Source organism: Actinoplanes sp. NPDC049668 (assembly GCF_044465445.1).
Classification (GTDB): domain Bacteria; phylum Actinomycetota; class Actinomycetes; order Mycobacteriales; family Micromonosporaceae; genus Actinoplanes.
Genome location: NZ_JBITLR010000012.1, coordinates 112,664 through 169,472 on the forward strand (window position 1 = coordinate 112,664; position 56,809 = coordinate 169,472).

The 56,809-nt window shown below is 72.5% G+C and carries 51 protein-coding genes and 1 pseudogene (1 of these 52 only partly in view); 14 read left to right on the forward strand and 38 right to left on the reverse strand.

What is annotated here, in order from left to right; genetic code table 11:
* From ACIBSW_RS39275 to ACIBSW_RS39325, 11 genes are all read right to left on the reverse strand, one after another.
* A protein-coding gene (locus ACIBSW_RS39275; RefSeq protein ID WP_354721889.1) for a hypothetical protein crosses the window boundary here: on the reverse strand, positions 1–38 show its 5' end (the start). It extends 640 nt beyond the left edge of the window; 38 of the gene's 678 nt are visible here — the first part of the coding sequence; it begins with the start codon at positions 36–38; its stop codon lies beyond the left edge, outside the window.
* 14 nt (positions 39–52) lie between these two features.
* The gene (gene aspS, locus ACIBSW_RS39280) at positions 53–1,855 is read right to left on the reverse strand and encodes an aspartate--tRNA ligase (protein WP_354721890.1); all 1,803 of its coding nucleotides are present in this window, start codon (positions 1,853–1,855) and stop codon (positions 53–55) included.
* A 63-nt stretch (positions 1,856–1,918) separates the two neighbouring features.
* Positions 1,919–2,590, reverse strand: coding sequence for a hypothetical protein (locus ACIBSW_RS39285; protein WP_354721891.1), 672 nt, complete (start codon positions 2,588–2,590; stop codon positions 1,919–1,921).
* 125 nt (positions 2,591–2,715) lie between these two features.
* Positions 2,716–3,285, reverse strand: coding sequence for a PadR family transcriptional regulator (locus ACIBSW_RS39290; protein WP_354721892.1), 570 nt, complete (start codon positions 3,283–3,285; stop codon positions 2,716–2,718).
* 22 nt (positions 3,286–3,307) lie between these two features.
* Positions 3,308–4,117 carry a crotonase/enoyl-CoA hydratase family protein gene (locus ACIBSW_RS39295; protein WP_354721893.1) on the reverse strand — a complete coding sequence of 270 codons (810 nt, stop codon included), beginning with the start codon at positions 4,115–4,117 and terminating at the stop codon, positions 3,308–3,310.
* Between the two features lie 16 nt (positions 4,118–4,133).
* Positions 4,134–6,173 (reverse strand): NADPH-dependent 2,4-dienoyl-CoA reductase, encoded by a 2,040-nt coding sequence (locus tag ACIBSW_RS39300; protein ID WP_354721894.1) that lies wholly within the window; start codon positions 6,171–6,173, stop codon positions 4,134–4,136.
* A gap of 96 nt (positions 6,174–6,269) precedes the next feature.
* On the reverse strand, positions 6,270–7,205 hold the full coding sequence (locus ACIBSW_RS39305) for a hypothetical protein (RefSeq protein ID WP_354721895.1): 936 nt from the start codon (positions 7,203–7,205) through the stop codon (positions 6,270–6,272).
* Positions 7,192–7,566: a hypothetical protein gene (locus ACIBSW_RS39310; protein ID WP_354721896.1), complete on the reverse strand. Its 375-nt coding sequence runs from the start codon at positions 7,564–7,566 to the stop codon at positions 7,192–7,194. Before ACIBSW_RS39310 ends, ACIBSW_RS39305 begins: the two co-directional genes overlap by 14 nt.
* Before the next feature lie 65 nt (positions 7,567–7,631).
* Positions 7,632–8,099, reverse strand: a complete 468-nt coding sequence (locus ACIBSW_RS39315) for a hemerythrin domain-containing protein (protein ID WP_354721897.1) — start codon at positions 8,097–8,099, stop codon at positions 7,632–7,634.
* A gap of 94 nt (positions 8,100–8,193) precedes the next feature.
* A complete protein-coding gene (locus ACIBSW_RS39320; protein ID WP_354721898.1) occupies positions 8,194–9,735 on the reverse strand; it encodes a beta-N-acetylhexosaminidase in 1,542 nt (513 codons plus the stop codon).
* Between the two features lie 20 nt (positions 9,736–9,755).
* Positions 9,756–10,922 carry an alanine racemase gene (locus ACIBSW_RS39325; protein WP_354721899.1) on the reverse strand — a complete coding sequence of 389 codons (1,167 nt, stop codon included), beginning with the start codon at positions 10,920–10,922 and terminating at the stop codon, positions 9,756–9,758.
* Between the two features lie 86 nt (positions 10,923–11,008).
* Between ACIBSW_RS39325 and ACIBSW_RS39330 the strand changes: the two genes are divergently transcribed.
* From ACIBSW_RS39330 to ACIBSW_RS39365, 8 genes are all read left to right on the forward strand, one after another.
* Entirely contained in the window at positions 11,009–12,235 is a 1,227-nt protein-coding gene (locus ACIBSW_RS39330; RefSeq protein WP_354721900.1) for an amidohydrolase/deacetylase family metallohydrolase, read from the forward strand.
* Complete coding sequence (locus ACIBSW_RS39335; protein WP_354721901.1) at positions 12,235–12,612, forward strand: Rid family hydrolase; 378 nt, start codon at positions 12,235–12,237, stop codon at positions 12,610–12,612. The genes ACIBSW_RS39330 and ACIBSW_RS39335 overlap by 1 nt, the downstream gene beginning before the upstream one ends.
* Before the next feature lie 62 nt (positions 12,613–12,674).
* Positions 12,675–12,977, forward strand: coding sequence for an urease subunit gamma (locus tag ACIBSW_RS39340; protein ID WP_354721902.1), 303 nt, complete (start codon positions 12,675–12,677; stop codon positions 12,975–12,977).
* Complete coding sequence (locus tag ACIBSW_RS39345) at positions 12,974–13,363, forward strand: urease subunit beta (RefSeq protein ID WP_354721903.1); 390 nt, start codon at positions 12,974–12,976, stop codon at positions 13,361–13,363. Before ACIBSW_RS39340 ends, ACIBSW_RS39345 begins: the two co-directional genes overlap by 4 nt.
* Complete coding sequence (locus ACIBSW_RS39350) at positions 13,360–15,078, forward strand: urease subunit alpha (protein WP_354721904.1); 1,719 nt, start codon at positions 13,360–13,362, stop codon at positions 15,076–15,078. The genes ACIBSW_RS39345 and ACIBSW_RS39350 overlap by 4 nt, the downstream gene beginning before the upstream one ends.
* 46 nt (positions 15,079–15,124) lie before the next feature.
* Positions 15,125–15,769: an urease accessory UreF family protein gene (locus ACIBSW_RS39355; protein ID WP_354721905.1), complete on the forward strand. Its 645-nt coding sequence runs from the start codon at positions 15,125–15,127 to the stop codon at positions 15,767–15,769.
* Positions 15,759–16,466 carry an urease accessory protein UreG gene (gene ureG / locus ACIBSW_RS39360; protein WP_354721906.1) on the forward strand — a complete coding sequence of 236 codons (708 nt, stop codon included), beginning with the start codon at positions 15,759–15,761 and terminating at the stop codon, positions 16,464–16,466. Before ACIBSW_RS39355 ends, ureG begins: the two co-directional genes overlap by 11 nt.
* Positions 16,467–16,512: 46 nt before the next feature.
* Positions 16,513–17,304, forward strand: coding sequence for an urease accessory protein UreD (locus tag ACIBSW_RS39365; RefSeq protein WP_354721907.1), 792 nt, complete (start codon positions 16,513–16,515; stop codon positions 17,302–17,304).
* Here the strand turns inward: ACIBSW_RS39365 and ACIBSW_RS39370 are convergent.
* From ACIBSW_RS39370 to ACIBSW_RS39395, 6 genes are all read right to left on the reverse strand, one after another.
* On the reverse strand, positions 17,274–18,176 hold the full coding sequence (locus ACIBSW_RS39370; RefSeq protein WP_354721908.1) for a sigma-70 family RNA polymerase sigma factor: 903 nt from the start codon (positions 18,174–18,176) through the stop codon (positions 17,274–17,276). The two genes, ACIBSW_RS39365 and ACIBSW_RS39370, sit on opposite strands and share 31 nt — an antisense overlap.
* A gap of 167 nt (positions 18,177–18,343) precedes the next feature.
* Positions 18,344–18,601, reverse strand: a complete 258-nt coding sequence (locus ACIBSW_RS39375) for a hypothetical protein (protein ID WP_354721909.1) — start codon at positions 18,599–18,601, stop codon at positions 18,344–18,346.
* Between the two features lie 331 nt (positions 18,602–18,932).
* On the reverse strand, positions 18,933–21,155 hold the full coding sequence (locus ACIBSW_RS39380; RefSeq protein ID WP_354721910.1) for a serine/threonine-protein kinase: 2,223 nt from the start codon (positions 21,153–21,155) through the stop codon (positions 18,933–18,935).
* Positions 21,156–21,676: 521 nt separating this feature from the next.
* Entirely contained in the window at positions 21,677–24,415 is a 2,739-nt protein-coding gene (gene cphA / locus ACIBSW_RS39385; RefSeq protein ID WP_354721911.1) for a cyanophycin synthetase, read from the reverse strand.
* Complete coding sequence (locus tag ACIBSW_RS39390; protein ID WP_354721912.1) at positions 24,412–25,251, reverse strand: cyanophycinase; 840 nt, start codon at positions 25,249–25,251, stop codon at positions 24,412–24,414. Before ACIBSW_RS39390 ends, cphA begins: the two co-directional genes overlap by 4 nt.
* A gap of 96 nt (positions 25,252–25,347) precedes the next feature.
* Complete coding sequence (locus ACIBSW_RS39395) at positions 25,348–25,833, reverse strand: helix-turn-helix domain-containing protein (RefSeq protein ID WP_354721913.1); 486 nt, start codon at positions 25,831–25,833, stop codon at positions 25,348–25,350.
* A gap of 56 nt (positions 25,834–25,889) precedes the next feature.
* Between ACIBSW_RS39395 and ACIBSW_RS39400 the strand changes: the two genes are divergently transcribed.
* Entirely contained in the window at positions 25,890–26,402 is a 513-nt protein-coding gene (locus ACIBSW_RS39400) for a PaaI family thioesterase (protein WP_354721914.1), read from the forward strand.
* A gap of 20 nt (positions 26,403–26,422) precedes the next feature.
* Here ACIBSW_RS39400 and urtE read toward each other — a convergent pair whose 3' ends face one another.
* From urtE to ACIBSW_RS39465, 13 genes and pseudogenes are all read right to left on the reverse strand, one after another.
* On the reverse strand, positions 26,423–27,115 hold the full coding sequence (gene urtE, locus ACIBSW_RS39405; RefSeq protein ID WP_354721915.1) for an urea ABC transporter ATP-binding subunit UrtE: 693 nt from the start codon (positions 27,113–27,115) through the stop codon (positions 26,423–26,425).
* A gap of 1 nt (position 27,116) precedes the next feature.
* On the reverse strand, positions 27,117–27,875 hold the full coding sequence (gene urtD / locus ACIBSW_RS39410; protein WP_354721916.1) for an urea ABC transporter ATP-binding protein UrtD: 759 nt from the start codon (positions 27,873–27,875) through the stop codon (positions 27,117–27,119).
* Positions 27,872–28,969 carry an urea ABC transporter permease subunit UrtC gene (gene urtC / locus ACIBSW_RS39415; protein ID WP_354721917.1) on the reverse strand — a complete coding sequence of 366 codons (1,098 nt, stop codon included), beginning with the start codon at positions 28,967–28,969 and terminating at the stop codon, positions 27,872–27,874. Before urtC ends, urtD begins: the two co-directional genes overlap by 4 nt.
* Positions 28,966–29,847: an urea ABC transporter permease subunit UrtB gene (gene urtB, locus ACIBSW_RS39420; protein ID WP_354721918.1), complete on the reverse strand. Its 882-nt coding sequence runs from the start codon at positions 29,845–29,847 to the stop codon at positions 28,966–28,968. The genes urtC and urtB overlap by 4 nt, the downstream gene beginning before the upstream one ends.
* 7 nt (positions 29,848–29,854) lie before the next feature.
* Positions 29,855–31,075, reverse strand: a complete 1,221-nt coding sequence (gene urtA / locus ACIBSW_RS39425; protein WP_354721919.1) for an urea ABC transporter substrate-binding protein — start codon at positions 31,073–31,075, stop codon at positions 29,855–29,857.
* Positions 31,076–31,184: 109 nt separating this feature from the next.
* Positions 31,185–32,462, reverse strand: a complete 1,278-nt coding sequence (locus ACIBSW_RS39430; RefSeq protein ID WP_354721920.1) for a DUF1501 domain-containing protein — start codon at positions 32,460–32,462, stop codon at positions 31,185–31,187.
* Between the two features lie 5 nt (positions 32,463–32,467).
* Entirely contained in the window at positions 32,468–34,018 is a 1,551-nt protein-coding gene (locus tag ACIBSW_RS39435) for a DUF1800 domain-containing protein (RefSeq protein WP_354721921.1), read from the reverse strand.
* A 138-nt stretch (positions 34,019–34,156) separates the two neighbouring features.
* A pseudogene (locus tag ACIBSW_RS39440) lies at positions 34,157–35,575 on the reverse strand (UDP-glucose dehydrogenase family protein); the annotation flags it as partial.
* Between the two features lies 1 nt (position 35,576).
* Complete coding sequence (locus ACIBSW_RS39445) at positions 35,577–37,109, reverse strand: glycosyltransferase family 39 protein (protein ID WP_354721922.1); 1,533 nt, start codon at positions 37,107–37,109, stop codon at positions 35,577–35,579.
* A 13-nt stretch (positions 37,110–37,122) separates the two neighbouring features.
* Positions 37,123–39,240 (reverse strand): acyltransferase family protein, encoded by a 2,118-nt coding sequence (locus ACIBSW_RS39450; protein WP_354721923.1) that lies wholly within the window; start codon positions 39,238–39,240, stop codon positions 37,123–37,125.
* Positions 39,237–40,811 carry a cellulose synthase catalytic subunit gene (locus ACIBSW_RS39455; RefSeq protein WP_354721924.1) on the reverse strand — a complete coding sequence of 525 codons (1,575 nt, stop codon included), beginning with the start codon at positions 40,809–40,811 and terminating at the stop codon, positions 39,237–39,239. Before ACIBSW_RS39455 ends, ACIBSW_RS39450 begins: the two co-directional genes overlap by 4 nt.
* A gap of 380 nt (positions 40,812–41,191) precedes the next feature.
* Positions 41,192–42,523, reverse strand: a complete 1,332-nt coding sequence (gene hisS / locus ACIBSW_RS39460; RefSeq protein WP_354730551.1) for a histidine--tRNA ligase — start codon at positions 42,521–42,523, stop codon at positions 41,192–41,194.
* Between the two features lie 27 nt (positions 42,524–42,550).
* A complete protein-coding gene (locus tag ACIBSW_RS39465) occupies positions 42,551–43,249 on the reverse strand; it encodes an MBL fold metallo-hydrolase (protein WP_354730549.1) in 699 nt (232 codons plus the stop codon).
* A gap of 165 nt (positions 43,250–43,414) precedes the next feature.
* On the opposite strand from ACIBSW_RS39465, the gene ACIBSW_RS39470 reads away from it, so the two are divergent.
* Complete coding sequence (locus tag ACIBSW_RS39470) at positions 43,415–44,302, forward strand: peptidylprolyl isomerase (RefSeq protein WP_354730547.1); 888 nt, start codon at positions 43,415–43,417, stop codon at positions 44,300–44,302.
* A gap of 65 nt (positions 44,303–44,367) precedes the next feature.
* Complete coding sequence (locus ACIBSW_RS39475) at positions 44,368–45,198, forward strand: peptidylprolyl isomerase (protein WP_354730545.1); 831 nt, start codon at positions 44,368–44,370, stop codon at positions 45,196–45,198.
* 68 nt (positions 45,199–45,266) lie between these two features.
* Here ACIBSW_RS39475 and ACIBSW_RS39480 read toward each other — a convergent pair whose 3' ends face one another.
* The 6 genes from ACIBSW_RS39480 to ruvB form a co-directional block, all read right to left on the reverse strand.
* Positions 45,267–47,702, reverse strand: coding sequence for a bifunctional (p)ppGpp synthetase/guanosine-3',5'-bis(diphosphate) 3'-pyrophosphohydrolase (locus ACIBSW_RS39480; protein ID WP_354730543.1), 2,436 nt, complete (start codon positions 47,700–47,702; stop codon positions 45,267–45,269).
* A gap of 133 nt (positions 47,703–47,835) precedes the next feature.
* Complete coding sequence (locus ACIBSW_RS39485; protein ID WP_354730541.1) at positions 47,836–48,396, reverse strand: adenine phosphoribosyltransferase; 561 nt, start codon at positions 48,394–48,396, stop codon at positions 47,836–47,838.
* A gap of 71 nt (positions 48,397–48,467) precedes the next feature.
* A complete protein-coding gene (gene secF / locus ACIBSW_RS39490; RefSeq protein WP_354730154.1) occupies positions 48,468–49,640 on the reverse strand; it encodes a protein translocase subunit SecF in 1,173 nt (390 codons plus the stop codon).
* 1 nt (position 49,641) lies between these two features.
* A complete protein-coding gene (gene secD / locus ACIBSW_RS39495; RefSeq protein WP_354730172.1) occupies positions 49,642–51,534 on the reverse strand; it encodes a protein translocase subunit SecD in 1,893 nt (630 codons plus the stop codon).
* A 240-nt stretch (positions 51,535–51,774) separates the two neighbouring features.
* Positions 51,775–52,164 carry a preprotein translocase subunit YajC gene (gene yajC / locus ACIBSW_RS39500; RefSeq protein ID WP_354730156.1) on the reverse strand — a complete coding sequence of 130 codons (390 nt, stop codon included), beginning with the start codon at positions 52,162–52,164 and terminating at the stop codon, positions 51,775–51,777.
* Positions 52,165–52,298: 134 nt separating this feature from the next.
* Positions 52,299–53,357: a Holliday junction branch migration DNA helicase RuvB gene (gene ruvB / locus ACIBSW_RS39505; protein ID WP_354730158.1), complete on the reverse strand. Its 1,059-nt coding sequence runs from the start codon at positions 53,355–53,357 to the stop codon at positions 52,299–52,301.
* A gap of 620 nt (positions 53,358–53,977) precedes the next feature.
* On the opposite strand from ruvB, the gene ACIBSW_RS39510 reads away from it, so the two are divergent.
* Positions 53,978–54,334 carry a hypothetical protein gene (locus ACIBSW_RS39510; protein WP_354730160.1) on the forward strand — a complete coding sequence of 119 codons (357 nt, stop codon included), beginning with the start codon at positions 53,978–53,980 and terminating at the stop codon, positions 54,332–54,334.
* Between the two features lie 194 nt (positions 54,335–54,528).
* Here the strand turns inward: ACIBSW_RS39510 and ruvA are convergent, their stop codons facing one another.
* Together ruvA and ruvC are read right to left on the reverse strand one after the other, a co-directional pair.
* Positions 54,529–55,131 (reverse strand): Holliday junction branch migration protein RuvA, encoded by a 603-nt coding sequence (gene ruvA / locus ACIBSW_RS39515; RefSeq protein ID WP_354730162.1) that lies wholly within the window; start codon positions 55,129–55,131, stop codon positions 54,529–54,531.
* Positions 55,128–55,661: a crossover junction endodeoxyribonuclease RuvC gene (ruvC, locus tag ACIBSW_RS39520; protein ID WP_354730164.1), complete on the reverse strand. Its 534-nt coding sequence runs from the start codon at positions 55,659–55,661 to the stop codon at positions 55,128–55,130. Before ruvC ends, ruvA begins: the two co-directional genes overlap by 4 nt.
* A 127-nt stretch (positions 55,662–55,788) precedes the next feature.
* Here ruvC and ACIBSW_RS39525 point away from each other — a divergent pair, with 127 nt between their 5' ends.
* Both ACIBSW_RS39525 and ACIBSW_RS39530 read left to right on the forward strand, forming a co-directional pair.
* Positions 55,789–56,352 (forward strand): hypothetical protein, encoded by a 564-nt coding sequence (locus ACIBSW_RS39525; protein ID WP_354730166.1) that lies wholly within the window; start codon positions 55,789–55,791, stop codon positions 56,350–56,352.
* A gap of 90 nt (positions 56,353–56,442) precedes the next feature.
* Positions 56,443–56,799 (forward strand): VOC family protein, encoded by a 357-nt coding sequence (locus tag ACIBSW_RS39530; protein WP_354730168.1) that lies wholly within the window; start codon positions 56,443–56,445, stop codon positions 56,797–56,799.
* Positions 56,800–56,809: the final 10 nt, after the last annotated feature.

The window sequence follows — 56,809 nt, forward strand, 5'->3', positions numbered from 1 at the left end:
TTCCGCCAGGACGGCAGCCGCTCCAGGTCCTCCTCCATGCCGGCGGCGCGGCTCAGTTCGTGTGCTTCACCGGCACGGCGACGCCGTCGGTACCCGGGATCGCGGCGCCGGGCTTCGGCTTGGCGTCGATGCCGGCCTCCAGCCGCTGCTGCGCGGTGACCGGGGTCGGCGCGCCGGTCAGCGGGTCGAAGCCGCCGCGGGTCTTCGGGAACGCGATGACCTCGCGGATCGACTCGTTGCCCGAGAGCAGCATGCAGGTGCGGTCCCAGCCGAGCGCGATGCCGGCGTGCGGCGGCGGGCCGTACTTGAACGCCTCGAGCAGGAAGCCGAACTTGTCCTGCGCCTCCTCCGCGGAGATGCCGAGCAGGTCGAAGACCCGGCTCTGCACGTCGCCGCGGTGGATACGGACGCTGCCGCCGCCGATCTCGTTGCCGTTGACCACGATGTCGTACGCGTAGGCCAGCGCCCGGTCCGGCGCCTCCTCGAAGTTGTCCATCCAGTCCGCGTTCGGCGAGGTGAAGGGGTGGTGCACGGCCGTCCAGCCGCCCTCGTCGGTCTTCTCGAACATGGGCGCGTCGACGACCCAGCAGAACGCCCACGCCGAGTCGTCGATCAGGCCGGAGCGCTTGGCGATCTCGATGCGGGCCGCGCCGAGCAGCTCCTGCGCCTCGCGCCGCTCGCCGGCCGCCGCGAAGAAGACGGCGTCGCCGGGCTTGGCGCCGACCGCGTCGCCGAGCCCGGCCAGGTGCTCGGCGGACAGGTTCTTGGCCACCGGGCCGCGGGCCTCGCCGGTCTCGGCGTCGAGCACCACGTAGGCCAGGCCGCGCGCGCCGCGGGCCTTGGCCCAGTCCTGCCAGCCGTCGAGCTCCTTGCGGGTCTGCGCGGCGCCGCCGGGCATGACCACCGCGCCGACGTAGCCGCCGGCGTCGATCGCGCCGGCGAAGACCCGGAACGACGTGCCGCGCAGGTACTCGGTCAGCTCGGTCAGCTCGACGCCGTACCGCAGGTCGGGCTTGTCGGAGCCGTAGCGGTTCATCGCGTCGGTCCAGGTGATCCGCGGGATCGGCGTCTGCACCTGGTAGCCGGCGAGCTCGCTCCACAGCTTGACGACGAGCTCCTCGCCGAGCTCGATGACGTCGTCCTGGGTGACGAAGGACATCTCGATGTCGAGCTGGGTGAACTCCGGCTGCCGGTCGGCGCGGAAGTCCTCGTCGCGGTAGCAGCGGGCGATCTGGTAGTAGCGCTCCATGCCGGCGACCATGAGCAGCTGCTTGAACAGCTGCGGCGACTGCGGCAGGGCGTACCAGGAGCCGGGCTGCAGGCGGACCGGCACCAGGAAGTCGCGGGCACCCTCGGGCGTCGACCGGGTCAGGGTCGGCGTCTCGATCTCGTTGAAGTCGCGGGCGTGCAGCACCTCGCGGGCGATCTGGTTGGCCCGGCTGCGCAGCTTCAGCGCGCCGGCCGGGCCGCTGCGGCGCAGGTCCAGGTAGCGGTACTTGAGCCGCAGGTCGTCGGAGGCGGTGACCGCGTCGTCGACGGGCAGCGGAAGCGGCGCGGCCTCGGAGAGCACCTCCAGCTCGACGGCGGTGACCTCGACGGCGCCGGTCGGCAGCTCGGGGTTCTCGTTGCCGTCCGGGCGCTGGGTGACCTCGCCGGTGACCCGCACGCAGAACTCGTTGCGCAGCGCGTGCGCGTCCTCCTCGCGGAAGACCACCTGCACGACGCCGGAGCCGTCGCGCAGGTCGACGAAGATGACGCCTCCGTGGTCGCGCCGGCGGGCGACCCACCCGGCGAGCGTCACCGTCTGACCGGCGTGGCTCGCGCGCAGGTTACCGGCGTCATGGGTACGGATCACGGAAACGTCTCCTCACAGAATTTCACAGGGCGCACCCGACATTGTGTCAGCTACGCCCCGCGCTCACCGCACGGCCCACGAGGTTGCCCGCAGGTTCGCCGTGCCGTCGGCGGTCACGTCGATGACCTCGACCCGGACCACCAGCGCGCCCGCCCGGTCCGCACCGGCGTCGATGCCGGGAGCGGCGCTGGGGCCGGGCGAGGCGGCGGGCGGACCGGTCAGGACGCACAGCACCAGGCCCTTCTGCGCGGGGACGGCCGTGGCACCCAGCGCGCTCACGCCGGCGCAGCCGTCCTTCGGCGGGCCGCCGGTCGCCGCGCCCGGCCCCAGCGCCAGCCGCGGCGCCGCGCCCTTCTCGCAGAAGCTCTGATAGCGCAGGTCGCCGGCCGCCGCGGGCACGCCGACCCGCGGCTCGTCCAGGTCGACGAAGGTGGTCGTGCCGCACCCGGCCTGGATGAGCAGCCGCTCGCCGGAGTACCCGGCGACCGGTGCCGGCGCGCGGCGGAAGGCCTCCTCGGCCCGGCCCAGCGCCCGCCAGGCGATCAGCACCGCCCCGGCGGAGACGAGCAGCGCGAGCATCGCCAGCAGCACGGCGAAGACGACGCCGCGGCGCGGCGGCGGCTCGGCCGGGCCGTCCCAGTCGGCCGAGGCGAGGCGTTCGGTCGGGCCGTCCTCGTACGGGTCGGCCGAGGCCGGCCAGGAGGTGGTGGAGTTGGCGGCACGGAATACGGACATGGCACGGCTCCGCTCACATGGCGACGAGGGGTGCGCTCACACCATCGGGCGCAGAACACCGCAGACCGGCATGGAAGCACTCTAAGATCGCGAACCGGCCGCGGCCCATCCCCCGAATCGGGAGGTCACCCGGGCGTGGGATCGGGGTAGCGCCGCGCGAGGATGTCCAGCGCGCGGCGCCCCCAGGCGATGTTCTCCCGCTCGAAGCTGATGCCGCGGTGCAGCGTCAGGTAGGGGCCGATCCGGCTGCCGGTGGCGAGGAACTCGTCCTCGGTGCGGCTGCCCAGGATCTCGGCGAGGCTGTGTTCGTAGGCGGCCAGCCGCCGGCCGCTGGACTCGACGTGTGACCGGATCGAGGTCCGGACGCAGGCGACGTCGGCGTGCGCCAGCGCCTCCACCTGTACGAGGAGCTCGTCCCGGACGGTGGTCGGCTTCGGTTTCCGCCGGGTGAACTCGCGGAGGGCGGCCCGCCCCGCCTCGGTGACCGAGAAGAGCCGCTTGTCGGGGCGCTTGTCCTGTTTGACCACGCGCGCCGACAGCAGGCCCGCCGCCTCCATCTTCTCGAGCTCGCGGTAGAGCTGCTGCGGCGTCGCGGTCCAGAAGTTGGCGACCGAGACACTGAACTTCTTCGCGAGGTCGTACCCCGACGATTCGCGGTCGATCAGGGCAACCAGCAACGCGTTTCTCAGTGCCACGGTCGCATCCTACGGACCTCGCTCACCGGGCCCGGGGCTTGAACTCGGGCGTGGTCTTGGTCTGCGCGGCACGCCGCAGCACGCCGGTGTTCTCCAGGCGCAGCAGCCGCAGCTGCGCCCACCGCTCCCGGGCGAAGGTGCGGCGGGCGCTGCTGGTCAGCGCGCCGTCGATCAGGCGCTTGGCCGCGGCGATCGCGTCCGGCGACCTGGTGAGCAGCGACTCGGCGAAGTCGGTCGCCGCCCGTACCGGATCGTCGTGCACCTCGGTGACCAGGCCGATGCGCTGCGCCTCGGCGCCGGAGATCTGCTCGGCGGTCATGGTGAGCCGCTTCGCGACGTCGAGGCCGACCACCTCGGTGAGGCTGCGGATGCCGGTCATGTCGGGGATGATGCCCCACTTGCCCTCCAGCACCGACCACTTCGAGTCGGGCGTCGCGAACCGCAGGTCCGCGGCGAGGGCGATCTGGACGCCGCCGCCGTAGCAGTGGCCGTGCACGGCCGCGATGACCGGCACGGGGATGCGCCGCCAGGCCCAGCAGGCCTCCTGGAAGCGGTTGGTGCCGCGCCACGGCGCCGGCACGAACGCCCGCGCGACGCGGCCGGGGGTGCGCAGCGCGCCGGCGATGTCCAGGCCGGAGGTGAACGACGCGCCCTCGCCGGCGATCACGACGGCGCGCAGCGTGCGGTCGCGGCGCAGCCAGCGCGCGGTACTGATCAGATCGTCCAGGGTGTCCAGGGTCAGCGCGTTGAGCTTGTCCGGGCGGTCGAGGCGCACGTGCGCTATGCCGTTCTCGACCCGGGTGCTCACGTACTTGGTCACGGGCTTCGTCATGGTTCGGTTCCCTAGGTCAGAGGCGGGCGGCGAGCTCGGTCGCCTGTTTGATCGCGCGCTTGGCGTCGAGCTCGGCGGCGACGTCGGCGCCGCCGATGACGTGCACCCGCACGCCGCGCTCCTCGAGCGGGGCGACGAGGTCGCGCACGGAGGTCTGCCCGGCGCAGAGCACCACCGTGTCCACGTCGAGCACCCGGCGCTCGCGGGGTGACTTGGGGTCGCGCGGGTCGGCGGGCACGGAGATGTGCAGCCCGTCGTCGTCGATGCCCAGGTACTCCACCGCCCGCAGCATGGTGACGCCGGCGTCCTGCAGCGTGGCACGGTGCACCCACCCGGTGGTCTTGCCGAGGCCCTTGCCGAGCGCGCTCTCCTTACGCTGGAGCAGGTGCACCTCCCGGCGGGGCGGCGCCTTCACCTTGGTGGTCAGGCCGCCGGGCGCGGTCTGCGGGTCGGTGACGCCCCAGCGGCGCATCCAGTCCTCGAGCGGCTCGTTCGGCTCGTGGATCAGGAACTCGGCGGCGTCGAAGCCGATGCCGCCGGCCCCGATGATCGCGACCCGGTCCCCCGCGGTCGCGTCGCCGCCGATCAGCTGCTGGTAGGTGAGCACCTTCGGGTGGTCGGCGCCGGGGATGTCCGGCACGTGCGGGCGTACGCCGGTGGCGACGACGACCTCGTCGAAGCCGGCCAGCTCGGCCACCGTCGCCCGGGTGGAGAGGTGCAGCGTCACGCCGCGGACGTCGATCATGTGGCGGTAGTAGTCGAGGGTGCGGGCGAACTCCTCCTTGCCGGGTATCCGGGCGGCGAGCCGGAACTGGCCGCCGATGGTGTCCTCGGCCTCGAAGAGCTCGACCCGGTGTCCGCGGCCCGCCAGCTCGATCGCGGCGGCGAGCCCGGCCGGGCCCGCGCCGACGACGGCGACCCGCTTGACCGTACGGGTGGGCAGCAGGTTCAGCTCGGTCTCGTAACCGGAGCGCGGGTTCAGCAGGCAGGTGGCCCGCTGGTTGCGGAAGGTGTGGTCCAGGCAGGCCTGGTTGCAGGCGATGCAGGTGATGATCTCGCGCTCGCGGCTCTGCGCGGTCTTGGCGACCCACTCCGGGTCGGCCAGCAGCGGGCGGGCCATCGAGACCAGGTCGGCGTCGCCGGCGGCGAGCACCTGCTCGGCGGCCTCCGGGCGGTTGATCCGGTTGGACGCGACGACCGGTATCGACACCTCCTTGCGCAGCTTCCCGGTGACCCAGGAGAACGCCGCGGCGGGCACCGAGGTGACGATCGTCGGCACTCGGGCCTCGTGCCAGCCGATACCGGTGTTCAGGATCGACACGCCGGCGTCCTGCAGCCCCCGCGCGAGCTCGACGGTCTCCTCCCAGGACTGGGCGTTGTCGACCAGGTCGAGCAGGCTGATCCGGTACTGGACGATGAAGTCGTCGCCGACCAGCTCCCGGGTGCGCCGGACGATCTCGAGGGGGAACCGCATCCGCTTGGCCGCCGTGCCGCCCCAGGCGTCGGTCCGGTCGTTGGTGCGGGCGGCGAGGAACTGATTGATCAGGTACCCCTCCGAGCCCATGATCTCCACGCCGTCGTAGCCGCCGCGGCGCGCCAGGGCCGCGGCGCGGGCGAACGCGGTGGCGGTCCGGTCGACCTGCCGGGTCGTCATCGCCCGCGGCCGGAACGGCGTGATCGGCGACTTGCGGCCCGACGCGCCCAGGCTGAACGGGTGGTACGAGTAGCGGCCGGCGTGCAGCAGCTGCAGGAGGATCTTGCCGTCGTGCTCGTGGACGGCGTCGGTCACGACGCGGTGCGCGGCGGCGTGGCGTTCCCGGGTCATCCGGCTGCCGAACGGCGCGAGCCAACCGCGCCAGGTCGGCGCGTAGCCGCCGGTCACCATCAGGGCGACGCCGCCGCGGGCCCGCTCGGCGAAGAAGGCCGCCAGCTTGGGCAGGTCCCGCTCCCGGTCCTCGAGCTTGGTGTGCATGGAGCCCATCACCACCCGGTTGCGCAGCACCGTGTGGCCCAGGTCCAGCGGGCTGAGCAGCGTGGGGTACCTGTCGCTCGTCATCGGGCTCCTCCGTCCTGCTTCCCGGCGGCCGTCCCCGGGAACACAGCGGAGCCAATATACAAAGAAATGCATAGTAAAAAAAGTGACTAGGGTGGCTCACTCCCGGAGCAGGGCCAGCGCCGCGAGGATGGCGGCGTGGCGTTCGGCGTGGCGGCCGTCCTCCGGCGGCGGGCCGAGCGCCAGCACCGGGTGCGTGACCCGGTAGGTCATCCGGTAGAGCACGACCTGGGTCGCCACCATCCGCCACTGCAGGGTCCGGGCGGCCGGCGGCCGATGGCCGAGCTCGGTGATCGTGAACCAGGCCGGGAACAGCGCGTGCGTCTGCACCGCGGCGTCGATGCGGTCCTGGACGTGCACCGCGAGCTCCTCGGCCACCGCCGTGCCGCGGTGCGCCCGGTAGGTCTGCTCCCGCCGGGCGTCCTCGGCCAGCGCGACCCGGGCGGCCTCGACGCCCTCCAGGGTGGCGCGCAGCTCCTCGGCCTGCGCGCGCATCAGCTCACGCTCGCGCCGGTACGCGGCCGCGGCCCGGCGGAAGGCGCGGCCGCGGGCCCGCCCGCCGGCCAGCGCCCGGCTGGCGTCCAGCGCCCGCTCCCGGGTCTCCTCCGCGCCGCGTTCCAGCTCCTCGTACGCGGTGACCCGCGCACCGTGCGCCGCGCGGATCTCGTCGTCCAGGATGGTGCATCGGATGTCCTCGGCCTCGCGCACCACGTCGACCAGCGGCTCGAGGACGGGCGAGATCTCGTCCAGCTCGACCGGCAGGACGCCGTGCTCGAGGCGCAGCCGCCCCTCGATCAGATGGATCTCGCCGCTGAGCCGGGCGATCGCCTGGCGGGCGCCGCGCAGCTCGCCCAGCCGCACGTCGCTGGCGTCGATGCGGGCGTCCAGCTCCCGGGCCCGCTGCTCGGCGGCCTTGCCGACCTGGTCGATCTGCTCGATCAGCTGGCCGCGCAGCACGCCGATCCGGCGACGGAACTCGTTGCGCAGCCCGTCCGCGACCCGGGCCAGATCGGTCTGCTCGTCAAGATTGCTCACGCGGCGCCTCCCCCGGGTCACCGGGCGCGCGGCCGCGGGCGCCGATCCAGACGACGACCGCCGCGACGAGCAGCGCCAGCGCGCCGATCAGCGCGTACTCGGGCAGGTAGCCGGCCGCGACCGCGGCGGCGGCCAGGACGACCAGGACGAGCAGCGCGACGGCCGCCAGCATCCGGCGCCGGGCCACCCGGGCGTCGACCCGGTCGAGCACCGCGATGAGGTCGTTCGTCGCGTCGAAGACCCGGACGAGCTGGTCGGCGTGGCGCTCCTGCTCCGGCGTGAGGCGGCTCAGCACCGCGTGCCGGGCGGCCAGCTCCCGCTGGCGCTTGAGCGTCTGGTCGCGTAGTTGCGAAGCACGCACACGGACCCCCACCTGGTCACGGAGAACTATCCCAAAAGCACTGAGTGCTGTCGAAACTGTACGTTCTACCCGGTGAGACCGGTCAATCCCACGGACGGGTCGATGGCGTTCAGGACGGCGACGAGCCGCTTCTCCTCGCCGATGAAGTGGGTCTCCAGGATCGCCGCTAGCCCGTCCAGCTCGCGCCGGATCCAGGTCACCCGTTCGCGGTCGTCCTCGCCGCGCAGCCGGGCCGCCGCCGCGCTCACGCCGGCGAGCAGGCCGGAGATCACCTGATGGTCCCGGACCAGCCCGGCCAGGAACTCCCGCAGCTCGGGATGGCGCCGCTCGAGCTCGGGGAACACCGTGGTGTCCTCGCCGGTGTGGTGGCGGGTCACCGCGGCGCAGAAGGCCAGGCAGTGCACGCCGAGGTCGCGCTCCGCGACGACACCCTCGCGCAGGTCGGCCAGCCGGTCGCGCAGATCTACGTGAATCTCGATCAGTTGATTTCCGTACGCCAGGAGGCGGGCGTACTCGCCGGAGGTCTCGGGCACATCGGTCCAACGGTCCGGCGCCTCCATGCCCGCGGCGGGTCGCCGGGCGCACTGCGACGCTGCCGATCATCCGATCAGGCGCCCGCTCCCGGCGTCAAGGGCGGCGCAGGTCAGCCGTCATCGCGCGCACCTCGGCGAGCCGGTCGGCCAGGTCCCGGGGGTGGCCCGGCGCGCCCGGGCGGGCGTCGCCGGGACGCGGCCCCGAGGGCGGCCGGTAGTTGACGCCGAGCGCGTCGAGGCGCCTCAGATGCGAGCCCAGCCGGGCGTGGAAGTCCGCGAGATCGCGCCCGGCCGGGCACCAGGTCGCCTCGGCGAACGCGCACAGCCGTGGGTAGGTCTGGTAGTCGACGCGGCGCGGCGACTCCATGTGCTCGGTCCAGACGTTCGCCTGCGCGCCGATGATCCGGCGCTGCTCCGCCGCCGTCAGGCCGGCCGGTACCGGCTCGAACGCGTACACGTCGGCGACGGTCAGCAGGGTGCCGACCGGTGTCGGCTCGCCCGAGTCGTCGGACTGGCGGTAGTCGAGGTAGACCGAGGTGTCCGGGCAGGACACCACGTCGTGGCCGGACCGGGCGGCGAGCACGGCCGGCTCGGCGCCGCGCCAGGCGGCGATGGTGGCGCCGGCGGGCGCGCCGCCCGCGAGGATCTCGTCCCAGCCGAACACCCGGCGGCCGCGCAGCGCCAGGTGCTCGGCCATCCGGGCGGTGAACCAGGCCTGCAGGCTCTCCGGCCCGGACAGACCCGCCGCGGCGATCCGCTCGCGGGCGTCCGGGGTGTCCCACTCGACGGTCGGGCACTCGTCGCCGCCGATGCCGATCAGCTCGCTGTCGAAGATCGTGCAGACGTGGTCGAGGACCTCGCGGCAGAAGTCGAGCGTCTCGTCGCGCAGGTTCAGCACGTGCGGCGAGACACCCCAGGACGTGCGGACCTCGCGGGCCGGGCCGCTGCCCAGCTCCGGGTACGCGGCGATGGCGGCCTGCATGTGCCCGGGCATGTCGATCTCGGGCACCACGGTGACGTGCCGCTCGGCCGCGTACGCGACGATCCGGCGCAGGTCGTCGGTGGTGTAGAAACCGCCGTGCGGGCTCGGGTCGTACCGGCCGTGCTGCCGCGAGCCCAGCATCGTCGCCGCGCGCCAGGCGCCGACCTCGGTGAGCCGCGGCCGGCCGGGCACCTCGACCCGCCAGCCCTGGTCGTCGGTCAGGTGCAGGTGCAGCACGTTCAGCTTGTGGAACGCGGCCAGGTCGATGAAGCGCAGCACCCCGGCGACCGGCATGAAGTGCCGGGCCACGTCGAGCAGCACCCCGCGCCAGGCGAACCGCGGCGCGTCCTCGATCCGGACCGCCGGCACCACCAGCGGGCCGTCGCCGGTCCGGGCGCCCAGCGCGGCCGCGGGCAGCAGCTGCCGCAGCGTCTGCGCGCCGTAGAACACCCCGGCCGGCGAGCCGCCCCGGATGTCGACGCCCCGCCGGCCGACGTCCAGGACGTAGCCCTCCGGCGGCAGGTCGGCGGCGAGCCGCAGACCGATGCCGCCGGCCGGGATCTGGCCGCGCAGCCAGGCCGCGACGCCCTCCAGCCCCGGCTCGGCGAACAGCGGCGCCGCGCCGGGCAGCGCGAACCCGCCATCCCGGCGCACGACCGACGCTGGACGTGGGATCACAGGTAGGTGTGCAGCACGTCGACGACCACGTCCGCGTCGTCCACGACCGGGATGAAACGCCACTTGTCGAACGCGGTGCAGGGGTGCGACAGCCCGAACCGGATGAGGTCGCCGACGGCCGGCGCGCCGCCGGTCACGTACGCGTGGTGGTCGTTGAGCCGGGTCACGGTGTACCCGTCGGCCGTCGGCAGGCCCTCGTCGAACGGCACGTCCCGCTTGCCCATCCCGACGATCGCCAGCCCGGGCTCCGGCGTGGACAGCACCTGCGCCCACAGCTCCAGCGCCGCGGCGAGCGCGCCCTCCCCCGGCTCCCGGTTGAACGGGGTCCGCTCGGAGTAGAAGCCGTCGTCGTGGGTGACCGAGGCGCCGCTGCGCAGCACCGCCCGGACCCGGTGCCCGTCGAGCCACTGGCCCTCCAGGGCCTTGATCACGCGGTCGAACCAGGCGCTGCCGCCGGCCGAGACGATCGCCTCGGCGGGCAGCAGGCCGGCCATCGCCCGCGCCGCCGCGACCAGCGTGGCCAGGAAGTCGTCGACCGCGGCGGCGTCCGGCAGCGCGCCCTCGTAGGCGGTGACCCCGGCCGGCACGACCCCGGGCGCCGCGGCGGCCGCGCGGGCCACGGTCAGCGCCTCCTCGACCGTACGGCAGCCGGTGCGCCCGCCCGGGTGTCCCAGCTCGACCAGCACCGGCAGCCCACCCGCGGCCGCGACGGCCTCGACCGCCGCCACCGAGTCGACCTGCACGAACACCTCCCAGCCCCGGGCCGACTCGGCCGCCAGCCAGCGCAGCGCGGTGGCGTCGAGCACCTCGTTGGCGATCAGCACCCGCGGTACGCCGAGCCGGCGCAGCACCAGGGCCTGGCTCGCCGTCGCCACGGTCAGCGCCCACGCACCCGCCGCCAGCTGCGCCTCCAGCAGCGTCGGCGCCATCGTCGTCTTGGCGTGCGGCGCGAAGGAGAACCCGTGCCGGGCCGCGTACGCGGCCATCGTCGCGACGTTCGCCCGTACCGCCGAATCCCGGACCACCAGCAGCGGCCAGGTGAAGGAACCGTCGAAGAGCGCGTGCCGGGCCGCGGCGAAGTCACGCACCGTCACCCCGCCCGAGGGCAGCCAGAAGCCCTTGGCCCGCCAGTCGATGAGCTCGTCCGGGATGTTGACGGTCATGTCGTTCCCCTCAGGCTTGACCACGATGGAGCCTCTCGCGCACGCTACTACGGACCTATTGCGCGAAACGGAGGCTCGGCCGGTACATGACCTACGACCTGCTGCTGGCCGGCGGCGACGTCTTCGGCGCGGGCCGGGCCGACCTCGCCGTCACCGGCGGCCGGATCGCGGCGGTCGGCGCCGGGCTGGCCCGCGACGCGCACGCCGTGGTCGACGTCGCCGGGCTGCTGGTCACGCCCGGCCTCATCGACCTGCACACCCACGTCGGGCCCGGCTACTGGGGCATCGATCCCGACCCGATCGCCTGGTACTCCGGCGTCACCACCTGGGTCGACGCCGGGTCGGCCGGCGCGTACACCCTGGGCGGCCTGCGCCGGGCCGTCGCCGGCGCGGACGTGCGGGTGCCGGTGCTGCTCAACATCTCCGCGGTCGGCCTCGCCGGGCGCACCGGCGAGAGCCGCGACCTGGCCGCCTGCGACGCCGGCCTGGCGATCGAGACGGTGCTGGCGCACCGCGAGCTGATCCGCGGGATCAAGGTCCGCATCGACCGCGAGACCGTCGGCGCGAACGGCGTCGAGCCGCTGCGCCGCGGCGTCGCGGTCGGCGACGCCTGCGGCATCCCGGTCATGGTCCACATCGGTACCGCCCCGCCCGGGCTCGACGAGGTCCTCGACCTGCTGCGCCCCGGCGACATCGTGACGCACTGCGCCAGCGGCATCGCGGCGCCGCTGGGCCCCGCCGTGCACGCGGCCCGCGAGCGGGGGGTGCTGCTCGACATCGGGCACGGCTCGGGCGGGTTCGCCTTCGACGTGCTGGAGCGGCAGATCGCGACCGGGCTGGCGCCGGACACGGTCTCCACCGACCTGCACGCCCGCTCGGTGCACGGCCCGGCGTTCGACCTGCCGACGACGATGGCCAAGCTGCTCGCCGCCGGCCTGCCGCTGACCGAGGTCATCACCGCCGCGACGTCGGCCGCGGCCCGCGCCCTGCGCCTGCCCGGCGGCACCCTGGACGTCGGCGCGCCCGCCGACCTCGCGGTGTTCCGGATCGAGGAGGGGCCGTTCGAGGTCGTCGACGCGCACCGCCAGGTCCGGCACGCACCACTGCGGCTGGTCAACGAGGCGACCTACGTGGCGGGCCGGCGCCTCGTGCCGCGGCTGCCGGCACCGGCGGCGCCGTGGGTGCCGCTCACGCCCGCCCAGCGCGCCGCCCTGGACCGGCGCGAACGCGACGTGCGCGCCCTGCTCACCGCGCCGCTGGTCGGCGCGGACGGACTCGCCGAACAGTTTTCCCGACCCACCAGGAGCCCATGATGCCCAAGCGCGCCATCGTCACCGACCAGGCCGCGCCCGCCGGCGGCCCGTACTCGCACGCCGTCGTCGCCGGCGACACGATCTATCTGGCCGGCGCCGTGCCGGCCCGGCCGGACGGCAGCTGGGTGACGGGCAGCTTCGCCGACCAGGCGCACGCCGCGTTCCGCAACCTGGCGGCCGTGGCGCAGGCCGCGGGCAGCAGCCTCGACCAGGCCGTCCGGGTCGGCGTCTACCTGCGCGACTTCGCCGACTTCGCCGAGCTCAACGAGATCTACCCGCAGTACATCAAGGGCGAGCACCTGCCGGTGCGCACCACGCTGCCGGTGCCGCTGGTCGGGTTCGACATCGAGATCGACGCCGTGCTCTACACCGGCTGAACCGGGGGTAACACGCCGGAAACGTCGAGCTGCGAGCATCGGACGCGATCAAGGAGGTTCGCTTGTTCCTCAGCCAGCACGAGCAGGAACGCCTGCTCATCCACGTTGCGGCCGACGTGGCGCGGCGACGGCGCGAGCGGGGCCTGCGCCTCAACCATCCCGAGGCGACCGCGATCATCACCGCCTTCCTGCTCGAGGGCGCCCGCGACGGGCTGACGGTCGCCGAGCTGATGGACGCCGGGCGCCGCGTGCTCACCCGCGCGGACGTCATGGACGGCGTGCCGGAGATGCTCGGCGAGGTGCAGGTCGAGGCCACCTTCCCGGACGGCACCAAGCTGGTCACCGTGCACGGGCCGATCTCATGACCGTGCCCGGGGAGGTCATCGCCGGCGACGGCGACATCACGATCAACGCCGGGCGGCCGGTGCTCTCGCTGATCGTGCGCAACACCGGCGACCGGCCCGTTCAGGTCGGCTCGCACTACCACTTCGCCGAGTCCAACGCGGCGCTCGACTTCGACCGGGAGGCCGCCTGGGGGCACCGGCTGGCCGTGCCCGCCGGCACCTCGGTGCGCTTCGAGCCGGGGCTGCCCCGCGACGTCGACCTGGTGCCGCTGGCCGGCAACCGGATCGTGCCCGGCCTGCGCGGCCTGGCCGGCGGTCCCCTCGACCCGGCCGCCGAGCCGGCGGCCGGCGACACGCAGGCCGGCGAGACCGGCGAAGAACCGCCGTCGAACGGCAGCCCGCGATGACCGCCCTCGGCCGCGACCGGTACGCCGCCCTCTACGGCCCCACCGCCGGCGACCGGATCCGGCTCGCCGACACCAACCTGCTGATCGAGATCGAGGAGGACCGCAGCGCCGGACCGAACCCCGGCGACGAGGTCGTCTTCGGCGGCGGCAAGGTCATCCGCGAGTCCATGGGCCAGTCCCGCGCCACCCGCGCCGAGGGCACCCCGGACACGGTGATCACCGGCGCGGTGGTGCTCGACCACTGGGGCATCGTCAAGGCCGACATCGGCATCCGCGACGGCCGGATCGTGGCGCTCGGCAAGGCCGGCAACCCCGACATCATGGACGGGGTGCACCCCGGCCTCGTGATCGGCCCGGGCACCGAGATCATCGCCGGCAACGGCCGGATCCTGACCGCGGGCGCTATCGACAGCCACGTGCACCTGATCAGCCCGACCATCCTGGACACCGCGCTCGCCACCGGCATCACCACGATCATCGGCGGCGGCACCGGCCCGGCCGAGGGGACCAAGGCCACCACGGTCACCCCGAACGCCTGGCACCTGGCCCGGATGCTCGAGTCGATGGACCAGCGCCCGGTCAACGTGCTGCTGCTCGGCAAGGGCAACACGATGTCGCAGGAGTCCATGTGGGAGCAGCTGCGCGGCGGCGCGGGCGGCTTCAAGCTGCACGAGGACTGGGGCACGACACCCGCGGTCATCGACGCGGCGCTGCGGGTCGCCGACGCCTCCGGCGTGCAGGTCGCCATCCACACGGACACCCTCAACGAGGCCGGCTTCGTCGAGGAGACGGTGCGGGCGATCGCGGGACGGTCGATTCACGCCTACCACACCGAGGGTGCCGGCGGCGGGCACGCGCCGGACATCATCACGGTCGCCTCGCTCCCGTTCGTGTTGCCGTCCTCGACGAACCCGACCCGGCCGTACACCCGCAACACCCTCAGCGAGCACCTCGACATGCTGATGGTCTGCCACCACCTGAACCCGGCGGTCCCCGAGGACCTGGCGTTCGCGGAGAGCCGGATCCGGCCGTCCACGATGGCGGCCGAGGACCTGCTGCACGACCTCGGCGCGATCTCGATGATCGGCTCGGACTCCCAGGCGATGGGCCGCGTCGGCGAGGTGGTCATCCGCACCTGGCAGACCGCGCACGTGATGAAGGCCCGCCGCGGCAGCCTGCCGGGAGACGGGCGTGCGGACAACGAGCGCGCGAAGCGGTACGTGGCCAAGTACACGATCTGCCCCGCCGTCGCGCACGGCCTCGCGGAGCAGGTCGGCTCGGTCGAGCCCGGCAAGCTGGCCGACCTGGTCCTCTGGGACCCGGCCTTCTTCGGCGTCCGCCCGGCCCTGGTGATCAAGGGCGGCATGATCGCCTCGGCGCAGATGGGCGACGCGAACGCCTCGATACCCACCCCGCAGCCGATGCTGCCCCGCCCGATGTTCGGCGCGTACGGCTCGGTGCCGGCGGAGACGTCGGTGGCGTTCGTCGCCCCGGCCGCGATCGACGCCATGCTGGGCGACCGGATCGGCGTCAAGCGGGCGCTGGTGCCGGTCTCGGACACGCGCTCGGTGTCCAAGGCGGACATGCCGCGCAACGACGCGCTGCCCCGCATCGAGGTGGAGCCGGACACGTTCACGGTCCGCATCGACGGCGAGGTCGTCGAGCCGGACCCGGTGACCGAACTCCCCATGGCCCAGCGCTACTTCCTGTTCTGATGCACCCACCCGCACATTGCGCGACGGCCGGGCTGAGGGCGTCGGTATGAGTCTGGCGACGTTGCTGGTGCTGGCGGACGGGCGGTTGCCGGCGGGCGGGCACGCGCACTCCGGCGGGCTCGAGGCGGCCGTGGCGGCCGGGCGGGTGCGCGATGTCGCGGACCTGGGCGGATTCCTGCGCGGCCGGCTGGAAACCACGGGCCGGGTGTCAGCTGCCTTCGCCGCCGGCGCCTGTGCGCGTACGGGGGAATGGTTTGATCTTGATTTGGGTCTCGACGCGCGGACGCCGTCGCCCGCGTTGCGGAAGGCCTCGCGGGCGCAGGGGCGCGCGCTGCTGCGCGCGGGGCGCGCGATGTGGTCCATGCCCGTGCTCGGGCGGGAGCCGCATCATCCGGTGGCGCTCGGCGCGGTGGCCGCCGCGGCCGGGCTCGGGCCACCGCAGGCCGCGGTCGCGGCCGCGCACGGCGCGGTGACCGGCCCGGCGAGCGCGGCGGTCCGGCTGCTCGGCCTCGATCCGTATGCGGTGCACGCGCTGCTCGCGCGACTGGCCGCCGACATCGACCGGATCGCGGCCGACGCCGCGGCCCGGGCGCACGACCCGGTCGACGAACTGCCGGCCGCGGGCGCTCCACTGCTCGACATCGGCGCCGAGCTACACGCCAACTGGGAGGTGCGTCTCTTTGCGTCCTGAACCGCACGAACACGGCCCCGACGAGGTCCCGCACACCCACCCGGAGCCCGGCGTCGACCCGCACGCGGCGCTGCCGGCCACGCCGCGGGCCCTGCGGGTCGGCATCGGCGGGCCGGTCGGTTCCGGCAAGACCGCGCTGGTCGCGGCGCTGTGCCGGGCGCTCGGCGACGAGCTGCGGCTGGCCGTCGTGACGAACGACATCTACACCACCGAGGACGCGGACTTCCTGCTCCGCAACGGCGTGCTGCCGGCCGAGCGGATCCGCGCGGTCGAGACCGGCTGCTGCCCGCACACGGCGATCCGCGACGACATCTCCGCGAACCTGGACGCGGTCGAGGACCTGGAGGCGAGCCTCGGGCCGCTGGACCTGGTGCTGGTGGAGAGCGGCGGGGACAACCTGACCGCGACGTTCAGCAAGGGGCTGATCGACCGGCAGATCTTCGTGGTGGACGTGGCCGGCGGCGACAAGGTGCCGCGCAAGGGCGGGCCGGGCGTTACCGCCGCGGACCTGCTGGTCATCAACAAGACGGACCTCGCGCCGCTGGTCGGCGCCGACCTGTCGGTGATGGACCGGGACGCGGCGGCGCGGCGTGGGGTGCTGCCGACGGTGTTCCTCTCGCTGGTGCAGGACCGGGCGGCGACGCCGGTCGCCGACTGGATCCGGGTCCTGGTCGCGGAGCGGGCACCGGCGGCATGACGTCCGGCGCCACCGTGGTGCGCGGCCGGTCGCGGGGTGCCGCGGTGTGGGCGGTGTGGTGATGCGGGCGCGGGCGCGGATCGTCGCCGAGGCCGACGGGCGGGGCGGCACCCGGCTCGCCGTGTTGCGCGGCGAGTCGCCGCTGCTGCCGCGGCGCACCGGGCCGCCGGGCGGCGGCGAGGCGACCGTGCACCTCGTCGGCGGCGCCGCCGGGCCGCTGCGCGGCGACGACCTGCGCCTTGACGTCGAGGTCGGGCCGGGTGCCCGGCTGGTGGTGCGCAGCGTGGCCGCCCAGCTCGCGCTGCCCGGCCGGCCCGACGCGCCGCCGTCCCGGCTGGAGGTCCGGGCGTCGGTGGCCGCGGGCGGGTCGCTGCGCTGGCTGCCGGAGCCGTTGATCGCGGCGTCCGGCTGCCATCACCTGGCCGTCACGCGCGTCGAGGTCGCGGCCAGCGGCTCCCTGCTCTGGCGCGACGACCTGGTCTGCGGCCGCCACGCCGAGGAGTCCGGCGACGTGCGGGCCGACGTGACCGTCCGGTACGACGGCCGCACCCTCTACCGGCACGAGCTCTCCGTCGGCCCGGGCGCGCCGGGCTGGTCGGGCGCGGCGGTGCTCGGCGGCGGTCGCGCGGTCGGCTCGGTCATCCTGGCCGGCCCGGAGCGGGCGGATCCGGGTGTGCTCGGCTCACCCGTCCTCGGCGGCGCCGCGGTCCTGATGCCGCTCGCCGGGCCGGGGCTGCTCGCCAGCGCCGTCGGCGCCGACATCCGTGAGGTCCGGGCCGCGCTGGATCCGCTCTGTGCCGGCCGGGATCAGGCGGCGACCGCGATCGGCACGCCGTGACTGTCGGTCAGCGCCAGCCGGGTCCGCAGGTTGCCCTGGTCGGCGACCCGGGCGAAGTACTCGGTGCGGCGCCGCTGCAGGCAGCCCCGGCGGGTACGCGGCCCGCCGGCGGCGACCGTGAGCAGCTCCGGGGCGAGTGAGCTGTTCAGCCCCTCGCGGAGCAGGCGCAGCGCCTCGGTGCGCAGCTGCGAGATCCGCGACTCGGTCACGCCGAGCTCCGCGGCGACGTCGCTGAGCGGCTGCTCCTGCAGGAACGACTGGGTGACGACCATCCGCAGCCGCTCGGGCAGGGCCTGGATCGCCTGGTGCAGGTAGCCGAGGCGTTCCCGCTTGAGCAGCAGGTCCTCGGGGCCCTCGGAGAGCTCCGGGACCATCTCCTCCGCCGCGCCGGTCGGGAATCCCTGGAGGCTGAGCAGCGCGGCCTTCTGCACGTCGTCCTCGACGGCGGCGAGCTCGTTGACGCCGATGCCGAGCACCTCGGCGACCTCGGCCTCGGTCGGGGTGCGGCCCAGCGCGGCGGTGAGCTCCTGCCGGGCCGTCGACGTGCGGCGGGCCCGGGCCCGGACCGAGCGGCTGGCCCAGTCCTGTCCGCGCAGCTCGTCCAGCAGCGCACCGCGGATCCGTACGGCCGCGAACCGGTGGAACGGTATGCCCCGGCTCACGTCGAAGGCGCGGGCGGCGCCGAGGAGCGCGGCGAATCCGGCGGACGACAGGTCGTCGGCGTGAACGTGGCCGGGCACCCGGTTCAGCAACTCCCGGACCAGGTGGCCCACCATCGGCATGTTTTCGCGGACCAGGTCCTCGAGGTCGCGCGCGGACGGCGCGTCGTGGTGCATGCCGACGGGGGCGGGGAGCTCGGTCGTGGCAGTCACGTGTTCCTCCTCGCTCGTCCAGACCGGCAGGTGAGACCGGCTGATGAGGAGAACACTTACGGCCGAAGGGTGCAGTGGCGGCCGAACTCGGTTGCTTTTAGGGTGTTTTTAGCGAAAAAGGCTCAGCAATCGCTCGGCGGCCCGCGCACCCACGCGGCTCTGGCGCCTCAGCCGACGAAATGCGGGCGTCGCGGCACGCTCATCACGTTGCGCAACTCCTGGCGCACCCAGACCATGCGGCGCACGGCCAGGTCCGGATGGTCGCCGAACTCCTCCGCCACCCCGGCGGCGCAGCCGTCACTGCCGTGCCGCAGCAGCATGGCCGTCACGGTGTCCTCGACGGTCTGCCGGCTGGGACACTCGGACGGCTGGAGGTCGGAGACGAATAACGCCTCCGCCGCCAGCTCAAGGACGGTATGGATCATTTCGAACTCCCCCGATCACGACTTGCTCCGGTGCGGGCACGCTCGTGTCGGCGCGGACCGGAGCCGCTCAGCCCACAGGCCGATATCAGTCATCTTGCACGTGGGCGTCGGGCCGGGACGCAGGCACGCCGAGAGGGTCCGCTCCGATTTCGGCTCGGGATTCTGGTAACGGTGGTACCCGAGGGGAGTCCGGGGCCCGGACATCGAGAGCGATGCTTCCGGGCGCGGGATCGCGGGCGCCTGCCCGACACGATTCGACTCTAGCTCGCGGCTCGGGCAGTCGACCGGTACTCCGGTCGACTGCCCGAGGAACGCGCTGGCCGGCCCCGGCTCACTCCCCCTCGGTCTCGTCCTCCGGCTCCAGGTCGGTGTTCATGACCGGCGGCGGCGAGAAAGTCGGCGTGGTCGAGGCGGTGGCCGTCGGCGACGCGGCCGGCGACGAAGGGTTCAGCGGGGACGGCGCGGCCGGCTCGTCGTCGTCGGTCGGTTCCACGATCTGCGTCTGCGTCGGCGTCGGGCTGGCCGAGGTGGTCGTTGCCGGCGGGGTCGTGCCGACCGGCACCGGGACCGCGACGCCGCTCGGGTTGATGGAGATGCCGGGGATCGGCGACTCCTTGGTCGGCACCGGGCCGAGCCGGACCTCGCCGTTGGTCAGGTGCTCGACCGGCTGGGACGGCGCGCCGGGCGCCGGGGACACGAACGTCTGGCAGGTCTCGCCGGCGAGCTGGAACACCATCGGCGCGGCGTTGCTGGCCCGGTAGCGGCCGGTGAACTGCAGCGTCTCGCTCTGCTGCGGGCTGAGCACCTTCGTGGACTGCACGGTGACGCCCTGGCCCTGCTGGTCGAGCTTGAGCTTGCCGTTGCCCGAGACGACCTGGTCGCCCGGCATGACGAACCAGAGCTTCCAGTCCTTGATCGCCGTGGTGTCCCGGTTGGCGACGGTGACGGCGGCCCGGAACTTGTTGTTGGCGTCCGACCAGACCGCGTAGCTGACCACGCACTTGCTGGAGCCGGTGAGGCTGGTCGGCTGCACGCCGGCCACGGAGTCCTTCGGCTCGTCGCCGTTGGTGAACGCCGCGGTCAGGGCGATCATGACGAGCACCGCGACGGAGCCGCCGGCGATGAAGAGGCGGCGCCGCTGCGTCGTGCCCGTGCCGCGGCCCGGTCCCGGCGCGCCGTGGCCGGCCTGCCCCGGTCCGCCGCCCGGACGGTTCGGTGGCGTGCCCGGGCCGTCAGCGCGCGCCGGCGGCCGGCCCGGCCCGTCGGCGCCGAAGGCCGGGCGCAGGGCCGGACCCGGGGTGCCCGGCGTGCCGTGCGGCCCCGGCTGCGCGGCATGCGCGGCATGCGCGGCGTGCGCGGCCGGGTAACCGGTCGTCGGGGGCGCCTGCGGCACGCCGCCGAAGCGGCTGTTCCTCGGGCCGCCGCGCGGCGGCGGGGCCGTGGCGCCGCCGGGGCCGACCGCGGCCTCGACCTCGGCGACCGAGACCGGTGGCGCCGGCGAGGCCGACGGCGCCGGCGACACCGGCGCGTCGTGATCCAGGGCCAGCGCGGGGACCGCGGCGACGCCCCGGCCGGGCCCGGACGACTCCGGTACCCGCGCGTGGCCCGGGCGGATCCGGCCGAAGCCGTCGGTGTTCTGGTGCGCCGACGGCAGGATCGTGGTGTCCTCGCCGCTGTCGGCCCAGTCCGGCACGAAGGCGCGGGCCGAGGGGACGCCGGCGGACACCGTGCCGAGCACGTGCGCCAGCTCGGCGCTGGACGGGCGGTCCGAGGGCCGCTTCTCCAGGCACCGGGCGATGAGCGCGGAGACCGCGTTCGGCAGGCCCTCGACGGGCGGCAGCGGCTCGGGCTCGGTGTACTGGTGCGCGCGCAGCAGGGCCGTCGTGGTGCCGACGTCCCACGGCAGCTGGCCGATCAGCGTGCGGTAGATGAGCAGGCCGACCGCGTAGACGTCGGTGGCCGGGCTGACCTGGCCGCCCTCGAGCCGCTCGGGCGCGAGGTAGGCCGGGGTGCCGAGCAGGCTGCCGTCGGGGTCGATGTCGTTCTCGCCGATGAGCGCGGAGATGCCGAAGTCGACGACCTTGGCGCCGCCCGGCGTGAGCATGACGTTGGCCGGGGTCACGTCGCGGTGCACGATGCCCCGCGCGTGCGCGGCGGCGAGCGCCGCCGAGACCTCCGAACAGATGCGAACCGCGGCCGGCCACGGCAGCCGGCGCACCCGGGCGAGGACGGCGGCGAGGGACTCGCCGTCGACCAGCTCCATGACGACGTACGGCACGGGCTCACCGTCGACGGTGGTCGCCTCGCCGTAGTCGTAGACATTCGTGATGTGCGGGTGGCTCAGCCGCGCCGCGGCCTGTGCCTCCGCGCGCAGCCGGCGCCGGAACGAGGGATCGGCGCTCGTCGAGGGCGGCAGGACCTTCACCGCGACCTGACGACCGAGGACCTCGTCGAAGCCTCGCCACACCACTGACATCCCGCCGGCGCCGAGCCGCTCGACCAGTCGATATCGACCGGCCAGCAGACTCGAACCGGGCAGGTCCGTCGTGCTCATGTGCCCCCACATGCGCGATCGGAAGAAAACATCAGTACCGCACCGCCATGCGTTCTGATGCCGGGGCGGTGTTCGGTCCGCCGTAGGACCGAGCATTCCCCATCGACGGCGAGGATGTTAGCCCACTTGCGGCTCCTGTCTCGACACTTCGCCGACACCGATGACCTGCGCATCGTCACTGTGTGTTCTGCGCTATGCGCCGCGGGTGCATAGCGATTCGAGTGACCAAAATGCCTGGTCAGAGAGGTGCAGATGATCATGCAATTCGGACCTGGCCGGATTTGCCCAACTTCGTCGGAACTTGCGGGTATCCCTCGGATGTGGCGCATCCACATGGGATTCTGCACGTGCAGTTGCTCTTGCATTACCCAAAGAGACATCGACCGAAGTATGAGTCACTTTCATCTATACCCTCGGTAATGCTTGCCGCAATGCAATGACCAGGGCAACCCCGCCCGATCGGGTGATTTCCCTACGACGATCATGCTTTGTTGCCGCGACACGCCACTATTTCCGGCAATTCACCCGGGAGTGCTACCGGCGCGGCTGGGCAGCAGCCCCAGATCGAGCGTCGGGCGGGCGGTCAGCCGCTCCGCGTGCACCACGGCCGCGTCCGCCGGCACCGCGCCCAGCTCCTCGAGATGGTCCAGGACCGCGGCGAGCTTCTCGTACAGCACCAGGACCACGTCGCCGGGCGCGGCCAGCCGCAGCGCCTGCTCCACCGCGCCGCGATGGCCCTGCGCCCGGACCGCGTGCAGCTGCGGCCGCCGCGCGCGCATCTCCCGCTCGACCAGGCCCGAGACCTCGCCCGGCGTACGCCCCCGCGGGTCCTCGTCCTCGTAGAGCACCACCCGGCCGACCCCGTCGGCCAGCACCTGCGCCGAGGCCGCCAGCAGGTCGTCGCGGCGGTCGCCGGGCAACGTCACCGCCGCGACGCACCGGTCCGGGCCGAAGGTCCGGTGCAGGGTCCGCAGCACCGTCGCGATCGCCGCCGGGTTGTGCGCGTAGTCGATGAACAGGGTCACCTCGCCCAGCCGCAGCACCGTCGCCCGGCCGGGGTTGTCCAGCCGCGGCTCGAAGCTCGCCAGCCGCGCGGCCACCAGGTCGTGCGACGCGCCGAGCGCCCGGGCCGCGGCCGCGGCCGCCAGCGCGTTGACGGCCGCGTGCGACGCCGCGCCGTCGAACGAGCCGGGCACCTCCTCGACCCGCAGCAGCGGCGTCCGCCGGGCGCCCGTCGCCTGCACCAGCCAGCCGTCCTGCAGGACGTAGGCCGTTCCGCCGGCGCCGAGGTGCGCGGCCAGCACCGGCTGCCGGGCGTCCGTGCCGAACCAGACGATGCGCTTGCGGTCCGCGCCCACCCGGTCCCGCTCGGCGAGGCTGCGCACCCACGGGTCGTCCGCGTTGAGCACCAGGGTGCCGCCGTCCCGGACCCGCTCCGCGATCAGGGCCTTGACGTGTGCCAGCGCCTCGATCGAGTCGAGCCCGTCCTGCCCGAGGTGATCGGCGGTGATGTTGGTGATCACTCCGACGTCGGTCCAGTCGTAGCCGAGCCCGCGCCGCAGCGTCCCGCCGCGCGCGGTCTCCAGGACGGCGGCCTGCACGCCGGGGTCGCCGAGCACCATCTGCGCCGAGCGCGGGCCGGTCGCGTCGCCGACGTGCACCGTCCGGCCGTCGATGCTGACGCCCTCGGTCGTGGTCAGGCCGACCCGCAGACCCATGCCCGCTAGCAGGTACGCCGTCAGCCGCGCCACCGTCGTCTTGCCATTGGTCCCGGTGACGGCGACCGTCGGGATCCGCCCGTCGGAGCCGCCCGGGAACATCGCCCGCACGATCGCGTCCCCGACGTCGCGGGACCGCCCCCGCACCGGCGCCAGGTGCATGCGCAGCCCCGGCGCGGCGTTCACCTCGATCACGCCGCCGGTGACCGGCGCCGGGCCGCCCAGCGGCAGCGGCGCCGCGATGTCGTCCAGCCGCAGGTCGATGCCCGCGATGTCGAGGCCGACCAGGGCGGCGACGCGCAGGCAGAGCGCGACGACCTCGGGGTGCACCCGGTCGGTCACGTCGCTGCCGGTGCCGCCGGTGGACAGGTTGGCGTTGTCGCGCAGCCACACCGGCCGGCCCTCGTCCGGCACGGACGAGGGCGTGCAGCCCTGCCGGCCGAGCACCGCCAGCGCGTCGTCGTCCAGGGCGATCCGGGTCAGCACCCGGGCGTGGCCCTCGCCCCGGCGCGGGTCCTCGTTGGTCCGGGCCACCAGCTCGGCGACCGTGCTCTCGCCGTCGCCGACGACGTGCGCCGCGAGGCGTTCCGCGGCGGCGACGACCTCGCCCGCCACGACCAGGACCCGGTAGTCGCGGCCGGCGAGTTGCCGCTCCACCACCACGTCGCCGCCGGCCGCCGCGTACGCGTTCTCCACCTCGGCGGGCGTGCGCAGGTTGAGTGCCACGTTCCGGCCCTGCCGGCCGCGGCGGGGTTTGACCACGACCGGCGCGCCCAGCGCCGTCAGCAGGCGGACCGCCTCCGCGGCGGTGCGGGCGGCGCCGCCGGCGGCGACCGGCACCCCGGCGTCCTCGAGCAGCCGGCGGGTCACCTGCTTGTCCGCGGCGATGTCGACGCCGACGCCGCCGGTCCGGTCGGTCATCGCCGCCCAGGCGAGGCGGCGCCGGTTGCCCCAGCCCAGCCGCAGCAGGCTCAGGCCGGCGTGGCGCTCGACCGGGATGCCGCGTCCCCGGGCCGCCGCGATGATGGACCGGGTGCTCGGGCCGATGGCCTCGCGCTCCGCCAGCTCGGACAGCGCGGCGAGGCGCACCGCCAGGGTGTCGCCCGGCAGGCAGTCGCCGCCCGCGACCGCGGTGACCAGCTCGACGGCGGTCTCCAGCAGCTCCGCCGCCAGCGTCGAGTCGGGCGACTCGTCCTGCGGGCACTCCACGATCAGGTCGTAGAGGCCGGCCTCGCCGGCCGAGACGGTGCGGCCGAAGCTGACGTCGCGCCCGATCCGCTGCGACAGCTCGATGCAGACGTGCTCGGTCACGTGTCCGAAGTAGGTGCCGCCACGCAGCCGGCTGATGAAGCCGCCGGGCGCGCCCGCCGCGCAGTGGTGCTCGGCGAGCCCGGGCAGCGCGCGCAGCAGCCGCTCGGTGAAGCCCTCGAGGTCGCTGGTCTCGCGGCCGGTCAGCTCGTCGAGGCGCAGCCGGGCCACCGCGACCGGGCGGGACAGGTAGACGTTGGGTCCGCGCAGCCGGCGGATACCGAGGATCTTCATGCGGCCAGTTCCCGTTCCCCGGCGCCCCCGTCGACGAGCGAGGGGCGGCGACCGGACAGTTCGAATCTGCATCCGGCAGGAAGCACGTGTACTCGCGCGCCGGTGAGCGCGATCGGCCCGTCGGACGGCACCCGGATGTCGCCGGCCGCGCCCGCGTCGACCACGATGACCGCGCCGCTGCCCAGCACCTCGAAGCAGTCGCCGTCGGCCAGGATCGCGGTGTCCTCGTCGATGCCGAGGCCGAGCTCGTGCGGGTACAGCGCGACGGCGCTGAGCAGGCGGTTGAGGCGGCCGCGCTCGGCGAAGTGCATGTCGATGAGCACGCCGGGCAGGAACTCGAGTCCGGGCCCGGTGCGCACGCCGGCGCGGGTGACCCCGGGCCCGTCGCCACCGATGATCATCGTGCCGGACATCATCGCGGCGCCGGCGCTGGTGCCGCCGAGGATCACCGAGCCCTCCTGCACGAGGGTCTGCAGCGCGGAGTCCGTGAGGGTGCCGCCGAGCACCGTGGTGATCCGCAGCTGGTCGCCGCCGGTGAAGAAGACGCCGGTCGCGGTCGCGAGCGCCTCGATCACCGCGGGCTCGTTGGCCTGTGCCCGGGTCTCCAGCCGCAGCGCACGGACCCGGCCCGCGCCGAGCCGGGAGAAGAGGGCGGCGTACTCGGCCTCGAGGACTGCGGGCTCGGCGCTGGCGGTGGCGATGACGACCAGCTCGGCGGCGTGGCCGCCCGCCAGGTCGACGAAGCGGCGCAGGATCTCGGTGCCGCCGGGGCCGTACCGCTCGGCGCCGCCGATGACCAGCAGCCGGGAGCGGCGCGACCGGTCGACAAGCGCCACGCCGCACCTCCTCCGTCAAACCGCGGCTGCTTACGAGGCTAAACGGAAGAAACCCGGAACATCCGGCTAATCCGGGTAGTTGGCGGCGGGAGCCGGTCAGCGACGCCGGGCACCCGGCCCGGGGCGCGGCACGACCTGGCGGTTGTCGGTGACCCGGTGCCCCTCGTCGCAGCGCAGTTCGACGTGGATCTCCGCGCCGCAGTCCCGGTGCGCCATCTCCAGCGGCGGCCCCTCGGGCTCGGCCAGGTAGCGGTCGCCCCACTCCTTCACCGCGGTCAGCACCGGATAGAGGTCGATCCCCTTGGCGGTCAGCCGGTACTCGTGGCGGATCCGCGCGCCCGGCTCCTGGTACGGCTCGCGGCGCAGCAGCCCGTGGTCGACCAGCGAGGCGAGCCGGTTGGTCAGCACCTGGCGCGGTATGCCGGTGCGCTCGCGCAGGTCGGCGAAGCGCCGCACCCCGTTGAAGATCTCGCGCAGGACCACCATCGTCCACTTCTCGCCGAGCACCTCCATGGCCCGGCCGATCGTGCAGGTCTCCATGGACCAGTCCATGGCCGGTGGACGCGAGATCGTGTGATTCATGACATGAAGGCTAGGTCTGTTTGACAGACACAGCAAGCCCGTGCCAGGCTGCGTCCATGACGCAGACCCAGGATGAGACCCGCACCCGCACGTACTCCTGGGCCAGCCCGGCCGAGCACGCCGCCCTGCTGGCCACCACCGGCGGGCTGGAGCTGCTGCGGCGGATGGCCGCCGGCGAGCTGCCGCCCCCGCCGATCATGAGCCTCATCGACCTCACCGGGATGGACGTCGAGGAGGGCGTCGTCGCGTTCCATCTCGAGCCGCGGGAGTTCCACTACAACCCGCTCGGCACGATGCACGGCGGAGTGATCTCCACCCTGCTGGACAGCGCCGCCGCCTGCTCGCTGCACTCGACGCTGCCGGCCGGCGTCGGCTACACGTCGCTCGACCTCAACGTGAAGTTCCTGCGCCCCGTCACCGTCGACTCCGGCCGGCTGACCTGCACGGGCAGCGTGCTGCAGCGGGGCCGCCGCACCGCGCTCACCGAGGCGCGGCTCACCGACGCCGCGGGACGCCTCATCGCGCACGCCACGTCCAGCTGCATGATCTTCGAGGCGCCCCGGGCCTGATCCGGGGAGCCCGGCGGCGGTCAGACCGCCAGCAGGCGGCGGACCGACTCGTCGCGCAGGTCGTCGGCCGGACCGGAGCGCACGACCTCGCCGGCGTCCAGGATCACGAAGCGGTCCGCCAGGCGCAGCGCCAGTTCCAGGTACTGCTCCACCAGCAGGATGCTCAGCCCGGCCGCGTGCAGTTGCCGGATCGCGTCCTCGATCTCGAGCACGATCGACGGCTGAATGCCCTCGGTCGGCTCGTCCAGCAGCAGCATCCGCGGCTCCGTGACCAGCGCCCGGGCGATCGCGAGCTGCTGCTGCTGGCCACCGGAGAGGAAGCCGGCCCGCCGCTTGAGCAGCCCGCGCAGCGCCGGGAAGAGGTCGAGCGCCTCGTCCACCGCGCCCGCCCGCCGGTTGCCCATGCTCTCCCGGGCGACCTGCAGGTTCTCGGCGACGGTGAGCTGCGGGAAGGTCTCGTGCCCCTGCGGCACGTACCCGAGCCCGAGCCGGACCCGCTCGTGCACCTTGCGCCGGGTGATGTCCTGCCCGTCGAAGATCACCGTCCCCGAACGCGCCGGCAGCACGCCCATGACCGCCTTCAGCAGGGTGGTCTTGCCGACGCCGTTGCGGCCCATCAGGCAGACCAGCGAGGCCGCCGGCGCCTCGAGGCCGACCCCGAAAAGCACCTGCGCCCGGCCGTACGACACGTACAGGTCGCGTACCTCGAGCATGTCAGGCCGCCTCCTTGTCCAGCTCGTCACGGGTCCGTCCGAGGTAGACCTCCTGGACGCGGGGATCGGCCCGCACCTGCGCGACCGTCCCCTCGCACAGCAGCCGGCCCTCATGCAGCACGGTGACCGTGCTGGCGAAGCGGCGCAGGAAGTCCATGTCGTGCTCGACCACCAGCACCGTGTGGTCCCGGGCCACCGCACGCAACAGCTCGCCCGTGCGCTCCCGCTCGTCGCGGCTCATCCCCGCGACCGGCTCGTCGAGCAGCAGCAGCCGGGGTCGCTGCACCACCAGCATCCCTATCTCCAGCCACTGCCGCTGGCCGTGCGAGAGGACACCGGCCGGCCGGTCCGCGACGGCGCCCAGCCCGATCGTGTCGAGCGCCGAGGCCACGTCGTCGCCGACCCCGCGCCGACGGCGCAGCAGCGCCGGCATCCGGCGCCGGAAGCCCGCCGCCAGGTCCAGGTTGTCCAGGACGCTGAGCTCCTCGAACACCACCGAGGTCTGGAAGGTACGCCCGACGCCCGCGCGCACGATCTGGAACTCGCGCCGGCCGACGAGCGCCTGTCCCGCGAAGGTGACCGAGCCGGACGCGGGCCGGGTCAGGCCGGTGATCACGTCGATCAGGGTGGTCTTGCCCGCGCCGTTGGGCCCGATGAGGAACCGCAGCTCACCGGATTCGAGCGTGAAGTCGAGATCGGTGATGGCGTGGAAACCCGAGAACACCACGTTCAACCCGCGAACCTCCAGCAGAGCACTCATGCCCGTACCTCCTCGGGGGCGGCGGCGGGTACGACCGGCGGCGGCGCCGGCGCGGGCGGGCGGCGCCGGGCGACCACGGCGGTGCGGAGCTGGTCGGCCAGGCCGGCCAGGCCGCGCGGCGCCCAGAGCAGCACCGCGACGAAGAGCGCGCCCTGCACGTAGAGCCAGCCGTCCGGCCACGACTCGCTGAAGATCGTCTTCGCGTAGTTGAACAGCAGCGTGCCGCCGACCGCGCCGGCCAGCGAGTAGCGGCCGCCGATCGCCACGCCGATGAGCAGCTCCAGCGAGGCGACGACGCCGAGGTTGGCCGGGGTGAGCAGGCCGACGACGGGCACGAAGAGCGCGCCCGCGATGCCGGCCAGGCCCGCCGAGACGGCGAAGGCGATGGTTTTGACCAGCGCCGGGTCGTAGCCGAGGAACCGGACCCGGTCCTCGCCGTCGCGGATCGCCACAAGCAGCTGCCCGTACCGGCTGCGGACGAGCTGCCGGACGCCCAGATAGGACAGTCCCAGCACGATCACGATGACCAGGTAGAGGATCCGGCGGTCCGAGTCCTCGTAGAGGTCGAGGCCGAAGAAGTACTGGAAGTCGGTCAGGCCGTTGGTGCCGCCGGTCAGCCCCTGCTGGCCGACAAGCAGGATCACGAACGCCGCGGCCAGCGCCTGGGTGAGCACCGCGAAGTACGCACCCCGCACCCGCTGCCGGAAGATCAGCAGGCCGAGCAGCAGCGCGACGGTCACCGGCAGGACGACCACCATGACCAGCGCGAAGACCGGGTTGGCGAACGGCCTCCAGAGCAGCGGCAGCTCCTCGACGCCGCTCCACGACATGAAGTCGGGCAGCTGAGCCGGCCCGGCCTCGGCCAGCTTGAGGTGCATGCCCATGGCGTAGCCGCCGAGGCCGAAGAACACCCCCTGCCCCAGCGTCAGCATGCCGCCGCGCCCCCAGGCCAGCGCGATGCCGACCGCGACGATCGCGTAGCACAGGTACTTGGCCAGCAGGTCCAGCCGGAACGGGGTCAGCAGCAGCGGCGCCGCGAGGAGCAGCGCCGCGACCGCGACGAACGCCGCCCGTTTCGCCCAGGTCAGCGTCATGTCAGGGCCCGCGATCGCAGCACGAACATGCCCTGCGGCCGGAACTGGAGGAATCCGATGATCACAGCGAAGACCACCACCTTGGCGAAGCTGGCCCCGTTCGCGGTCCAGAACTCGACATAGCTGTTCAGCACCCCCAGCGCGAACGCCGCGATGACCGCGCCGCGCAGCTGGCCGAGGCCGCCGGCCACGACCACGAGGAACGCGTCCACGATGTACGCGCTGCCCAGCGTCGGCCCGACCGGGCCGATCAGGGTCAGCGCGACCCCGGCGACCCCGGCGAGGCCGGAGCCGATGAAGAAGGTGGCCTGGTCGACCCGCCCGGTGGCCACCCCGCTGACGGCCGCGAGCTGCCGGTTCTGCATCACGGCGCGCATCCGGCGGCCGTGCCGGAGCCGGCTGAGATACACCGAGATCAGCACGACACAGCCGACCGCCAGGACCAGGATGAAGATCCGGTTGTACGGCATCCGCACCCCGCCGAGGTCCACGCCGCCGGTGAGCCAGCCCGGGGCGGTGACCTGGACGTTCGGCGCCCCGAAGAGGTCGCGGGCGACCTGTTGCAGGATCAGGCTGATGCCGAAGGTGAGCAGCAGCGTGTCGAGGGGCCGGCCGTAGAAGCGCCGGATGAACAGCCGTTCCAGGATCAGCCCGAGCACCCCGCCGACGACGAAGGCTACGGGCAGCGCCACCACTACGGCCTGCGAGCCGAACAGCGGCTGCAGGACGAAGGCGGTGTACGCCCCGGCCATGATGAACTCACCGTGCGCCATGTTGATGACGCCCATCTGGCCGAACGTGAAGGTCAGGCCCAGCGAGGCGAGCAGCAGCACCGCGCCGATGCTCGCCCCGATGACCAACTGGTTGAGCGCGCCCATCGCTCGCTCAGGACGCCAGTCCGGCGGCCCACGGATAGCCCTTGAGGTACGGGTCCGGCTTCACGGGCTGCCCGGAGTTCCACACCTCCTTGATCTGGCCGTCCGGCTGGATCAGGCCGATCCGCGCGGTCTTGTAGACGTGCTGGTTCTCGCCGTCGATCGTGACCTTGCCCTCGGGCAGGTCGAGCGCGATGCCCCCGGCCGCCTTCTTGACCGCCTCGACGTCGACGCTGCCCGCCTTGGTGGCCGCCGCCGCCCAGAGCTTGACCGCGTTGTAGCCGGCCTCCATCGGGTCGGAGGTGACCTTGGTGGCGCCGTACTTGGCCTTGTACGCCTTCACGAACTCGGCGTTCGTCGCGCCCTCGGTGGTCTGGTAGTAGTTCCACGCCACCAGGTGACCGGCGATGTTCTCCGGGCCGATGCCGCCGACCTCCTCCTCCGCGACGCTGACCGAGACGGTCGGCATCGTCTTGTCGGTGAAGCCCGCGCTGCGCAGCTGCTTGAAGAAGGCGACGTTGCTGTCGCCGTTGAGCGTGTTGAAGACGACGTCGGGCTTGGCCTGGCCGAGCTTGTTGACGATCGTCGAGTATTCGGTGTTGCCGAGCGGGGTGTACTCCTCGCCGACGACGGTCATGCCGTTCGCCTCGGCGTACGCCTTGATGATCTTGTTGGCGGTGCGCGGGAAGACATAGTCGCTGCCGACCAGGAAGACCGACTTGCGGCCCTGCTCCTTGAGGTAGTCCAGGGCGGGGACGATCTGCTGGTTGGTGGTGGCGCCGGTGTAGAAGATGTACGGCGAACTCTCCAGCCCCTCGTACTGCACCGGGTACCAGAGCAGGGCCTTGTTGCGCTCGAAGACCGGGAGCATCGCCTTGCGGCTGGCCGAGGTCCAGCCGCCGAAGGTGGTGGCGACCTTGTCCTCGTTGATCAGCTTCTGGGCCTTCTCGGCGAAGGTCGGCCAGTCCGAGGCGCCGTCCTCGACGACCGGTTCGAGCTTCTTGCCGAGCACGCCACCGGCGGCGTTGATCTCCTCGATGGCGAGCAGCTCGGAGTCGCGGACGGTCACCTCGCTGATGGCCATCGTGCCGCTGAGGGAGTGCAGGACGCCGACCTTGATGGTGTCGCCCGAGGAACCGCCCCCTTGCGACGGATCGTCCGCACAGCCGGTCAGCAGGAGGGATGCGGAGAGGATTGTCGACAGGGTGGTGATCCACTTGCCAGGTGCCATGGGGGACTGTCCCTTCGCCCGCGGGATGGTGCCCCGAAAGTTAGGAACGCGGCGTTTCACGGAACGTGTCGGCACATGTCCAATGCGTTAACGACGCCCCACAGCCACCTCAACGGCGCCGCACGATCCCGGACGTGGTCGTCCGTACGTCCGGGAACACCGCGCGGGTGTTCGCCAGGCCGCAGCGTTCGCGCAGGATCTCGGCGATGACTGCCCGGTAGTCCGTGGTCACGGCGAGGTCGCCGTCGACGAGCCGGCGCTCGTCCAGCCCGGGCCAGCGACCGTGCACCTTGCCGCCGACCACGCCGCCGCCGAGCAGCAGCATCGCGTTGCCGTACCCGTGGTCGAGGCCGCCGGAGCCGTTCTCGCGTACCCGCCGGCCGAACTCGCTGACCGTCACCAGGGTGACCCGGTTCATCCCGGCGGGACCGAGGTCGGCGGCGAACGCGGCGAGCGCCGCGGCCAGCTTGGCCAGCTTGTCGTGCATCCGCTTGCCGGTGACGGCCGCGCCGAGGTTCTCGTGCATGTCCCAGTCGCCGGAGTCGACGCAGGCGGACATCAGCCCGGCGTTCCCCTTGATCAGCCGGGCGACGTCGCGCAGCGCCCGGCCGAGGGTGTCGTCCGGGTAGGACGCCCCGTTGGCCGGCTGGTACGGCCGGGCCGCCAGCGCCTTGGCCGTCGCCAGGGAGCCGGTCACCTGCCGGGCGGGCGCGCTCAGCACGGTCGGCGCGCCGGCGTACAGCTTGGCCAGGGTGGCCGCCATCGGCTGGTTCTCCTGGTCACCGTAGAGCGCGAAGTCGTCGATCGACTTCATCCCCAGGGCGGGAGCCGGTCCGGCCAGCGCCCGCGACGGCATCATGCCGCCGACCGAGACGCCGTTGAAGGGGCTCGTCGCGCCGAGGCCGCCGAGCATCCGGTCGAGCCAGCCGGTGCGCAGGCTCGAGCCGGGCGCGGCCCGCTCCAGGTTCTCCATCGCGGAGAAGTGCGAGCGGTTCGGCGCGGGCTGGCCGGCGGCCTGAATCGCGCCGAACGTGCCGGCCTTCCAGTACGGCAGCAGCGGCGCGAGCGCCGGGTGCAGGCCGAAGCGGGTGTCGCCGCCGATGAGCTGGGCCTTCGGCACGGCGATGCCGGGCCGGGCCGCGTAGTAGGCCGGGTCGCCGGCGGGCACGATGGCCGACAGTCCGTCGAATCCGCCGCGCAGCGAGAGCACCACCAGCACGTCCCCGCCGTACTTGCCGGCGGCGAAGGCGAGCTGGGTGGAGAGCAGGTCACCGGCGAGGCCGCCGAGCGCGCCCGCGGCGCCCGCGGCGGCGACGCTGCCCAGGACCCGGCGACGCGACATCGTCGTACGCCGGTCGTCCGCGCAGCCGTCGCTCAAGTCGGGCATTGAGGTCACCTCGCCGCAAAGTAGGGTGAGTCTAACATCAGGGCCACGAGCTGGGAAAACTTCCAGCCGACGGCGGCGTCCGCGGGTCCGAGCGCCGACCCGGGCGCCTTGCCGAAGTAGGCCGTCAGCGCCGCCGTGTGCGCCGCCGGCAGGGTGCGCCCGAACAGCCGCCGGGCGAGCGCGTCGACCAGGGCGCCGTAGGTGGCGGGCAGCTTGCCGACCAGCGCCGTGGCCAGGTTCCGCGGGCGCTGGAGCTCCTTCGGCCGGTACCCCGCGACGATGTGCAGGTGCGCGTTCCACCGGGCCAGCATCCCGCCCGGCGACGCCCAGGCCTCGGCGACGTCCGGGTACCCGTTCGGTGGCGCCCAGCCCATCGGCGTCTGCCCCACCGAGTTGATCAGCCAGTAGAGCGACTCGATGCCCGCGGTGCCCGACGCGTCCGGCCCGTAGCCGACCGCGCGGACCGTCGCGACGATGTCCTCGTACGGGGTGCGGACCTTCTGGCCGGCGGACGCGCGGAACTCCGCCGAGGTGAACAGGGCACGCAGCACCGGGACGACGGCCGAGCGCTCGGCGAGGTAGACCTTGGCCAGCCTGGTGACCAGCGAGGCCGGCGGGGTGTCCGAGACGAACCGGACGGCGAGCTTGGTGGCGACGCGCTTGGCGGTCGCGGGATGCATCGCCAGGTGGTCCAGCAGCTGGAGCGCCGCCGCCTCCCCGTCGGCGGCCGTGTTGGCGTGCCGGAAGCCGAGGACCTGGACCGGGCCGGTGGCGTGCGCGTTGGTGCTGTACCGGTACCTGCCGGTGTCCCAGTCGACCGTCAGACCGGTCAGCAGCCGGGCGGCGTTCTTCACGTCGGACTCGGTGTAGCCCAGCCCGACGGTGTGCAGCTCGAGCAGCTCACGCCCGTAGTTCTCGTTCGGCGCCGTACGGGTGGAGAAGCGGTTGTCCAGGTAGGTGAGCATCGCCGGGTGCCGGGCGGCGGCCTTGAGCATGTCGGCGAAGCGGCCGAACGCGTGCTGGCGGATCACGGTCCGGTCGTAGTCGTGCCGGTTGTCCCAGACGTCGGCGGACGGGTTGGTGACGTTGAGGTGGTTGGACCAGAAGTCGACCATCACCTCGAACAGCTGCCGCTCGCTCCAGACGGCCCGGGCGGTGGTGGCGAAGCCCAGCTGGAGCATCGTGTCCCAGCCGTACTTCATGGTGCCCGTCCGGACCCCGGACCGGATCTCGTCGATGGACTGGCCGATCAGGGGGAAGCGGGACATCAGCGCGTCGCAGGCCGCGTCGGGGATGCCGGCCGGGCTCAGCTGCCGGTCGAGCCACTTCGTCACGCCGAGCCGGCGAATCTCGGCGACGGAGGCGGCTGTCGGCCCGTACGTGGCGCGGCGCAGCAGGTGCAGTCCGGCGTCCGCCGCGACGTAGTCGGAGACCTTGCCGGCGGTGGCGGCCTCGGCCGGCGCCGGACCGGCCGCGATCACGCCGGTGGCGGCGGCGCCGAGCGCGCCGCCGACCACGCCGCGGCGGCTGATCGAGGTCCTGCGAGGTTCCGTCACACAACCTGGATCGGCCGGACCTCTCCCCTGCCGCGCGCCGGCGCCGCTTGGCTACCCAGCCGCTACCGGGTGGGTTGCCGGCCGGGGCGTCGGCGGGCGGTACGCCGGGCCGGCGGCCCCGGCCTCCCCCGCCCGGCTGCCCATGCCGCGGTACTGCCAGCCGGCCGCCCGCCAGGCCGCGGCGTCGAGGCAGTTGCGGCCGTCGATCACCCGCCGGGCGGCGGCGAGCCGGCCGAGGTGTGCCGGGTCGGCGGTGCGGAACTCCGCCCACTCGGTCAGGACACAGACCAGTTCGGCGCCGCGTACCGCGTCGTCGAGGGACTCCTCGAAGATCAACTGCGGCTGCGCGCGGGCGGCGTTCGGCATGCCCTGCGGATCGTGTACGTGCACCCGCGCGCCGGCCCGGGCCAGGGCCGCCGCGATGGCGAGCGCGGGCGCGTCGCGTACGTCGTCGGAATGGGGTTTGAACGTCGCGCCGAGCACCGCGACGCGGGCGTCGTCGAAGCACGGGCCGACCGGGCCCGCCGGGCAGCCGAGCAGCTCGGCGGCGAGCTGGACCACCCGGCCGCGGCGGCGCTGGTTGATCAGATCGACCTCGTGCAGGAAGCGCAGCGCCTCGCCCGCCCCGAGCTCCTGCGCCCGGGCCTGGAACGCCCGGATGTCCTTGGGCAGGCAGCCGCCGCCGAAGCCGACCCCGGCGTGCAGGAAACGACTACCGATCCGCGGGTCGTAGCCGATCGCCCGGGCCAGCTGGGTGACGTCGCCGCCGGCCACCTCGCACACCTCCGCCATCGCGTTGATGAACGAGATCTTGGTGGCGAGGAACGCGTTCGCCGCCACCTTGACCAGCTCGGCGGTGGCGAAGTCGGTCACCACGACGGGCACCTCGCGGTCCTCGGTGACGGCCAGGTCGAAGATGCCGCCGTGCGCGGCGTACAGCATGGCGCCGGCCCAGTCGCTGCGGACGCCGACGACGACCCGGCTGGGCCGCAGCACGTCCTGGATCGCGAAGCCCTCCTGCAGGAACTCCGGCGACCAGGCCACCTCGACGCCCAGCGCCGCGTCCGCGTGCTTGTCCACCAGGCGTTCCACCCACTCCGCCGTGCCGACCGGCACCGTGGACTTGCCGACGATCAGCGCCTTGCGGCGCAGGCGGGCGGCGAGCCCGGTGACCGCCGACTCCACATGGGACAGATCGGCGCCCATCCCGCCGGCCCGCTGCGGGGTGCCGACACAGATGAAGTGGATGTCGCCGAAGTCGGCCGTCTCCTGGTACGAGGTGGTGAAGCGCAGCCGCCCGGCGGCGAGGTTGCGCTGCAGCAGCTCGTCGAGGCCAGGCTCGAAGAAGGGCACCACGCCGCCGGACAGGGCGGCGATCTTCGTGGCGTCGACGTCGAAGCCGAGGACCTCGTAGCCCAGCTCCGCGAAGCAGACCGCGTAGGTGGCGCCGAGGTATCCGGTGCCCAGGAAGGTCAGCCGCGGGCGCTGCTCGCCCGAGGGCGGCACCGGGGCGGCGACGCCCGGCAGGGATCCGCCCGGCGAATAGGGAATCGTCATGTCAGCTCACGTCCTTGCGGTTCAGCACGAAGATGCGGACGTGCTCGAACGTCCGGTACTCGCGCAGCGTGTACGCCGTCAGCAGGAAGCCCTGGATGGGACCCGGCATGCCGTTCATCGGGTCCAGGTGTGAGTCGGTCGGTGACACCAGCCAGATGCGCTTGGTCAGCCCGACGCAGAGGCCCGGATCGGCGCACTCCTGCGCACCGAACGTCCCGTTCTGCTGCGAGCTCCGCTCGACGAGCACGTCCCTGGGCAGGACCGACTCCCGGGTCTCGTAGTCGAAGGCCCGGCGGCCGTTGCGGGTGACGCCGGCGTAGACGATGCCGTCGCCGGGCGCGGCCGCGGCCAGCACCGCCTGCGCGGCGGCCCGGAAGTCGGGCTCGCCGTACACCGGGCTGTGCCGGGCGGCGCGCTGACCCGGCCCGCCGACCAGGAGCACCGCGGCGACCACCGCCAGCGCGCTCAGCGACATCGGGATCCGCGCGGGGAACCGGCCGGCGAACCGGACCAGCGTGAATCCGAGCGCGGCGGCCAGCAGCGTCCACGCCGGCACGGTGAAGAGCAGGTAGCGATGCAGGAACAGGTGCAGGATCGGGAAGGTGACGTAGCAGATGACGGGCGGGAACACCGCCCAGGAGAGCAGCAGGACGATCGCCCCCCGCCGCGCCGGCCAGAGCAGGATCGTCGCCAGCAGCGCCGCGGCGAGCACCACGACGGCGACCTGCCAGGAGCCGAAGAGCCGCTCCGGCAGGGTCATCACCGCCGTGGCGTCGGCCCTGATCCAGGAGATGACCGACGACTGGTCCGAGCCCTTGGCCGCCAGCGGCAGCGCCACCGTCACCGCGAGGCAGGCACCGGCGGTCCAGCGCAGCAGCCGCAGGTCGCCGCCGGTCCGGAACGCCCGCCACAGGAAGAAGGCGTGCGCCGGCAGGACCGTCAGGGTCACGATGTGCACCAGCCCGGCGACGATGACGCCAGCGCCGTACCAGTACCAGCGCCGCCAGGTCGGCCGCTCGATCGCCCGCAGCAGCAGCAGGGTGGCCAGCGTCGCGAAGCCGATCGCGAACGCGTACGGCCGGGCCTCCTGGCCGTAGCGGGTGGCCATCGGCAGCGCGGCCATGATCAGCCCGGCCGACAGGCCGGTACCGGTGTCGAACAGCCGGCGGCCCAGCGCGGCGGTCAGCGCCGCGGTGGCGGCCATCGCCAGCGCGGACGGCATCCGCAGGCTGGCCTCGGAGTCGCCGAACACGTCGATCCAGACGTGCAGCACCAGATAGTAGGGCGCGACCACGGCGTCCACGTTGTTCAGCAGCTTGGCCAGGTCGCGCAGGCCGAGGGTCGAGGCGTACCAGGTGGCGTACTCGTCGTTCCACATGCTGCGCGCGCCGATGCCGGCGAGCGACATGGTCAGCGCGAGCAGCGCCGGCGGCAGGCACAGCAGCACGGTGCTCGACCGGGACCAGCTCCGCCCGGCCCGGCGGGGCGCGACGATCTGCGGTGCCGGCGGGGACAGGACTTGCGCGGCGGTCATCGAGTCTCCTCGCTCATTGGGGGAGTTGCCGGTCCAGCAGGCCGCCTAGGCGACGCGAGAAGGCGGAGGTCAGGTGGCTGCCGTCGCGGTAGACGACGGTGTCGCCGATGACGGCCGGGCACACCGACGGCGTGCAGAACCAGGCGGTGGTGTCGACGACGGTGGCGCCGTGCACCTGCGTCATCGCCCGGACGATGCGCAGCCGGGCCGGGGACAGGGAGCTGTACACGTCCAGGTTGCAGCGGGTGATCTCCCGCCGGTGCTCCGCCAGGCAGCGCGGCACGTCGAAGCGGGCGACCGGGGTGTCCTGGATGACGACCGGCACCGCACCCGTACCCCGGATCCGCTCCACCGACTCGGCCCAGGCCTCGCCCCAGTCCTGGTCGACACCCGCGGTCCGGACGATGTCGAGCGGGCTGCCCTCGCGGTGCCGTCCGGAGAGGAGCACCATCGCCGGCCGCAGCTGCTTGATCCGGGCCAGCGCCCGCAGCCGCCACTGGTCACACTCGGTGTACGGCCCGGTGCCGTCGCCCCGGCTGATCGTGCCGAGCGCCGCGCCGCAGTCGGCCTTGGTGAAGACCACGATGCGCCAGCCCCGCTTGCGGGCCACCACGGTGAGGGCGTCGTACCACTGCTGGGCGTGCGAGTCACCGAACAGGACGACGACCTTGCGGCTGGTCGGCACGCCGAGCCGCTCGCAGCCCCGGCGCATGTTGTACGACACCAGCGTGACGGCCCGCGGCGCCAGGCATCCCCCGTCGTGCGGGACGCCGCGCACCCGGGACAGCGCCGGCCTCAGGTCGCCGGGCAGCACCCGGCGCCCGGCGTCGGCCCGGATGATCCGCTGCAGCTGCGCGACGGTGAAGTCGCCGGACGCGAGCACCTCGGCCGCGGTCGGCGCGGCAGCCGGCATCCGTACCGCCGGCACCGGCAGCTGGAGCGCGAGCAGCGCCAGGCCGGTGGTGGCGGCCGTCAGCACGCCGCCGAGGGCGAGCGCCCGCCCCGGGCGCGACCGCACGCCGTGGTACAGCCGGATCCGGTTCTCCACGGCCGCCGCCGACATCGCCGCCGGCACGAGGGCGACGACCACCAGGGCCACCCGGGCCGGCACCGACAACGGATGCCCCACCACGTACGGCGCCAGGACCAGCAGCGGCCAGTGCCACAGGTACCAGCTGAGGGAGACCCGGCCGAGCTCCTGGAGCGGCTTGAACCGCAGCAGCCGGCGCGCGCCCCAGGCGGGCCGGGCGCAGCCGCCGGCGATCACCAGGACCGTGCCCAGCACCGGCAGCGCCGCCGCGGGCCCGGGCCGGGCTCCCGGGTACGAGCAGAACGCGATCGCGCCCAGCCCCAGCCAGGTCAGGACGCCCGCCGGCCAGGGGCCGAGCCGGGCGAGACGGTGCGCGGCGACGGCGACGAGCGCGCCGAGGGCGAACTCCCAGGCCCGGGCCGGCAGCCCGTAGAACGCCATCGGGTCGTGCGCTGCCGCCTGCCGCAGGCACAGCTGCAGCGAGGCGGCCGCGCACGCCGTCAGCGCGACGGCGACCGCGATCGTGCTGGGCCGGCCCCGCCGGGCCCAGGCCAGCGAGACGACGAACAGGAGCACGGGCCAGACCAGGTAGAACTGCCCGATCAGGGCCAGCGCCCAGAAGTGCTGCAGCACCGACGGCTCGGCGGCGCTGCCGGCCTGCGTCGCCAGCCGCAGGTTCATGGTCGAGGTCGCGGCGGCGACCGCGTCCCAGGCGGTCGCCGGGCGGGCCGCCGGCGGCAGCCAGTGCCACGCCGCGGCGAGCGCGCCGAGCACGACCACGGTCGAGGCCGGCACCAGCCGCAACACCCGCCGGGCGTAGAACCGGCGCAGCGACAGCCGCCCGTCCTGATGCAGCCCGCGCAGCATGATGCCGGTGACGAGGAAGCCGGAGATCACGAAGAAGATGTCGGCGCCGGCCCGGCCGTCGAGGAAGCCGAGGCCGGCGTGGTAGCCGACCACCAGCAGGATCGCGACGGCACGCAGCCCCGCGACGTCGCGGCGGAACGCCGGCGGTGCCGGCGCGGCGCTCGGCGCGGCGGCGGGCGCGACCGCCTCCGCCGCGGTCAGGGAATCGGGCCTGCCGATCGTGGTGTGCGTCATGACGCCGTGTGCGGCGCGTAGAGACCGGTGCCGCGTGCCTCGGGTATCGGCCGCGGCGCCGGCGCGGGCCGGCGCTCGGGCGTCGCCCGGTTGCCCAGCAGCAGCGGGCCGACGAAGTACAGCATCGGGCCGGCGAACAGCACCGTCGCCCAGAGCTGCGCCAGGCCGTGGCTCCTGATGCTCACGACGATGCCGACCCAGGTCAGGATCTGCGCGGTGATGAGCCAGACCCGGAGCAGGCGCAGCACGCGGCGGGCGGTCGGCGTCCGCTTCGCGGCGCCGGTCGGCACCCAGGCGGCGGTCCGGCCGCGGAGGAAGTCGAACAGGGCCAGCGCGTGGCAGAAACCGATCAGCATCTGTACGCGGACGACGGCCGGCGACCACCGGTAGTCGGTGACCCGGGGCATCAGCGTCGACCACACGAAGATCGTGCCGATCAGCGGCAGGTAGTTGAGCGGGCGGATCTGATCCGGGAAGCACCACAGCATCAGGACGCCCGGCAGCTGACTCGCGAACGCCGCGACGGCCGTGGTGATGTAGTAGAGGAACCCGGTCCAGAAGCACAGCTTCTGCTTGACGCTCAGCGCCGAGCGGTGGAAGCCCGCGTCCGCCAGCAGGCTCATGCTGCCGGTGCACCACCGGTACTGCTGGTTGGCGAAGCCGTCGAAGTTGTCCGGGCACACGCCCTTGGCCAGGTTCACCGGCACGTAGCGGGTCCGGAAGCCGACCTTCGACAGGTTCACCCCGGTGTGCACGTCCTCGCTGTGGCCGATCTGGGCGAAGCCGCCGGCCTGCCGCAGCGCGCTGCGGCGGTAGACCGCGTTGGTGCCGACGCAGATGGCCGCGTCGACGGCGTCGCGGGCCGGCTGAATCCAGCGGTAGAACATCTCCTGGGTCGCGGCGGCGGAGCGTTGCAGCCAATTGAAGTGGTCCTGCTGGACGTCGAAGAATTGCGGCGACTGGACGATGCCGACCGCCGGATCGTCGAAGTACGGGGCCAGCTCGCGGACCATATCGGCGCGCGGCGCGAAATCGGCGTCGAAGACGTGAATGAGATCGCCGTCGGAGTTCTCGTATCCGTACCGCAGATTCCCGGCCTTCTTCAGCTCGCCGCGATTGGGGCGCGACAGATAGCGGAAGTCGAAGCGGGCGGCCAGCTCGGCGACCGATTCGCGGGCCGCGTCGTCGAGGACGTAGACGGTGAGCCGGCCGGGCCAGTCCAGGAGCGCCACATTGCGGAACGTGTTCTCCAGGATGGCCATCGGCTCGCCCGCGGACGGCAGGAAGACGTCGACCGAGGGGTGCTTCTCCGGGCGGTACGCGGCCACCTTGGCGTCGTGCTCGGCCCGGGAGCCGCGGCGCTTGCGGGTGCTGGAGAGCAGGCTGATGAAGACGGCGACGACCTGCAGGGCGATGAGCTCGTAGAGCAGGCTGGTCCACGCCGAGTTCGCCGCCAGCCGGGACATCCCGTACATGACGCCCGCGAAGGCGCACAGGAACACGCAGAAGATCCAGCGCCCCTGCTTGCCGTAGTAGAGGTACTTCTCTGTATTGGTCGGGGGTAGCGGCACGTAATCCACCACTGTCCGCGCGGGAGTGGCGACTCGAGAGTCCGCCCCGCGCCGTATCTGTGCGACTGCCACCGGTGAGGCCTTCCAAATGAGTGGACGTATCCGGGGGAAGCGAGAAATCAGCCGCGGCGGCACACCGGTGGCGCGATACCCGCCGGACGGCCTTCCGCATCGGGCCGGCGCAGGAAGCGGCCCGGAATCTCTATCCCATAAAGCACGTACCTGACATTAAGCACACACGGCGGACTCTGGGTCGGTAACGGGACAGAAAGCGTTCCCTCGGACCAATTTCTTCCGGATGGTAGAAATCAGGGCGCGCAAAGAGCGGTGGACGGCCCGCGAATGCGGGCCGTCCACCGACGGTCAGAACTGGTGCGGGGTCAGGCCTCGGAGATCAGCGGGCGCAGGTCCGCGGCCGGCGCCTGCCAGGTGGCGGCGTCCGCCTCCACCTGCTCGCCCGAGCGGATGTCCTTGATCGTGTCCGGCTCGCCGTCCGTACCCGGGAACCAGACGTACGGGATGCCGCGCCGCTCGGCGAAGCGGATCTGCTTGCCGAACTTCGCCGCCGACGGCGCCACCTCGGTGCTGATGCCGCGGCGGCGCAGTGCCTGCGCGACCCGGTCGCAGGCCGGGCGCAGCTCCTCGGCCGGCAGCGCCACCACGACGCAGGTCGGCACGCTGCGCGAGACGCCCAGGGCGTTGCGGCCGAAGAGCAGGCCGAGCATCCGGGTCACCCCGATCGAGATGCCGACGCCCGGGAAGCGCTCGTTGCCCGAGGTCGCCAGGTTCTCGTAGCGGCCGCCGGAGCAGATCGAGCCGAACCGCTCGTAGCCCCGCATCTGGGTCTCGTAGACCGTGCCGGTGTAGTAGTCCAGCCCGCGGGCGATCTTCAGCTCCGCCCGGACCAGGCCGGGCGCGTACTCGGTCGCCGCGTCGACGACGCCGGCCAGCTCCGCCAGGCCCTCGTCCAGCAGGGGGTTGTCGACGCCGAGGGCGCGGACCGCGTCGACGAACGACGTGTCCCCGGTCGAGATCTCCGCCAGCTTCAGGCACGCGGCCGCCTGCGCATCCGTCGCCCCGGCGGTCTCCACCAACAGAGCCGCAACCTTGTCCGGGCCGATCTTGTCGAGCTTGTCGATCGTCCGCAGCACCTGGTCGGGATCCGTCAGGCCGAGGCCGCGGTAGAAGCCCTCGCAGACCTTGCGGTTGTTCACCTGGATCGTCACCGGCGGGATGGGCAGCGACGCCAGGGCGTCCCCGATCACCAGCGGCATCTCGGTGTCGTAGTGGAACGGCAGGTTGTCGCGGTCGACGACGTCGATGTCGGCCTGCATGAACTCGCGGTAGCGGCCCTCCTGCGGGCGCTCGCCGCGCCAGACCTTCTGGATCTGGTAGCGCCGGAACGGGAACTGCAGCCGGCCGGAGTTCTCCAGCACGAACCGGGCGAACGGCACGGTCAGGTCGAAGTGCAGGCCGAGCGAGTCGTCGCTCTGCGCGCCGGGGTCCTCCTGCAGGCGGCGCAGGACGTAGACCTCCTTGGAGGTCTCGCCCTTGCGCAGCAGCTGGTCGAGCGGCTCGACCGCCCGGGTGTCCAGCGGCGCGAAGCCGTAGAGCTCGAAGGTCGCGCGGATCCGCTCGATGACGTTCTGCTCGATCATCCGCTGCGCGGGCAGCCACTCCGGGAAGCCGGAGATGGGCGTGGGCTTACTCATGGTGCTGTTCTCCTCGCCGGGAAAGTCTCAGAGGCCCCGGCCGGGCGCGGCGGTCAGTTCCCGCAGGTACGGGTTCACCACGCGCTCGCGGCCGATGGTGGTTTCGGGTCCGTGACCGGGCAGCACGACGGTGTCGTCGGCCAGCGGCAGGATCTTGTCCCGCAGGCTGGTCATCATCGTGTCCGTGTTGCCGCCCGGCAGGTCGGTGCGCCCGATGGAGCCGGCGAAGAGCACGTCACCGGAGAGGCAGATCTGCTCCGCCTCCCACGGGGAGCCCGCGCCGGGCAGCCGGAAGAGCACCGACCCGCCGGTATGGCCGGGCGCGTGGTCGACGACGACCTCCAGGCCCGCGAGAGCCAGCGTCATGCCGTCGGTCAGCTCGGCGACGTCGTCGGGCTCGGTGTACGGCAGCCGCCCGCCGAACAGCGAGCTCAGGTCCATGCTCAGCGCCTTGGCCGGGTCGGCGAGCATCTCCCGGTCGGCCGGGTGCACATACGCGGTGATCCCGCGGGCGCCGCAGACGGGCGCGACCGAGAAGGTGTGGTCGAGGTGCCCGTGCGTCAGCAGGACCGCGGCCGGGTGCAGGCGGTGCTTGGCCAGCACCTCGTCGAGGCGATCGAGCACCCCGATGCCCGGGTCGACCACCAGGCACTGCTCGCCGGGGCCCGCGGCCACCACGTAACAGTTGGTGCCGAAGGCATCGGCCGGAAAGCCGGTGACGAGCACTCCGCACCCCTCTCTAGCGGTCCGTCTTCGCCCGCAAGCCTAGTGGGACGCACGGTACACACCGTGACGGAACCTCGCACACCACATTCCCAGCGGGTACCCGTACACTCTTGCGGGCGTGTGGCGTGGCGCACCGGACAAGAGTTTAAGGAAGGGGAGCGCTCCGTGGCTTCCAGCAAGGACAGGGCGCGGAAACTGGCGCGGGAGAAGCTCGACCGGCAGCTGGCTCGCCGGGCGGGCAAGCAGCGCCGGCGTCGGCAGATCCAGGCCGGGATCGGTGCCGCCGTGGCGCTCCTGTTGATCGTGGGTGGTGTGGCGTGGCTGGGCGGTGCGTTCGACGACGAGCCCGTCGACACCACCGCCATCGATCAGTGCCTGTGGACCCCGCAGAACACCACGGCGAACCCGGAGCTCAAGGACGTGGGCCAGCCCCCGACCACCGGCCTCCCGGAGACCGGCACCCGGCCGATGACGATCACCACGGACAAGGGCGAGCCGATCGTGGTCAGCCTGGACCTGGCGAACGCGACCTGCAATTCCGCGAACCTGGCCTACCTGGCGGGGAAGCAGTTCTACGACAACACGACCTGCCACGAGATCACCGCCGAGGGCGCGATCCGCTGCGGCGACCCCAGCGGCACGGGTCAGGGCGGGCCGTCGTACACGGTCTACAACGAGAACATGCCGGTGGCTCCCACCCCCGAGCCGAGCGCCTCCGCGGGCGCCGCCGCCGCGAAGCCGGCCACGCCGCTGTACCCCAAGGGCACCGTGGCGATGATCGGCAATCCGCCCGGCGCCAACGGCAGCCAGTTCCTGATCTTCTTCAAGGACTTCACCCCGAAGGCGGAGCCGCAGTACCCGATCGTCGGCACGGTCACCGGCGGCATGGCGACCGTCACCAAACTCGGCAAGATCGCCACCGTGGCGAACAGCGCGGGTGACAAGGTCACTCCGAAGGACAAGATCACAGTTCAGAGCGTCACCGTCGGCGAGCCCAGTGCCGAGCCCGCCGTCGTCCCGTCGGCCGCCCCCTCGGCGTCCCGCCAGTCCTGATTTCACCCGATCAGACCCGTCCCGACATAACCCCTCACCGCACCGAGGCATACAGGAGGAACACCGTGTCGTCGATCAAGGACCGGCAGCGCGCGGCGGCGCGGGCCCGGCTGGAGAAGGAGATGGCCGAGCGCGCGGCGGCCGCGCGCAAGCGCCGGCAGCGTCAGGCCATTATCGGCTCGGCTCTGGGGGTCCTCGTGATCGCCGGCGCGGCCCTCTGGATCGTCACCGTGCTGGGCGACGATGACAAGAAGGACACCAACACCGCCGCGGCACCCCCCGCCGGCACCGTCGCGTGTACCTGGATCCCGGAGGACGGCAGCAGCGGGGCCAAGGTCAAGGACGTCGGCACTCCCCCGCCGAACGTGCCGAACGTCGGCAAGGCCACGCTGACCATGGAGACCAACCTCGGCACGATCGTCGCCGACGTCGACCAGTCCAAGGCGCCCTGCACCGCCGGCGCGTTCACCCACCTGGCGAGCAAGCAGTTCTGGAACGACACCAAGTGCCACCGCCTCACCACCGAGGGCATCAAGGTGCTGCAGTGCGGCGACCCGACCGCGACCGGCAAGGGCTGGCGCCAGAGCGACGGCTCCGGCGGCCCCAGCTTCCGCTACGCGGAGGAGAACCTGCCGGTCAACGCCAAGCCGCCGTACCCGAAGGGCACCATCGCGATGGCGAAGACCAGCGCGCCCAGCAGCACGGGCAGCCAGTTCTTCATCGTCTACGAGGACACCGAGCTGTCTCCCGACTACACCGTCCTCGGCACGGTCACCAAGGGCATGGACGTCGTCGAGGCGGTCGCCAAGGCCGGCAGCGACAACTCCAACGGGCAGGGCGACGGCCACCCCAAGAAGGAGATCGTCATCAAGCAGCTGACGATGGCCGGCGCCTGATCACAGGCACCTGAAAGAAGGGCGGGCCGAATTCGGCCCGCCCTTCTTTCGTGCGTCGTGCTCGTGCCTCAGGCTCCCGAGGTCACCCGGTAGGCGTCGAAGACACCGTCCACCTTGCGCACCGCGGCGACGAGGTGGCCCAGGTGTTTCGGGTCGGCCATCTCGAAGGTGAAGCGGCTGACCGCCACCCGGTCGCGGGTGGTGGTGACCGTCGCGGAGAGGATGTTGACCCGCTCCTCGGAGAGCACCCGGGTCACGTCGGCGAGCAGCTTGTGCCGGTCGAGCGCCTCCACCTGGATGGCGACCAGGAACGTCGACGCGGACGTCGGCTTCCAGCTGACCTCGACGACCCGCTCGCTCTGCTCCCGCAGGTCCTCCGCGTTCGCGCAGTCCTCCCGGTGCACGCTGACGCCGCCGGAGCGGGTCACGAAGCCGAAGACGGCGTCGCCGGGCACCGGGGTGCAGCAGCGGGCGAGCTTCACCCAGACGTCGCTGACGTCCTTGACCACGACGCCGGGGTCCTGCGCCGTGCTGCGGTTGCGCGGCGGCCGGGTCGCGACGGCGGTCTCGGCGATGTCCTCGACCGCGCCCTCCTCGCCGCCGAACCCGGCGACGAGCTTCTGCACGACCGACTGTGCGGAGACCGCGCTCTCGCCGACCGCCGCGTACAGCGAGGCGACGTCGGCCAGGTGCAGGTCGCGGGCGATGGTGGTCAGGTTGTCGCTCGTCAGCATGCGCTGCAGGGGCAGGCCCTGCTTGCGCATCGCCTTGACGATCGCCTCCTTGCCGTCCTCGATCGCTTCCTCGCGGCGCTCCTTGTTGAAGTACTGCCGGATCTTGGTGCGGGCGCGGGGGCTCTTGACGAAGCCCAGCCAGTCCTGGGTCGGGCCGGCCGTGGCGGACTTCGAGGTGAATATCTCGATGACGTCGCCGTTGGACAACGTGGACTCGAGCGGCACCAGCTTGCCGTTCACCCGGGCGCCGATGGTCTTGTGGCCGACCTCGGTGTGCACCGCGTAGGCGAAGTCGACCGGCGTCGAGCCGGTCGGCAGCGGGATGACGTCGCCCTTGGGGGTGAAGACGTACACCTCCTGGCTGGACAGGTCGAAGCGCAGCGCGTCCAGGAACTCACTCGGGTCGCTCGCCTCGCGCTGCCAGTCCAGCAGCTGCCGCAGCCACGTCATCTCGTCGATGTGCGCGGGTGGGCCGACGATCGTCGCGCCCTTCTGCTCCTTGTACTTCCAGTGCGCGGCGATGCCGAACTCCGCCGTCCGGTGCATCGCGAACGTCCGGATCTGCATCTCGACCGGCTTGCCGGACGGGCCGATGACCGTCGTGTGCAACGACTGGTACATGTTGAACTTCGGCATCGCGATGTAGTCCTTGAACCGGCCCGGCACCGGCTGCCAGTTCGCGTGGATGACGCCGAGCGCGGCGTAGCAGTCGCGGACCGTGTCGACCAGGATGCGCACGCCCACCAGGTCGTAGATGTCGTTGAAGTCGCGGCCCCGGACGATCATCTTCTGGTAGATGGAATACAGGTGCTTCGGGCGGCCGGTGGTCTCCGCCTTGATCTTCGCCGACTTGAGGTCGAGTTGAACCCGCTGGGTCACCTGGCGCAGCAGCGCCTCACGCTGCGGCTGGTGCTCGCCGATCAGGCGGTTGATCTCCTCGAACCGCTTCGGGAACAGCGTGCCGAAGGCCAGGTCCTCGAGCTCCCACTTGATCGTGTTCATGCCGAGGCGGTGTGCCAGCGGCGCGAGGATCTCCAGCGTCTCCTTGGCCTTCTGCTCCTGCTTGGGCCGCGGCAGGAAGGTCAGGGTCCGCATGTTGTGCAGCCGGTCGGCCAGCTTGATGACCAGCACCCGGGGGTCCTTGGCCATCGCGACGACCATCTTGCGGATCGTCTCGGCCTTGGCCGCGTCGCCGAGCTTGACCCGGTCGAGCTTGGTCACGCCGTCGACCAGCAGCGCGACCTCTCCACCGAAGTCGGCCCGCATCTGCTCGAGCCCGTAGTCGGTGTCCTCGATCGTGTCGTGCAGCAGGGCGGCCACCAGCGTCGTGGTGTCCATGCCCAGGTTCGCCAGGATCGTGGCGACCGCGAGCGGGTGGGTGATGTACGGGTCGCCCGACTTGCGGTACTGCCCCGAGTGCCAGCGCGCGGCCACGTCGAAGGCGCGCTGCAGCGCCCGGCCGTCGGCCTTGGGGTGGCTCGCCCGGTGCGTCGCGATCAGGGGCTCGAGGACCTCGCTGACCTGGGTGCTCTGCCAGGGCGCGTTGAAGCGCGCCAGCCGGGCCCGGACCCGGCGCCCTGTCGGCGCGCTGGCCAGGCCGAAGCCGCTGCTGGGCTCGTCCGTCGGGGAGAGCGGCTGGGTGGTCTCGATGTCGTGCGTCTCCCCGGCGGCCGACGGCTCGGGCCGGGGGGCCTTGGCCGCCTGCTCCGAGGCGCTTTCGCCGGTCGGTTGCACCGTGCCCTCCGCCTGCGGGGCGACGTCGCTGGACACCGGCCTCCTCACACCATCGCCTGGGACCGCTGGGGTCCTCACCTGGTTGAAAACGTCATCCTACCCGCCCCCACTACCCGCATGGCCCGGCCCGAACCTCCGAAAGAGTGCCGCCGTAAGGGGCGTAAAAGCATCAAACGGTCAATAGCGTATGGACCGTACGCGGTGCCAGCCGCGCGCGCCCGTCCAGGAAGCTCAGCTCCATCAGCACCGTGAAACCGGCGACCGTGCCGCCGGCCCGCTCGACCAGGTCCAGCGCCGCGACGGCCGTGCCGCCGGTGGCCAGCACGTCGTCCACCACCAGCACCCGCTGACCCGCCACGAACGCGTCCTCGTGCACCTCCAGGGTCGCCTCGCCGTACTCCAGGGCGTACGAGACGGAGTGGGTGCGGCGGGGCAGCTTGCCGGCCTTGCGCACGGGCACGACGCCCTTGCCGGTGGCGTACGCGATCGCCGCCGCGACCACGAAGCCGCGCGCCTCGACGCCCGCGACGACGTCGAACGAGTCCGGGCCGTGGTAGGCGACGATCTCGTCGATGACCCGCCGGAAGACCTCACCGTCCGCGAAGAGCGGCATCAGGTCCTTGAACACGATGCCGGGCTTGGGGAAGTCGAGCACGTCGACCACCCGGCTCGCCACGAGCGCCGCCGCGTCCGGGCCGCTGTCTCCGCGTACCTCTTGAGTCTCAGTCACGCGCCACAGCCTAGACAGGCCGACGGCCCGCCACCGTGTGGGTGGCGGGCCGTCTGCGACGTTCTGGTGTGTCAGCGGCGCTTCTGGCCGCCGCTGGGGCGGTTGCCGGCGCCGCCGCGGGTGCCGCCGCCGCGCTTGGCGGCCGGCCGCGCACCGGGCCGCGGCGTGGAACCGGCCAGCGCCGGCGCCTCCTCGGCGTCGGAGCCGCCGGAGCGGGTCCGCTCGCCGCGGGCCACGTCGCCGGAGCGGGCCGCGGAACGCCGGGCCAGGACCCGGGCGTTGTGCGACTTGATCCGGGGCTCCTGGTTCTTGAGCACCACCAGCATCGGCGCCGCGAACAGGATCGAGGAGATGACGCCGAGGCCCATGCCGACGAAGAGCACCAGGCCGAGGTCCTTCAGCGAGCCGGCGCCGAGCAGGCCGGCGCCGATGAAGAGCAGGCCGCCGACCGGCAGGAGCGCGACCAGACCGGTGTTGATCGAGCGCATCAGCGTCTGGTTGACCGCCAGGTTCGTCGCCTCGGCGTACGTCTGCGTGGTGCCGCCGGTGATGCCGCGGGTGTTCTCCTGGACCTTGTCGAACACCACGACCACGTCGTAGAGCGAGAAGCCGAGGATGGTCAGGAAGCCGATCACGGTCGACGGCGTCACCTCGAAGCCGACGAGTGAGTACACGCCGGCCGTCAGCACCAGGTCGATCAGCAGCGACATGACCGCCGCGACCGCCATCCGCCACTCGAAGCGCACCACCAGGTAGCCGAGTACCAGCACCAGGAAGATGCCGAGGCCGAGCAGCGCCTGCTGGGTGACCTGGGTGCCCCAGGCCGCGGAGACCCGGTCGTCGCTGATGTCGTCCGGCGAGACCTTCAGGTCGGTGGCGACGGCGTTCTTGATCTCCGTCGACACCTCCTGGCTCAGCGCCGCCGTGCGGATGGTGTAGACCGCGTCGGGGCCGTTGCCGACCTGCTGGACCGGGCCGACGTTCGCCTCCTCGGCGACACCGGCGCTCTCCACCGCCCGGGCCATCGCGCTCTGCGCCTCGGCCTGGGTGCTCGTGCTCGCCGGGATCGCGAACTGCGTGCCGCCGGCGAACTCGATGCCGAGGTGGAAGCTCTTGATCGCGAAGCTGCCGATGGAGATCACCAGCAGCGCCGCGAAGATGGCGAACCACATCTTGCGCCGACCGACGATGTTCAGGTTCGCCTCGCCGAGATACAGGCGTTCGGCAAGACCCTTGCTGGCCATGTCAGGCCTCCTTGACATCGGTCGAGACACGCTGCTGCTGCTGCTTCATGGCGCGGCCTAGGCCGCTGACCCGCGGCGACATGAACGCCTTCGTGTTGGCGAACATCGTCATGATCGGATGCCGGAACAGGAACACCACGACGAGGTCGAGGATCGTCGACAGGCCCAGCGCGAACGCGAAGCCCTTGACCGCGCCGATCGACACGATGTAGAGCACCACCGCGGCCATGATCGTGATGGTGTTGGCGGAGATGATGGTACGCCGCGCGCGGACCCAGGCCCGCGGTACGGCGGCACGCGCGCTGCGCCCCTCGTGGATCTCGTCCTTGAGTCTCTCGAAGTAGATGACGAACGAGTCCGCCGCGACGCCGAGCGAGACGATGAAGCCGGCGATGCCCGCCAGGGTCAGGGTGAAGCCCGTGGTCCGGCCCAGCACCACCAGGGCGCCGAAGGTCAGCAGGCCGGACAGGAGCAGGCTCAGGAAGATGACCGAGCCGAGCAGGCGGTAGTAGAAGAACGCGTAGATCGCGACCAGGCCCATGCCGATCGCGGCGGCCAGCAGGCCGGCCTCGAGCTGCTTCTTGCCGAGCGTCGCCGAGACCGTCTTGGTCGCGGCGGCCTCGAACGTGACCGGCAGCGCGCCGTAGGTGATCTGGTCCGCGAGCTCCTTCGCGCTGGCCGCGTTGAACTGGCCGGTGATCTGCGACTGGCCGGTCAGCACGCCCTGGATCTCGGGGGCCGAGATGACCTCCTTGTCGAGCACGACCGCCACCAGGCAGTGCGTCGCGCCGGTCGACAGCGCCTGCGCCGCCGCGAGGCAGGGGTCGTCCGCGGCCGGCTGGAACGCCTCGCGGGTCAGCGCGGTCCACTTCTCCTGGCCCTCGGAGGTGAAGTCGAGGGAGACGACCCACTGGCCCGTCTGCGTGTCCAGCTGCGGGGTCGCGCTGTCGATGTCGGTGCCGACCACCTTCGCGACGTCGAGGAACATCTTGGCGCCGCTCTGGCAGGCGACCACCTGCTGGTCGACCGCGTCGATCGCGGCGTTGGGCCGCTTGTCGAGCTGCTCGCAGCTGATCGTCGGCACGTTGAACTGCATCTCCGGCGTGAGCGCGTTGACCTCGTCGCCGGTGAGCGTGCTGAACGGCTTGAACGGCAGGCCGGCGGTCGGGTCGGTCTGCAGGTCGACCGGCGCGGTCAGCTTCTCGGCCGCCGTCCAGGCCGCCGGGCCGACCTTCTTCTCGATGGCGGCGCGCTGCTGCTTCTTCGTCTCGTCGACCGGGACCGGCGCCGGTGCCGCGGAGGCGGACGGCTTCGGGGCCGGCGCGGACGCGCTGGCGCTCGGGCTCGGCGCGAGCTCGCCGCCGCCCTGGCCGCCGGCGCCGCCGGACGGCGACGGGGTGACCTTCGGGCCGGCGCTGGTGCTCGCCTTCGGCTTGGCGCTGGTGCTGGGGTTCGGCGCGGCGCTGGCGCTCGGCGCGGCCGACGGCGGGGTGACCGCGACCGCGGCGCTGTCGCCGGTCGCCTTGAGCACCTTGCGGAAGCGCATCTGCGCGGCCTGGCCGACGTTCTTCAGCTGGTCCTCGGCCTCGCCGGCGACGGAGACGACGATGTTGGAGTTGCCCTCGATGACCACCTCGGCCTCGGAGACGCCGAGCGCGTTGACCCGCTGGTCGATGATCTTGCGGGCCTCCTCCATGCTGCTGCGCGGCGGCGGCTGCCCGTTGCTCATCAGCGCCGCGACGTAGGTCGCCTGGGTGCCGCCGACGAGGTCGAGCCCGAGCTTGGGCTGCAGCCGGTCGGTGAAGCTGCCCGACGCGCCCGGCCCGAAGAAGACCAGCGAATAGAGGATGACGAAGAGGAGACCCAGCACGGCGAGCTGCCGCCCGGGATGCATCTGTCCCTGTGGTGGTCGTGCCACGACTGTCGATCTCCTCGTACTTTTCGGCCGGCGGGAGCGCGCGGCGCTGGGGATTGTGTGGGTCGGGCGGTCTTGAACCGGAAATGAGTTTCCAGTCGATTTGCCCGGCGACGATTATTCACAACTATGGGCCGCACGGCTGCCCCGCCCCGCGGCCTGTTGTCGTTTTCCGTGTTCACGGCCCGCCCGTCGCGGCAGGCCGTGCACGGCGGATCGTCAGTCCTTGGACTTGCGAGTCTCGACGACCGGGCTCTCGATCTGGGTCTCGGCCGGCGTCTCCTCGGCCGGCTCGTCGACCGGCTCCGGGACGACGTCGGACGCCGACTGCACGACCCGGGCGATGGCCGGGCGGGCGTAGCGGGCGTTGACCCCCGGGGCGATCTCGACCGTGACGACGTCGTCGTCGACGGACACGACGGTCGCGTGCAGGCCGCCGATGGTCACGATGTCGTCGCCGGGGCCGAGCGCGGACTGCATCTGCTGGGCCTCACGACGGCGCTTCTGCTGCGGACGGATCATCATGAAATACATGACGCCGAAGAGCAGGACGATCAGAAGCAGGGGCATGAAGCTGCCGCCGCCCTGCGCTTGAGCTGCGATAAACACGAAGACGACCTTCCATGGGGCCTCCGGCGCGGCTCAGGGCACACGACGGGGCGATATACACAATCCCGTGCGAACGGCGGGGAGTCTAATCCCTCTACCTGGGAACCTCGTACGCGGCACGCGTCACGTTCACATTACGGAGGGGTTTCCGCATCCCGGGCGAACAGGTCGGGCTGGTTCGGCGGCCCGCCCCGCCCCTCCGGGGGCTTTTTGCCCAGGTGCAGCCAGCCGGCCTCGGTGGCGACCCGGCCACGCGGCGTCCGCGCGAGCAGGCCGGCCCGGACCAGAAACGGCTCGCACATCTCCTCGACGGTGTCGGACTGCTCCCCCACCGCGACGGCGAGCGTGGAGAGGCCGACCGGCCCGCCCCGGAACGACTCGACGAGCGCCCGCAGCACCGCCCGGTCCAGCCGGTCCAGCCCGAGCTGATCGACGTCGTAGACGGTGAGCGCCGACTTGGCGGTGACCTCGTCGACGACGCCGTCGCCGCGGACCTCGGCGTAGTCACGGACCCGGCGCAGCAGCCGGTTGGCGATGCGCGGCGTGCCCCGCGAGCGCCCGGCGATCTCCGCGGCGCCGCCGGGCGTGATCGGCACGCCGATGATGCGGGCGGAGCGGTGCAGCAGCGTGTCGAGCTCGGCCGGCGAGTAGAAGTCGAGGTGCGCGACGAACCCGAAGCGGTCGCGCATCGGCCCGGAGAGCAGCCCCGCCCGGGTGGTGGCGCCGACCAGCGTGAACGGCTCGACATCGAGCGGGATCGCGGTGGCGCCGGGGCCCTTGCCGACGATCACGTCGACCCGGAAGTCCTCCATCGCGCTGTAGAGCAGTTCCTCGGCCGGCTTGGCGATGCGATGGATCTCGTCGATGAACAGCACGTCGCCCTCGGCGAGCCCGGTGAGGATGGCGGCCAGATCGCCGGAGCGCTCGATGACCGGCCCGCTGGTGGTCCGGATCCCGGTGCCGAGCTCCGCCGCGACGATGTTGGCCAGCGTCGTCTTGCCCAGCCCGGGCGGACCGGAGAGCAGGATGTGATCGGGCGGGGCACCACGGCCCGTCGCGCCCTTGAGAAGCAACTCGAGCTGGTCGCGGACCCGATGCTGTGCGATGAAATCGGCGAGCCTGCGGGGCCGGACGCTGACCTCGGCGTCGAGATCCCCGTCCTCCGGGAACGGCGACACCAAACCGTCCGTCATCGAGTCCTGCCGCCATCCGAGACTCGGGCCGACATGACTGCCACCCGAGCGTCCGACACGCAGTAGGCCGCCCTCCGACAGACACCGGCCAAGCGCATTGAGGAAACCTCCTAGGCTACGTACTGGTGTTCGACAGCCTAGTGCCTGACCAACCCGCCGGCAGCACCCGCCACGTACGAGCGTCGGCAGATGACACCGCCAGGCCACAGTCGAAATAGCGAACTGAGCCACCCCGGCTTTCCGGACCGGCATGTTCAGGCTCTATTCATGCGGCGAGCTGCCGATCCTCGAACTCGTATCGGACTTGGTGCGGCGTTTTGGAGCCGAGCTGCGAGTGGCGTCTGCGGGATCCGCAGTGGAGGGCAGGCTCCAGATAGGACAGAGGTCGACCAAGGCCTGATCCCCGACCGGGAGCCTCGACCCGGGCCGGCCGTTAAACGGGATGAAAAGGGCTCCCAGTAATCGTTTTTCCCAGTGATCCGCTTCACACGAGATTGACAGTGAGGTCGACTTCGTTCAATATTCCTTACGAATTCGCCACAATTACGAATTCACCCTTCCGTAGCATGCGCGTCGGATGAATCATCCATCGCATGCGTACCGAATAGCATGGGGGAACAATGTCTGCCTTCAAGTCGCGAGTACTCAAGGGTGTCCTTGCCACCGGCATAGCCACGGTAACTGGATTGGCGATCGCGACACCGGCCGTCGCGAGCTGGAAAGTCACCGAGGGCAGTGACTATGCCACCGTCAGCACGGGCAAGACGCTCGTAACGGTTTGCGACAACGAAGCCGACGGCAACGGCGTATATGCCGTCTTCGAAGTCTTCGCAGGGCCTACCACCAGGGTTGGCGATGGCAACGGATCCGCCTCTGGCTGCGGCACCTACCGTGCCGACAATCGAGTCCGTTGGTTCAAGGTCTGCGAGGACGACGCGGGCGACGACACCTGCTCCGGGGTCAAGTTCATCGACTGATCGATCGGTCTTCGCCTACAGATAGCGTCGACGCGATTTCGTGAATCAAGCGGTGCCGGCAAAATAATGGATGTTCGTGGCCGACCCATTGCGGGCCGGCCACGAACCCATTTCGAGCCCGGCTCGAGTTGCAGACGGTCCCGAACTGCCAGGCACGGCCGTCATCGAAAGATCAACACGCCACTCTTGGCGGATCATCGGGTGCGGCCCAGCAGGCGGATGGCCTGGCGCAGCAGCACCGGAACGGCCGGGACCTCGCCGTCGATCGACTCGGCGACGGCGGCCACCGCCTGGTCGGCCTGATGTGCGGACCAGCCGAGCGCGACGACGCCCTGGCGCACCTGGTCCTGCCAGCCGCCGGACAGGGCGCCGGCCACGCCGTCGGGGCCGGTCGAGACGGCGCCGATGCGGTCGCGCAGCTCCAGGACCAGGCGCTCGGCGCCCTTCTTGCCGATGCCGGGCACCCGGGTCAGCGCGGCGAGGTCGCCGCCGGAGATCGCCCGGCGCACGGCCTCGGGCTGGTGCACGGCGAGCACGGCCTGCGCCAGCCGGGGGCCGACGCCGCTGGCGGTCTGCAGCAGCTCGAACAGGTGCTTCTCGTCGTCGTCGGCGAAGCCGTACAGGGTCAGCGAGTCCTCGCGCACGACCATGCTGGTCGACAGCCGGGCCTCGGCACCGGCCTTGAGGCCGGCGAGCGTCGCGGGCGCGCACTGCACCTGCAGGCCGACACCGCCGACCTCGATGACGGCGCTGTCCGGTGCGATCGCGGCCACCACGCCGCGCACGCTGGCGATCATCGTCGGACTCCTCCCCTGCGGGCCGATGCGACGGCGGCGGCCTGGATGCGGGCGCGGGTTCCGCCGCGCCAGATGTGGCAGATGGCCAGGGCGAGCGCGTCCGCGGCGTCGGCCGGCCGCGGCGGCGCGTCGAGCCCGAGCAGCCGGGTGACCATGCTGGTGACCTGCGCCTTGCCGGCCGTGCCGGACCCGGTGACGGCGGCCTTGACCTCGCTGGGCGTGTAGGTCTGCACGGGCAGCCCGGCCCGCGAGCCGGCCAGGATCGCGATCGCGCTGGCCTGCGCGGTGCCCATGACGGTGCGCGTGTTGTGCTGGCTGAAGACCCGCTCGACGGCGACGCTGTCCGGCTTGTGCTCCGCGACCAGGTCGCCGAGCGACCTGTCGAGGTGCAGCAGGCGCAGGGCGATGTCCTCGTCGGGCTCCGAGTGCACGACGTAGTAGCCGATCAGCTTGCCGGGCCGGCCGGGCACGCCCTCGACCACGCCGACGCCGCACCGGGTCAGGCCGGGGTCGATGCCAAGCACCCGCAAAGCAAGCCCCCTCGACTCGGACGTGTGTTCGACACCCTATTACCTGCCGCCCCGCCCGCATCCACCGACACACCCTTGCCTTGCGCGGGTGTGCCCGCGGCGCCGACCATGGTGGCGGGAGGTCGCCATGGCACACCTCATCCCGCCGATGGACGACGAACCGCCCGCCGAGTTCATCGCGTTCGTCGCCGGGCGGCTGGCCCCCCTGCGCAGCGAGACGGCCCGCCTGGTCGGCGGGGAGCGCTTCGCGCCCGAGGTGTACACGGAGGTGCTGACCGACCTCGCCGGGCACTGGCGCCGCCTGTGCTGGCGCAGCCGCATCAGCCACCGGGACGCGCACGCCGAGTTCCTGGACCGCCGCCTCGCCGCCCGCACCAGGCAGTGGCGCGAGGAGCAGATCTACCCGGTCGAGGTGACCGTCGCCGGGCACGAACCCCGGCCGGCTCCGGCGGACCCGGCGACGCTCTACCGGCGCACCGCGCCTACGGCGCAGACGGTCGCCCACCGGCTCGCGCCGCTGCTGCCGACGACGGCCCGGGCCGAGGCGCAGGTGCTCGCCGAGGCGGGTGTCGCCTGGGTGCACGCCTACCGCCGCTACGTCTGGCGGCGCTACGCCCGGATGGGCGGCGGGATCGTGCTGCTGATCGGCTACCTGGTCCAGTTCATGTCCCGGTTCTCCGCACCGAGCTGATCAGGAATCGAGAAGCACGGGCCTGAGGCCGCACGTAGCGTAACCGCCATGGGAGCCGGGCGGTTCCCACCACCGACCTCAGGAGTGACCATGACCGGCCCATCCGAGCAGGGGTTCCTGACCCTGCTGCATCCCGTGTCCGACCTCGCGACGGCCAAGGCGGTGTACACCGCGCTGCTCGGCGTCGAGCCGCAGGCCGACTCGCCCTACTACGTCGGCTACCAGGTCGCGGGCCAGCAGATCGGCCTGGTGCCCGGCGGCGGGCCGCAGGGCATGACCTCGCCGGTCGCCTACCTGCACGTGCCGGACATCGAGGCGAAGCTGGCCGAGGTGACCGCCGCGGGCGCGACCGTGAAGGACACACCGAAGGACGTCGGCGGCGGACGCCTGGTGGCCACCTTCACCGATCCGGACGGCAACGTCCTGGGTGTACTACAGGACGCCTGAACTGTCGTAC

What these genes read in the sequence shown, in the direction of transcription:
- hisS (WP_354730551.1), bottom strand. Translation starts at nt 42,523, where the DNA reads ATGAGTAAGCCCACGCCCATCTCCGGCTTCCCGGAGTGGCTGCCCGCG.
- ACIBSW_RS39430 (WP_354721920.1), bottom strand. Translation starts at nt 32,462, where the DNA reads ATGCCCGACTTGAGCGACGGCTGCGCGGACGACCGGCGTACGACGATG.
- cphA (WP_354721911.1), bottom strand. Translation starts at nt 24,415, where the DNA reads ATGAAGATCCTCGGTATCCGCCGGCTGCGCGGACCCAACGTCTACCTG.
- ACIBSW_RS39380 (WP_354721910.1), bottom strand. Translation starts at nt 21,155, where the DNA reads ATGAGCACGACGGACCTGCCCGGTTCGAGTCTGCTGGCCGGTCGATAT.
- ACIBSW_RS39450 (WP_354721923.1), bottom strand. Translation starts at nt 39,240, where the DNA reads ATGACGCACACCACGATCGGCAGGCCCGATTCCCTGACCGCGGCGGAG.
- ACIBSW_RS39525 (WP_354730166.1), top strand. Translation starts at nt 55,789, where the DNA reads ATGGCACACCTCATCCCGCCGATGGACGACGAACCGCCCGCCGAGTTC.
- secF (WP_354730154.1), bottom strand. Translation starts at nt 49,640, where the DNA reads ATGGCCAGCAAGGGTCTTGCCGAACGCCTGTATCTCGGCGAGGCGAAC.
- ACIBSW_RS39335 (WP_354721901.1), top strand. Translation starts at nt 12,235, where the DNA reads ATGCCCAAGCGCGCCATCGTCACCGACCAGGCCGCGCCCGCCGGCGGC.
- ruvB (WP_354730158.1), bottom strand. Translation starts at nt 53,357, where the DNA reads ATGACGGACGGTTTGGTGTCGCCGTTCCCGGAGGACGGGGATCTCGAC.
- ACIBSW_RS39325 (WP_354721899.1), bottom strand. Translation starts at nt 10,922, where the DNA reads ATGACCGTCAACATCCCGGACGAGCTCATCGACTGGCGGGCCAAGGGC.
- urtA (WP_354721919.1), bottom strand. Translation starts at nt 31,075, where the DNA reads ATGGCACCTGGCAAGTGGATCACCACCCTGTCGACAATCCTCTCCGCA.
- ACIBSW_RS39295 (WP_354721893.1), bottom strand. Translation starts at nt 4,117, where the DNA reads ATGACGAAGCCCGTGACCAAGTACGTGAGCACCCGGGTCGAGAACGGC.
- ACIBSW_RS39355 (WP_354721905.1), top strand. Translation starts at nt 15,125, where the DNA reads ATGAGTCTGGCGACGTTGCTGGTGCTGGCGGACGGGCGGTTGCCGGCG.
- ACIBSW_RS39530 (WP_354730168.1), top strand. Translation starts at nt 56,443, where the DNA reads ATGACCGGCCCATCCGAGCAGGGGTTCCTGACCCTGCTGCATCCCGTG.
- secD (WP_354730172.1), bottom strand. Translation starts at nt 51,534, where the DNA reads ATGCATCCCGGGCGGCAGCTCGCCGTGCTGGGTCTCCTCTTCGTCATC.
- ACIBSW_RS39400 (WP_354721914.1), top strand. Translation starts at nt 25,890, where the DNA reads ATGACGCAGACCCAGGATGAGACCCGCACCCGCACGTACTCCTGGGCC.
- urtC (WP_354721917.1), bottom strand. Translation starts at nt 28,969, where the DNA reads ATGACGCTGACCTGGGCGAAACGGGCGGCGTTCGTCGCGGTCGCGGCG.
- ACIBSW_RS39330 (WP_354721900.1), top strand. Translation starts at nt 11,009, where the DNA reads ATGACCTACGACCTGCTGCTGGCCGGCGGCGACGTCTTCGGCGCGGGC.
- urtD (WP_354721916.1), bottom strand. Translation starts at nt 27,875, where the DNA reads ATGAGTGCTCTGCTGGAGGTTCGCGGGTTGAACGTGGTGTTCTCGGGT.
- ACIBSW_RS39395 (WP_354721913.1), bottom strand. Translation starts at nt 25,833, where the DNA reads ATGAATCACACGATCTCGCGTCCACCGGCCATGGACTGGTCCATGGAG.
- ACIBSW_RS39445 (WP_354721922.1), bottom strand. Translation starts at nt 37,109, where the DNA reads ATGACCGCCGCGCAAGTCCTGTCCCCGCCGGCACCGCAGATCGTCGCG.
- ACIBSW_RS39510 (WP_354730160.1), top strand. Translation starts at nt 53,978, where the DNA reads ATGTCTGCCTTCAAGTCGCGAGTACTCAAGGGTGTCCTTGCCACCGGC.
- urtE (WP_354721915.1), bottom strand. Translation starts at nt 27,115, where the DNA reads ATGCTCGAGGTACGCGACCTGTACGTGTCGTACGGCCGGGCGCAGGTG.
- ACIBSW_RS39285 (WP_354721891.1), bottom strand. Translation starts at nt 2,590, where the DNA reads ATGTCCGTATTCCGTGCCGCCAACTCCACCACCTCCTGGCCGGCCTCG.
- ACIBSW_RS39345 (WP_354721903.1), top strand. Translation starts at nt 12,974, where the DNA reads ATGACCGTGCCCGGGGAGGTCATCGCCGGCGACGGCGACATCACGATC.
- ACIBSW_RS39350 (WP_354721904.1), top strand. Translation starts at nt 13,360, where the DNA reads ATGACCGCCCTCGGCCGCGACCGGTACGCCGCCCTCTACGGCCCCACC.
- ACIBSW_RS39375 (WP_354721909.1), bottom strand. Translation starts at nt 18,601, where the DNA reads ATGATCCATACCGTCCTTGAGCTGGCGGCGGAGGCGTTATTCGTCTCC.
- ruvA (WP_354730162.1), bottom strand. Translation starts at nt 55,131, where the DNA reads ATGATCGCCAGCGTGCGCGGCGTGGTGGCCGCGATCGCACCGGACAGC.
- ACIBSW_RS39300 (WP_354721894.1), bottom strand. Translation starts at nt 6,173, where the DNA reads ATGACGAGCGACAGGTACCCCACGCTGCTCAGCCCGCTGGACCTGGGC.
- urtB (WP_354721918.1), bottom strand. Translation starts at nt 29,847, where the DNA reads ATGGGCGCGCTCAACCAGTTGGTCATCGGGGCGAGCATCGGCGCGGTG.